A 56612-nucleotide genomic window follows, 5' to 3' on the forward strand; every position below is an offset into this window, starting at 1 on the left:
GCGAACCCTGCACCCGTCCTGTGCTGCCGAACCAGCACGAACGCGAAGGCCGCTGGTGGTGGGAAGAAGCGACGCAGAAAGAATGCGGTTTGCATGCGGGGAATATCATCAGCAAGGCTTAAATTCCTGCCTAAATGATCTCCCCTTGTAGGAGCGAGCAGGCTCACTCCTACAGTGCTGTGCGGAAACATCAAGAATGTGTACACACAAATGTCACCGTCGGTGCCATTTATGTGTGCACTTTTTTGTTTCCACGCCCTGAAAAGTTACATCCCGCCTGAAAATCCTTTCTCGTCACTCGCTGGCGAAATCCCCCGCCAAAAATAAATACCTGTTCAGTCGGTCAATTTTTAACCACTTATTTTCAAACACTTAGCGCTTGTCGATAACTTTTCGAAATGAGCACTGCTACGCATAGATCGCTAACTGGCACAGATCTGGCTTTAGTGCATACATGTTTTGTATACAAAACTGCAAAACATGACCCCACACTTTCGATCCGCAAGCCTGAAGCGCCCTATCCCGTACAGGCTGCAGATGCCCCGTAACCAGTGATGATTGCTGGCCGCGACGAAGATTTGTCGAGCCCCGGGCTCATGCACAGTCATCGCGGCCCCGTCCATCAGGAGCCTGCCGGAATGCGTACAAGTCTCTCCAACAACATCGCGCTGAATCTGCCCGCCTCTGCCCTCGATCAGCCATTGCCCGACGATGGCCTGACCGAACCGTTACAACTGAGTCCCCGCCTGCACAACAGCGATCTGGCACCGACCCGGGCCGAAGGTCGGCGCTGGGGCAAATACAGCATCTTCGCCCTGTGGACCAACGATGTGCACAACATCGCCAACTACTCGTTCGCCATCGGACTCTATGCGCTGGGCCTGGGGGGCTGGCAGATTCTGCTGTCGCTGGGGATCGGTGCGGCGCTGGTGTACTTCTTCATGAACCTGTCCGGCTACATGGGACAGAAAACCGGGGTGCCGTTTCCGGTGATCAGCCGGATCAGTTTCGGCATCCACGGCGCACAGATTCCGGCGCTGATCCGGGCGGTGATCGCCATCGCCTGGTTCGGAATCCAGACGTACCTGGCGTCGGTGGTGTTTCGCGTGCTGTTGACGGCGATTCACCCAGGCTTCGCCGAGTACGACCACAACTCGATCCTCGGATTGTCGTCCCTGGGCTGGGTATGTTTCGTAGCGATCTGGTTCGTGCAACTGGCGATCCTCGCCTACGGCATGGAAATGGTTCGTCGCTACGAAGCCTTCGCCGGGCCGGTGATTCTGCTGACCGTCGCCGCCCTCGCCGCGTGGATGTATACCCAGGCCAATGCAACCATCGCCTGGTCGATCCGTGAACCACTGACCGGTGGCGAAATGTGGCGCAACATCTTTGCCGGCGGCGCGTTGTGGCTGGCAATCTACGGCACGCTGATTCTCAACTTCTGCGATTTCGCCCGATCCTCGCCGTGCCGCAAGACCATCAAGGTCGGCAATTTCTGGGGCTTGCCGGTGAATATTCTGGTGTTCGCGGCGATCACCGTGCTGCTGTGTGGCGCGCAGTTCCAGATCAACGGACGGGTGATCGAGAGCCCGACTGAAATCATTGCGTCGATTCCCAACACATTCTTTCTGGTGCTCGGCTGCCTGGCGTTTCTGATTGTCACCGTCGCGGTGAACATCATGGCCAACTTCGTCGCCCCGGCGTTTGTCCTGAGCAATCTGGCGCCAAAGTACCTGACCTTCCGCCGCGCCGGGCTGATCAGCGCGACCATCGCCGTGTTGATCCTGCCGTGGAACCTCTACAACAGCCCGTTAGTGATCGTGTATTTCCTCTCCGGCCTCGGCGCCCTGCTCGGTCCGCTGTACGGAGTGATCATGGTCGACTACTGGCTGATCCGCAGAGGCCGGATCAACGTCCCGCAGTTGTACAGCGAAGACCCCAACGGCGCTTATTACTACAGCCGCGGGGTGAATATCCGTGCCGTGGCGGCGTTCATTCCCGCGGCGCTGATCGCCATCGTCCTGGCGCTGGTGCCGGGTTTCCACAGCATCTCGCCGTTCTCCTGGCTAGTGGGCGCCGGCATTGCCGCGATGCTCTACCTGATCATCGCCCAGCGTCAGCCGCACTACGCCGACGTCAGCGGCGAAGCCATCGCCGTCGACAACGTCAGCCATTAACTTCCTCGCGGCCCGGTTTTCGGGCCGCAGAACTGCCCGCTATAAGGACTTCCCATGCGCATTCTCGTGGTCAACGTCAACACCACCGAATCGATCACCCAGGCCATCGCCCGCTCGGCTCAGGCTGTCGCGTCACCCGGTACGGAAATCGTCGGCCTGACACCGTTTTTCGGCGCCGACTCGGTGGAAGGCAACTTCGAAAGTTACCTGGCTGCCATCGCCGTGATGGATCGGGTGATGTCTTACGATCAACCCTTCGACGCGGTGATTCAGGCCGGCTACGGCGAGCATGGCCGTGAAGGCTTGCAGGAATTGCTTAACGTACCGGTGGTGGACATCACCGATGCGGCAGCGAGTACGGCGATGTTTCTCGGCCACGCCTATTCAGTGGTGACCACCCTGGATCGCACGGTGCCGCTGATCGAAGACCGGCTGAAGTTGTCCGGCCTGTGGGACCGCTGCGCATCGGTGCGGGCCAGCGGTCTGGCGGTGCTGGAACTGGAACATGAGCCGCACCGCGCACTGGAAGCCATCGTGCATCAGGCAGAACTGGCGGTGACGCAAGACAAGGCCGAAGTGATTTGCCTGGGCTGCGGCGGGATGGCCGGGCTGGATGAACAGATTCGTCGCCGCACCGGGGTGCCGGTGGTCGATGGCGTGACGGCGGCGGTGACCATCGCCGAATCGCTGGTGCGGCTGCGGTTGTCGACCTCGAAGGTGCGGACTTATGCGACGCCGAGGCCGAAAAACATTGTGGGCTGGCCGGGGCGGTTTGCTCGCTAGACCGCGTTATCGTTCATCGTGGGCAAGCCACGCGCCCACAGGGTTCGCGTTGTTCACCATTATGTGAACGACAAAGAACCTGTGGGAGCGTGGCTTGCCCGCGATGGCCGCAACTCGATCAAAAGCCAAACTCAGAAAGCACTGAACCGCCGAGCCAACCCCCGCTCCGCAAACTGCTCAATCACAAAATCGACAAACGCCCGAGTCTTGCCCGGCAACAATTTATGTTCGGCGTAGTAGATCGAAATGTTGCCGTCATCGATGTACCAGTCCGGCAGCACGCGCTGCAACGTGCCCGCCTCGAGGTAACCCACGGCAAACGGCATGCTGACCAGCGCGATCCCCAGCCCTTGTGCTGCCGTGGCGCAGGCGGCTTCGGAGTCACTCATGGTCATTCGCGTTTTGAGGGTCAAGGGCTGGCAGAGCTGACTGCCGCTACTGATCAACTGCCAGGAGCGCACCCGGCCGGTTTGCGGCGAACGAATCAGGATGCCATCGTGACGTTGCAGGTCATCCGCTTCGACGATCGCCTCGTGCTTTTGCAGATAGTCCGCAGACGCCACCAACACGCGATGCGCGGGTGCCAATTTGCGTGCGACGACGCCTTGGGGCAATTCGAAGCCCCCGCCAATCGCCGCATCGAACCCCTGCCCGATCAGATCGACCTGACGGTTATCAAAATGCCAGTCAGGGTTGATCGCCGGAAACCGACGCAAAAACTCTTGCAACAACGGCACGATGTACAAGCGCCCGAATACCGTGCCCATGCTGACTTTCAACGTCCCCGCCGGCAGTCCCTCCACACTCGACAGATTGGCCACCGCATTCTGAATCGTCGTCAGACTGCCACTGACCTGGCTCAAAAACAGCTGACCGGCCTCGGTCAGCGTCAGGCTGCGTGTACTACGCTGGAACAGCCGTACACCGAGCCGCCCCTCAAGCTTCGCGACACTCTTGCCGACGGCTGCGGGGGTCAGGCTCAAGCGTCGCGCGGCCTCGGCAAAACTGCCGACTTCGGCGCTGCGCACGAAGCATTCGATACTGCTGAAGGTTTCCATGATCGCCACTATAAACTTCTGGTTTACACAGACTATAGCAATCAGGGTCTACACGGTTGTCGATGCGAGGCCGATACTCGGCTCCAACACCAAGGCATTCCGCCTTCAACTTTCTGGAGATCGAACATGACCACTCAACTCCTCAGCGGCAAAGTCGCTCTGATTCAAGGCGGTTCCCGTGGCATCGGCGCTGCCATCGTCAAACGTCTGGCCGCCGAAGGCGCTGCAGTCGCATTCACCTACGTCAGCTCCACCGCAAAAGCCGAAGAACTGCAGAACAGCATCACCACCACTGGCGGCAAAGCCTTGGCGATCAAGGCTGACAGCGCCGACGCCGCCGCCATCCGGCATGCCGTCAGCGCCACTGTCGAAGCGTTTGGTCGCCTCGACATCCTGGTCAACAACGCCGGCGTACTGGCCGTAGCCCCCCTGGAAGATTTCAAACTGGAAGATTTCGACCAGACCGTGGCAATCAATATTCGCAGTGTCTTCATCGCCTCCCAGGAAGCCGCGAAACATATGGGTGAAGGCGCACGCATCATCAACATCGGCAGCACCAACGCTGACCGCATGCCCTTCGCCGGTGGCGGTGTGTATGCGATGAGCAAATCGGCGCTGGTCGGTCTGACCAAAGGCCTGGCACGTGATCTTGGCCCTCGCGGCATCACCGTCAACAACGTGCAGCCCGGCCCGGTCGACACGGACATGAACCCGGCGCACGGTGACTTTGCCGAAAGCCTGATTCCGTTGATGGCTGTCGGTCGCTACGGTAAAGCCGAAGAAATCGCCAGTTTCGTCGCTTATCTGGCAGGGCCCGAAGCCGGCTACATCACCGGTGCCAGCCTGACGATCGACGGTGGTTTCGGCGCCTGATACTTCTGAGTCGCCGGTAAAAAAAACGCCGCCCCTCCTACAACAGAGGGGCGGCGTTTTTTGTTCGCAGCCTGATCAGGCCCAATCCAGCGCCGGCAAGCCACAGGCACTCGGCGTGAACGCTTTCAACGACCGGAGAATCCCGTCGGCGTGGGCGTATTTCTCATCGGCCATGGCGGCATCGGGAATGGCGATGGCAGTCATGCCCGCCGCTTTGGCGGCGGTCACGCCGAACGGTGAATCTTCAAACACCAGACAATCTTCCGGCGCGACACCCAGGCGACGGGCCGCTGTGAGGAAGATATCCGGTGCCGGTTTGGCCGCACCGACTTCCGGATCGTCCGCTGTCACAATGAAGTCGAACAGCGCGAACCAGTCGCGGTGCAGCGTGGTTTTCTGGCCGAACGACTGACGCGAGGAACTGGTGCCCACGGCAATCGGAATGTTGTGCGCCTTGAGGTGACGAATCAGCTCTTGCGCGCCCGGCATGGCCTGGGCCTTGGGAAAACGCTCGCGCATCAGTGGCTCGCGGATCAGCAGAAACTCTTCGGCGGAGATCGGCAGATCCAGCGCCTGCACCACGTAGTTCGCCAGATCGTTGGCACCGCGACCAATGATGTTCTGTTTAACGCTCCAGTCGAAGGTTCGCCCGTAGCGTTCGGCAATCAACGAGGTGACCTCGGTGTAAATGCCCTCGGTGTCCAGCAGCAAACCGTCCATATCGAAAATCACGGCCTTGATCGGGCCGAACGTCTTCAGCGGTGCATTCATCATCGGATCCGTTATCAAAGACATCCCGGGCGGCAAAGGGCATGCCGCTGCTCGGATCTGATTAAAGGGTTCAGCAGCATAACGAGCACAACCGACATTGAGCAACGGGCAACGCTCTCTGCGGCGATGAACAACTCGCATTAATTTGACGAAACGTCCTACAGATATTGCCTACTTGCCCGACTTCTTTCCCTTCTGATCCCCCGCAAAGTCCGCGCACCTCTTTCACGTGCGCGAGTGCCTGCGAATGTTCCAAACCGATCGGCTTCTGGCCCTGAACAACAGCATCGGCCTGCTGGTGGTTGCCGCCCTGAATCCGGACCGTCCGGATTTTGAAAACCTGATCCGCGAGTTTCGCCTCTGCCTCAACCACTACGAGGCCTGGGCCGAGCAGTTCTGGACCGGATCGGTGCTGGATATCGAGCAGGTGTTCACGGTCGGCAACGATGTACGCCTGAGTGCACCGATCAACCGTCGAGAGCCCATCAGTTCATCCGTGGTCATGTGCCCCGCCGCAGGCCCGCTGACCCTGGTGCATATGTTCGAAGCCGCACGCTTTGTCCCGATCGGCGATACCCCGGTGATGCTCGAACCGGTGATTGCCGAAGTCGACGGGGTGCTGAGCTTCGGCGAACCGCTGCGCCATACCATCGGCCCGAGCGGCATTCTGGAGGTGAGCGACTGCGACCGGGGCCAGCGTTATCGCATCACCTTCTTTCCCGATGTTTCTACCGCCCATGTCCGCGCACTGTATGCCTCTTATGAAGGCATTCTCGACGAGCTGGAAGGCTGGTTACGCTCGGAATGGGCAGGCTTCCAGCCACTGTGGGCGGAGTTTTCCAGTGCCGGGTTCGCTGAGCGTTACGGCCAGTTGCAACAGGCGGACTGGCGTGGATTCGAAAATGCTCTGCAGCGGGTATGGGATGACATCAAACAAGTCTTCGCCCTCCTCGCCGATCTGCAGGCCAATAGCCAAAAGCTGCTGGAGTACCTGACCGATGCCGAACTGGACGCGCTGCTGCAAGCCTCCAGCGAAGCCATTGCCAACGGCCTGCTGCTCCTCAGCGACGAACCGCTGCTGTTCATCCATCTGGCCGCGTTCACCAGTTGGCTGAAGATGTTGCCGCCGCAGCACCTCGCCGAGGTGGTGGCGGAGGTGCGGGTCGAACTGCTGATCAGTTTTCTGTTGGTGCGCGTGTCCGGCGGCGTCGGTGTGTCGCTGCGCTTGAGCAACAAAGTGCTGGCGAAGATCAAATCGCCGCGGACGCGGGAATGGCTGGCGGCTTCTGCGTTGCGCCTGGCTGAGCTGACCGCCACCAGGGACTTGAACTCGCATGCAGGCGTGCTGAAACCGTTGGTGGTCAATGTGCGTGATGTGCCGTTGAAACCGACGGCGTCGATCCCGCTGAACATCCGCCAGGCTGATTCGCTGGTCTTGTCGGTGCCCAATCCGGCGCCGCTTGCGCGAGACAAGTCCCGTGGCATGAGCCGGATCGAACGCCATGAACTGCATGATGACGCCCTCGCTCAAGCGAAAAACCCCAACGGCGACAGCGCCGATTGCGTGTCGCGCACCTGCACCAATGGTTGTCCGGTGTCGATGGTCACCGGCGAAGAACTGCTGACCCTGACCGATGGCACGCTCGATGGCTTGCTGCCGTTCGAGTTCACCCGGTTGTACCGCACCAGCGCAGTCGAGATCGACCTCGGCCTGGGCTTTGGCTGGAGTCATTCGCTGGCGCATCGGCTGGAGTTCGATGGCGATGTGGTGGTCTGGGTCGATCACGAAAACCGCCGCACACGCTTTCCGTTGCCCAGCGTTGAACGGCCGGCGATTCACAACAGCCTGTCGCGGGCGGCGATTTTTCTCGGCGAAGAGCCGGAGGAGTTAGTCCTCGCGCTGGCCGGGGACGCGGCGCGGTTTTATCACTTTCGCGCCGAGCGGCTGACGGCGGTCAGCGATTCGTACGACAACCGTTTGCGTGTTTTCCGGGATCGGTCTGACAGGGTTCAGCGACTGGATAACGGCGCGGGTCGGTCGCTGCTGTTGCGCTATGAGCGTGCGCATCTGATCGGTGTCGAGTACCAGATTTTTCGCGAAGGTGACTGGCACACCGAACAGCCCCTGGTCAGTTACCGCTACGACGCCCAACAGCGACTGATCGAGGCAACCAACGCCGCCGGCGACAGCGAGCGTTACGACTACGACGATCAACACGTCATCCTGCAACGGCAATTGACCGGTGGCGCCAGTTTCTTCTGGGAGTGGGAGCGGTCCGGCAAGGCGGCTCGCTGCGTGCGCCACTGGGCGTCGTTCTCGCAGGTGGACACGCGTTATGTCTGGAACGACGACGGCAGCGTGGCGGTGCATTACGTCGATGGCACCGAGGAAACCTACGTCCACGATGACCGCGCACGCCTGGTGCGCAAGGTCGAGGCCAACGGTGGCGAACAGCTCAAGGCCTACGACTCCTCGGGGCGCTTGATCGCCGAGCAAGATGCGTTAGGCGCGATCACCGAATACCGCTACGACGAGGCCGGACGGCTGGTGGCGCTGCTTGCGCCGGACGATGAGCCGACGTCCTACGAATACCGTAATGGTTTCCTGCACAGCCGTGCACGGGGCGAGGCGGTGTGGACCTGGCGGCGCAATGCCCAGGGCGATGTCACCGAGGCGGTCGATCCTGACGGCCATGTCACCCATTACCACTACGACGCCCGTGGGCGGTTACTGTCGATCCGTTACCCGGACAGCAGCCGCCATGTGCGGGGCTGGAACGACCTCGGCCAGCTCGTTGAAGAGACCTTGCCCGACGGCGGCGTGCGGCGCTTTTCCTACGATGCGCTGGGGCGACGGACCACCACGTGCGACGAACATGGCGCTGTCACGCGCCAGCAGTGGGATGCACTGGGCCGGCTGGTTCAGACGACGGCGCCTACCGGTGCCACCCGCGCCTACAGCTACGGCGCCTACGGTCAGGTCACCGCCGAGCGTGACGAACTCGGGCGCATCACCCGCTACGAGTATGACGATGACCTGCACCTGGTCTCGCGCAAGATCAACCCCGACGGCACGCGGGTGCAGTACCGCTACGACCATGCGCAGTTGTTGCTCACCGAGATCGAGAACGAGTCTGGGGAAACATACCGCCTGGACTACACGTCCACCGGATTGATCCGACAGGAAACCGGCTTCGACGGCCGCCGTACGGCGTATGCCTATGACCTCAACGGGCATCTGCTGGAAAAGACCGAGTTCGGCGATGACGGTTCGACGCGGGTCACCGCTTACGAGCGCGATACCGCCGGGCGCCTGCTGATCAAGACCCTGCCCGACGGGGTCAAGGTCGAATACCGCTACGACCGCCTCGGGCGTCTGGTGGGCGTCGATGACGGGCAAAAACATCCGCTGGCCTTCGAATACGACCTGCAGGATCGGCTGATCACCGAGCATCAGGGCTGGGGCACCCTGCGTTACGCCTACGACGCCTGCGGTCAGCTCAAGCGCCAGCGCCTGCCGGACAACAGCAAGCTCGACTATCACTATGCCAACGGCGGCGCGCTCACCGCCATCGACCTCAAAGGCGCATCGCTGACCCGCCATGTCTACCAGTCCGGTCGCGAACAACAACGCCAGCAAGGCCTGCTGCTCAGCGAATATGCCTACGACGACCAGGGCCGTTTACTCGCCCACGCTGTAGGCCATCAGCACGCTTCGCTGTTCCGCCGCGATTATGCCTACAGCGCCAACGGCAACCTCGAGCACATTGCCGACAGCCGCCACGGCCAGCGCACCTACGGTTACGACGCCCTCGACCGGCTGATCCGCGTGCGCCACTCGCGCGACGAACTGCCGGAAACCTTCGCCCACGACCCGGCCGGCAACCTGCTGATGCAGGACCGCCCCGGCCCGACACAAATCAGGGGCAACCGCCTGCTGATGCAGGGCGACCGCCATTACGACTACGACGCCTTCGGCAACCTGATCCGCGAACGCCGTGGCCGCGACCAGCAATTGGTCACCGAATACCGCTACGACAGCCAGCACCGCCTGATCGGTCTGACCCGCCCCGACGGCAAAACCGCCAGTTATCGCTACGACGCCTTCGGCCGGCGCATCCGCAAAACCGTCGACGGCGTCAGCACCGAGTACTTCTGGCAAGGCGACCACCTCGTCGCCGAAAGCAGCAAAACCCAGCACCGCAGCTACGTCTACGAACCCGGCACCTTCCGCCCGCTGGCGCTGCTCGACGGCAAAGGCCCGAAAAAGGCCTGCCCGTTTTACTACCAGCTCGACCACCTCGGCACGCCGCAGGAACTGACCGACTACAGCGGCGAAATCGTCTGGTCAGCGCAATACGACGCCTACGGCAAAGTCGCGGCGATCACCCTGGCCGGCGAGGACTACCTGGACCAGCCGCTGCGGTTTCAGGGGCAGTATTTCGATGCGGAGAGCGGACTGCATTACAACCGCCACCGGTATTACGACCCGCGGCTGGGGCGGTATCTGACGCCCGATCCGGTGAAGCTGGCCGGAGGGTTGAATCAGTACCAGTACGTGCCGAATCCGACGGGGTGGGTGGATCCGTTGGGGTTGAGTTGCACTCCATGTCCGGGAGCAATACAGGCTGACGGCCCATTTAGTGAGATAGTCCCCGGAGGTGGGTTAAACGCTCACGAGTCTCGAGGTGGGCATGTGATAGCGAAGCATGTAGAAAGGTCTGAAGCTCAACTGCGAGCTAGACTACAGGCAGAACCGAACATACCCATAGCATCAACATTTCCTGATCGTTTTGAAGCTGAAGCCGCACTGTCAAATGTCATGAGAAATAATCAGAAAAAAATTGATGAGTTTTTAAAAGGCAAGGCGCAGAGGTTTGTTATCAATGAGAGGGTTTCGGCTCCCGCTGGCGTGGGTATTGTGCGAAAGAGTGGCAAATTAGAGCCATTATTCAGCATCAGGTTAGTGCTTCAGCGAGAGGCGAAGTCGCCGCTCGGATACTTTATTTTGACGGGATTTGTAAATGACAAATGAAGAGTTTCCTCAGCTATTTCAATTCCTCGGAGCTTATTTTCATGAAGACTGGATGAGTGAGTTTGATGTCGCTGATGACGTCGTTAAATCGTTCATTGCTGATTCTGAAGCTTGCGTAATTCTGGATGTAATAAAAGAAACTGAAGCTGTATCGGCGCTTGATCTAACAGAAGAACATATGCGAGATTTTTTATTGATAGAGATGGGGTGCAGTTACTGTTATTGGCACGAATGGCAAGATGGAGTTACGTGGTTGAAGCATGTACTTGTAATGCTCCGCCAGCCCCCCAAAAATTAATATCTGAATATTGAGGAGAGGCTGAAGTCGATGCAGTTGTTCCCTCCTGATCACAACGCCTGTGCCTGCGCATCCTCCAACCTCAATTCATCCTGCCCTAACAGACCCGCAGGCGAAGACGATGGATACTCCGTTTTTCATCGACATCATCGTCCTTCTCACAACCCATCCCAAAACGTCCAAAGGGCCTGACAGAATCCAGGCCCCGAAAATGAAAAAGCATCACTACCAGCTTGTATCAAAAGAACAAGCAATCACTGCTCATCCTCTTCCTCTTCATACTCCTCATCCAAAGCATCATCGGAATCATTCAACGGCACCGTTGCATCGTCCATCAACGACCCCGGGTCCTCGTTCCCCGGATCATTGATAAACGGCAACCCGCTCGGGCCCTTCTCTTCCTTGCCTTCAGTTTCGGGAGTCATGGCAAACCTCTGCGTCTGGTGAGTGTATTACCTTCGAAAAGCCCTACAGCCAATCGTTCCAGCATCCGACCGCCAGAAACGAAAAACCCGGCGCCGGGCCGGGTTGGTTTTCGATATTCGATCAATGATGTCGGTTTTTATGTTTGTACTTATTGTGCTTGTGGCCACCACCAGAATGGGCTTTTCCGCCGTCATCACCCATGTTGTTGCCCACTGCACCACCGGCCGCGCCGCCCAAACCTGCACCGATGGCAGAACCGGTGGAGCCGCCCAGGCTGTTACCCAGCACTGAGCCGCCCGCTGCGCCGAGACCACCACCAATGGCAGCTTCGGTGCGATTGTGTTTATTCGCTCCGACCGCGCTGCCCGCCGCGCCACCGACACCTGCGCCGACCGCTGCACCGGTGCTGCCGCCGAGCTGGCCACCGACCACGTTACCAAGCACACCGCCCAGTCCGCCACCGACGGCAGCGCTGCCATCTCCGGCGGCCATTGCGCCTTGAGCGATCACTAATCCGAAAAACAGTGCAGATAATGACAAACGCATTTGAACCTCACAGTTCCCGAACCGGGACGGTATACCCACAGGGCTTATATCAATTAGAGACATTTCCTGGGAAAACGTTCAGCCACGAAAAAGCCCGACATTGAGTCGGGCTTTTTCTGACAAGCGTTCACTCTCAGTGACGCTTGTGACCTTTGGCCAGGTTGGCGCCCACGGCACCGCCGGCAGCACCACCGAGACCGGCACCAATGGTCGCGCCATTTCTGCCGCCCAGGCTGTTGCCGATCACCGAACCACCGGCCGCACCGACACCGCCGCCGATGGCAGCTTTGGTCCGGCTGCCCTTGCCAGCGGCCATCGCACTGCCCGCCGCGCCTGCGACACCGGCGCCAATTGCTGCGCCGGTGCTGCCGCCCATTTTCTGGCCGACGACATTACCCAGCGCACCACCCAGACCGCCGCCGAGTGCAGCAGTGCCTTCGCCGGCCACTGCACCTTGAGCAACCAGAAGCCCCAGAACCAGAGCAGGCAGAGTTAAACGCATGACAAACCTCACAAATCGGGATGACAAAAAAGGGCCAGGATTTAATGCCGGATGAACGCAAAAGTCCAGACGAAATCCGGCAGCCGCGCGCACTTGGCGCCGATTGGACAGCGATTCTGGAAAAGGTTTTATCGCAGGCAAAAAAAAGCCCGCTGGGGAGACGGGCTGGAGACTTGCTTTCTAACGGATGGCTTCACCCTACTTTGAGCGGCGTGAAAAGTTTGTGAAAAGCCTTCAAACACTTCAATCATCTGTAGGACATTTCCCTGGACATACATAAAACGCAAAAACCCCGTTCATGACGGGGTTGTTCGCGGTCGGACTATTTTCGGGCGCGGTTCGCAACCCGGGGTAAAAATTTCGCCTTCAGCCCCTTGGGTGCCGTCGCCTTGATCTTGCCAGTCTGCACCGGGTCTTCGCCGAATCCCGACTGATATTCCGTCTGGCCGCATCGCACACAGTTGTTGAACGGGAATTCAGCGCCATCGTCTTCGATATACGGATCAGTCATACCTTCGCCCCTTCGTAATGTGTCGACACCGGCAAAAATCCTTTTGCCTGAAAAAATATCGACCTCCAAGACTTTTGAGACTAGCCGGTCATTACCGGACTTGTGATTCAGATCGGCTGATGCCCGACGAATGGCCCGCAAAAATTCAAAAAATGGAGGGGCGCTCGCAGTTGCAGTTGAGCTATTCAGGCACTCCCGCCTCACTGCGAAGGATTCGCGAACATATCCAGGAGAACCGGTGCCCTACTGCTTTCAGCTCTGATGATCAGTGGCTGCGGGACATGAATGGCTATGACGAAATCTACCAGGCACAAACTTCAGATCAGTGTCAGCGCAGCTTCACCGCCGTCCCGGTCGCAAACACCACAACCATACCGCCCTTACCGGCCGGCATACTGATCTCGAAATCCAGCCCGACCACCGCATCCGCCTGCAACGCGAGGGCTCGCTCCTTGATCTCTTCGGTCGCCTGAATGCGCGCCTCCTTCAATGCCCGCTCCAATGTCTGAGAGCGACCACCGAAAAAGTCGCGCATGCCGGCAAACATGTCCCGGATCACATTGACGCCCTGCACCGATTCGGCGCTGACAATATCCAGATAGGCGGTTATCTGGCGCCCCTCGATTGAATGGGTTGTAGTGGTAATCATCTGACCAATCCCTGTGGAGTGTGTAGAAAAAAAATGGCGATCAACAAAAGCGAGCCTGTGCTCAGCCTTGCTGATCGCCACTTCAAACAACTGAAAATGACTTCGTTATTGCGCACAATTCCTGGCTTTGGCGACGATTGCCTCAACGCAGTCTGCAATGGAGCGCTCACTTGCATCCAGAACCAGTGCAGGAGCCTCAGGCACTTCATAAGGCGCAGACACGCCCGTGAAATCAGGAATCAACCCTGCTCTGGCCTTTCGGTAAAGCCCTTTCGGATCGAGACGCTCACAAACATCCAGCGGCGTACTCAAATAAACTTCCAGAAAACGTTCATCACCGATGATTGTTCTGGCCTTCTCGCGACACTCACGCGTCGGAGAGATGCATGCCACCATCACCGTGACGCCAGCCTCATTCATTAACCGCGCCACTTCGGCGATTCGACGAATATTTTCCGAACGATCTTCTGCGCTGAACCCCAGATCCTTGCAAAGTCCGTGACGCACATTGTCACCGTCCAGAACGTATGCAGGCTTTCCACTCTCGATCAGCAACTTTTCAATGGAAAATGCCAGCGTCGACTTACCGGAACCGCTCAGCCCGGTAAACCAGATAGTGAAGGGCTTCTGAGCAACAACACGCTCTCGGTCGACTTGTGCAACCTGAGTCGGGTGCAGCACGATATTTTCCCGGGGATTCATTTTTTCTGTTGCCATACCTACACCTCATCTCGGGTAGAGTCTGAGCCCATACACTTCAGCCTGAGTGGCCATAGACCAACCGGCCACGCGTGGATTGCCAATCAACCAGCCATCAAGCCGATTGATTATTCAACAGACCGGGTAATGGTAGAGCCAATCCAGCGAACTCCCAACGAACCGCCAAGATGCGGCAATCTGCTCGCCTCTACGTTGATGAGCAATTTATTGTTCAGATAAAACTCCAGACCCGCTGCGCTCGCGACCACGCGTATGTCGCCGCTATAAGGAAGCCCCGAAAGGCCCACGTCCGGCTCCGGCATCCAGCGCGCTCCGTCGTTTGTCCACAGGACCAACCCGGCCTCGATATCATTGATCGGCTGAATCAACAGGGCACTCATGTCGGTGTCGCCACCATTGCCTTGATAGGTCACCACCGCCACGTGGGAATCCGTGGAAGGCGTATCCAGCGAGTAGCTGAACGCCAAAGTGCGCTGTTCCTGTGCCGAGTCATCTATTTGCTTGATCAGGCAAAGATTGCCGAGAATGGCTTCTTTACCGCCGTCCTCCAGCAACTTCGGCACGCCGTAGACGAGTTCTACTCCCGCCCACTCCTGTTGAATCCTCTGCGAACGCTGGAAGGCGGTTAAGCGTTCTTCCGATTTGCGATTGAACAGGCTCCTTTCGTACAACTCCGAGACGAAAGGAAAGGTATGGCCGTGGTGCGCAAAGTCCTTGACGTTCAACAACCGGACTTCATTGACTGCGCCGTAAGGGCCGAGGCAAATGTAGTCCAGCGGCTTATAAGTATTGCGCTCCAGAACCCACAACCCGCTCATGGAACTGCGACGCAGATCCCGTCCGGTCATCTGGCTTTCCCCCACCAGCATGACATCGGACGACACCGCCAGGCCTCGCGTGTAGATAGGACTGCCGGATTCCCAGATGACATCGTTGGTATCCAGGTCGATCAGTGCACCAATGTTGCTGTGGCAGGCAATTTTCTGCCCTTCGTCCGACACCCACACGTTGTGCAGGCCCGTACGCCGTTCGATCGGCGTCAGACTGACCAGCTCCAGCCCCGGATAGGTCAGAACTGCCAACAGCGAACCGTTGTGGTGACCGTGGGCGATGACATACAAGTGCCCGTCTTTTTCGAATACGGAATTGAGATGATCGCCGGTGATTTCTTCCAGCGACAAACGATCCCAGCGCACGTTGCTCAAACGTTTTTCCTGGTAGTGCCCAGGTTTTGCCAGATCGACCACCGTGATCGCGTTACGCCCGGTGTTGGTGCAAACCACCCGACCATCAGATGCACAGAGCACCTGGTGCGGTTCCGACAGGAACGTTTCGGACTGGAAAGAGCCGTGAGAGAGGAAGCCTACTTCAGAGGTCGCGTAAGTCTGAATGTCCTTCAGTTTTACGTTATCCAGCCCTGAATGGGACAAGACAAAATCCTTGCTGCCGGGAAACCACGAAACGCCGTAGTATTCAGTGCGCTCATTCTCAAGCGGGATAACCTTTCGAGAGTGCACCTCGACCAACAGCAAATACCCTGTCGTCGCGACGACTGCAAATAGTGGTTCCACTACTTTCTACCTCAGTAATGCCAATCTCGACCCTTCGATGCAGCGCGTAACGCAGAGCCATTCGTGCGCCGATTCTAACTGCTTGGTTAAATTATTCAACGAAAGCGGCCCGTGATCGGCCTGCGCCGATAGGGAGTAGAGCGACGACCTGCGGTCTCGCGGATGCTTAGACAGAAGCCCAGGGCTATTCAGGTGCGGAAAACAAGAAACCCCGACCTCTTTCGAGATCGGGGTTTCTTGAGAATCGAATTTGGCGGTGAAGGAGAGATTCGAACTCTCGATACAGTTTCCTGTATACACACTTTCCAGGCGTGCTCCTTAAGCCACTCGGACACTTCACCGTATCTCTTCAAACATGTTCTGTCTGTCGAGGCGCGCTAATGTAGTCGAAAGCTTTGCCGATGGCAAATTTTTTTTCAGAATTTTCATGCGGTTAAGAGATAACGTCGTTCGCCGCGCCGACGGGCCATGGCAAACCGGCCAATCTTCGGTAAGCGCTGCCCTTCTATATAGAAGCAGAACGGCGCGCTATACCGGATTCACTCGCAAACGGTGACTGGCGGGTCAGTCACGGCGCTTTACCTGGCCTGCGGTGGTGGGTAACGTCTGCGCATCTTTCTTACAAGGAATAGCGTCATGAGTGAGTTGATTTCCTACCACCTCGAAGACGGTATCGCGACCCTGACCTTGAACAACGGCAAGGTCAATGCCATTTCCCCGGACGTGATTGCGGCGTTCAACGCGGCGCTGGATCAGGCAGTGACTGATCGTGCCATTGTGATCATTACCGGCCAGCCAGGGATTCTGTCCGGCGGCTATGATTTGAAAGTGATGACCGCCGGCCCGAAAGAAGCCGTGTCACTGGTGACCGCCGGTTCGACCCTGGCCCGTCGTCTGCTCTCTCACCCGTTCCCGGTGATTGTCGCTTGCCCGGGGCACGCGGTAGCCAAGGGTGCGTTCATTCTGTTGTCCGCTGACTACCGCATCGGTGTCGACGGCCCGTTCAGCATTGGCCTGAACGAAGTGCAGATCGGCATGACCATGCACCATGCCGGTATCGAACTGGCCCGAGATCGCCTGCGGCGTTCGGCCTTCCACCGCTCGGTGATCAACGGTGAGATGTTCGATCCGAAGAGCGCGGTGGATGCCGGCTTCCTCGACAAAGTCGTCGCCGCCGAGGAGCTGCAAGGTGCCGCTCTGGCCGCTGCGCGTCAGTTGAAGAAGATCAACATGACTGCGCACAAGAACACCAAGCTGAAAGTACGCAAAGCGCTGCTGGAGACTCTGGATAACGCAATCATCCTGGACCAGGAACATCTGGGCTGATCCCTGGCCCGCAGCAACCAATGCAAAGCCCGACCGCCGTGTCGGGCTTTTTCTTGCGCACGCGGTTGAAAACGCCGTGGTAGCTCTAGGACGCGTCTGACAAGCCATTCGGAAACATGCGCTTAAACATCGGCTATCTCCGGACTCTATAGCGACAATTGCCGAAAACAGTGCACATCCGTACACTGCGCCACCTTTTGTCCCGGTGGGGCCTGAAAATGCTGTTCGTGTTTCGTATGTTATTGATGGGCCTGCACTTTATTCTGGCTGGCGTGCTCGGAGTGATCCTCGGGTTGTGCCGCCCGTTCAACCCGGACAACAGCCGGTTGTGCGCGCGCCTTTACGCTTTGCCGGCGATGTGCATTTTGCGCCTGCGCGTCAAATCCGACGTCAGCGCCTTGATGAACAAGCCGGACAGCTGCGTGATCATTGCCAACCATCAATCCAACTACGACCTGTTCGTGTTCGGTAATGTCGTGCCACGCCGTACGGTGTGCATTGGCAAGAAGAGCCTGAAATGGGTACCACTGTTCGGCCAGTTGTTCTGGCTGGCCGGCAATGTGTTGATCGACCGTGGCAACGCCCACAAGGCGCGCCAGTCGATGCTCACCACCACCCACACGCTGCAGAATGAAGACACGTCGATCTGGGTATTCCCGGAAGGCACGCGCAATCTGGGCGAAGAGTTGCTGCCGTTCAAGAAAGGCGCGTTCCAGATGGCAATTGCCGCCGGTGTGCCGATTGTTCCGGTGTGTGTCAGCAGTTACATCAAGCACATGCGCCTGAATCGCTGGCAAAGCGGGAAAGTTCTCATACGCTCGCTGCCGGCAATTCCTACAGCCGGATTGACCATGGACGACATGCCCATGCTGATCAACCAGTGTCGCGAGCAGATGCGCGAGTGCATCGACTCGATGGATCGCCAGCTCCAGGCTGCGTGAAAAAGAAACCCGCCCCGTGCGGGTTTTCTTTTGCCGGTGAACTGTGCAGATTTCACTGACTCTCAAGCAACGACACGGCTAAGCTGAAGCCTTGTATTCCCCGTCACCTGCCAAGAAGAAGTGAACCACCATCATGGGTCGAGTTGTTGCTGCTGCGGTCTACAGCGCGGGTAAAAAAGTCTCCAATATTACGCTCGATGAAGGCGCTGCCTGGGCCGCCAAGACTGGCCATTTTGTCTGGATCGGCCTCGAAGAGCCGAACGCACAGGAACTGTCCAACCTGCAACGTCAGTTCAACCTGCACGAACTGGCGATCGAAGATGCCCTGGAAAAACACAGCCGGCCGAAGCTGGAAACCTTTGGCGACGCTCTGTTTATCGTCACCTACTCGCCTGTCCGTGAACATGGCGTCCTGCAGTTCATCGAGACGCATATCTTCGCCGGCAAGGGCTACATCATTACCGCACGCAACGGCCACTCGGCGTCCTACGCCCATGTCCGTCAGCGTTGTGAGGCGCGTCCGCTGTTGCTGGAGCACGGGGAAGATTTCGTCCTGTATGCGCTGCTCGATTTCGTGATCGAAAACTATCAACCGGTGGGCGAAGCGATCCACGCCGAGATTGATGAGCTGGAGCGCAATGTTCTGTGCAGTGCACTGAACGAGCATGACATTCAAAAACTGCATGGCCTGCGGCGCGACGTGTTGCGCTTGCGCCGCTACGCAGCGCCGATGGTGGAAATCGGCGAAGAGCTGCAGAAGCTGAGCTTTCCGTTCATCGACAAGAACATGCGCCCGTATTTTCGCGATGTGCAGATTCATGTCACACGGCAGATGGAAGACCTGACCACACTGGCGGACATTGCCAGTCAGACCATCGAGATTGGCGTTCTGCTGGAGGCCTCACGACAGAGCGTGGTGCAACGCAAGTTTGCCGCGTGGGCGGCGATTCTGGCGTTTCCGACGGCGGTGGCGGGGATTTACGGGATGAATTTCCAGAACATGCCGGAGTTGAGCTGGCATTACGGCTATTTCGGCGTGCTGGGGTTTATCGCAGTGGGGTGTGTGGGTTTGTGGGCGAGTTTCAAACGTTCCGGGTGGCTGTAGCAGGGACCGCGTTGTCCGGACAATTCGCGAGCAGGCTCGCTCTCACATTGATCCTTGTCGATACGAAGATCCAAGTGGGAGCGAGCCTGCTCACGAAGCTGTTCAGGCAGCTTCTGGCTTGTGCGCCACAAAGCGCATCATCCATTCCGCAACCGTGGTGCCGTGGTGTTCCTGCTCCAGACTGGCCACGCCTTTGCTGTAAATCTGCGAACCCAGCGCCTCCTGACGCAGCTCCAGCAGCGCCCGCGAGTAATCGTGTATGAATTCCGGATGCCCCTGGAAGCACAGCACCTGATCATTGATGTGATAGGCGGCAAACGGGCAGAAATCGCTGGAAGCGATAACCGTGGCGTTTTCCGGCAGCGCAGTGACCTGATCCTGGTGGCTGATCAACAACGTCAGTTCCTCCCGTACCGGGTTCATCCACGGTGCCTTGGCCGCCAGTTTGTAGTTGTGGGTGCCAACGCCCCAGCCCTGGGTGGCGCGCTCGCTCTTGCCACCGAGCAGCAGTGCCAGCAGTTGATGACCGAAGCACACGCCGAGCAGTTTGTCGCCACGCTCGTAACGGGTCAGCAGGTATTGCTTGAGGGTCTGGATCCACGGATCGGTACCGAACGAGTCGGCCTTGCTGCCGGTGATCAGGTACGCATCGAACGTCAGGTCGTCGCTTGGGTATTCGCCCTGCATCACGTTGTAGACCGTGAACTCGGCGGCTATCGGTTGCTGCGAGAACAGACGCTGAAACATCTGCCCGTAACCCTGATATTGATCGACCAGTTCCGGACGCAGGATGTCGGTTTCCAGAATGCAGATGCGTAGCGACATAAAAAATACCTGACACGTGATGGGAATAATGAACACCCAGAGCCTGCCCTGAAACACCCCGGCAAGGCAAGCCCCTCGGCGTTCACCCGATCACTTAAAACAGCTCGCCTTTCGCAGCCTTTTCCAGCAGCAACGCCGGTGGGGCAAAACGCTCGCCATATTGCTCGGCCAGGTACTGCGCACGAGCGACGAAATCCTGCACGCCGTATTGGTTGATGAACTGCAGCGCACCACCCGTCCACGCGGCGAAACCAATGCCGAAGATCGAGCCGACGTTGGCATCCGCCGTCGAGGTCAGCACGCCCTCCTCCACGCAGCGCACGGTTTCGATGGCTTGCACAAACAGCAGACGATCACGTACATCCTTCGGTGAAATCTGGCCATCAGCCTTCTCGAAGCGCGTCTTCAATTCCGGCCACAGATGTTTCTGAGCACCGGCCGGGTAATCGTAAAAACCACCGCCTGCGGCTTTGCCCGGACGCTTGTATTCGTTGAGCAGCAAGTCAATCACGGCGAACGCCGGGTGCTCAATCAGTGGTTTCCCTTCTGCCTGTAGGTCCTTGGCCGTCTGCTGGCGGATATGGCTCATCAGGCTGAGGGAAACTTCATCAGAGATCGCCAGAGGCCCGACCGGCATCCCGGCCTTGCGCGCCTCGGTCTCGATCATCGGCGCGCTCACGCCCTCGCCGAGCATAGCGATGCCTTCGTTGGTAAAAGTGCCGAATACCCGCGAGGTAAAGAAGCCGCGACTGTCGTTGACCACAATCGGGGTTTTCTTGATTTGCAGGACGAAATCGAAACCGCGCGCCAGGGTTTCATCACTGGTCTGTGCGCCTTTGATGATTTCCACCAACGGCATTTTTTCCACCGGGCTGAAGAAATGCAGGCCGATGAACTTGCTTTGATCCGGCACTGCCTGCGCCAGCCCGGTGATCGGCAAGGTCGAAGTGTTGGAGGCAATCACCGCCGCGCTACCGACCACTTGCTGTGCCGCTGCCGAGACTTTGGCTTTCAGTTCTCGGTCCTCGAACACCGCCTCGATGATCAAGTCGCAGCCGGCCAGATCGGCATCGCTTTCACTGGTGCTGATCCGCGACAGCACCGCTTCGCGCTGCTCAGCCGTCATCTGGCCACGGGCAACTTTCTTGTCCAGTAAGGCCGCCGAGTGAGCCTTGCCTTTCTCGGCCGCTGCAAGGTTGATGTCCTTGAGCACCACTTCAATGCCGGCCGAGGCGCTGACGAACGCGATCCCCGCGCCCATCATGCCAGCGCCCAGCACGCCGACTTTTTGCGTCTTATACGGTGCGTAACCCTGCGGCCGTGAGCCACCGGCATTGATCTCGTTGAGCTGGAACCAGAAGGTACCGATCAGGTTTTTCGAAATCTGGCCGGTAGTCAGCTCGGTGAAATAGCGGGTTTCGATCAGGTGCGCGGTGTCGAAATCCACCTGAGCGCCCTCCACCGCCGCACACAGAATCTTCTCCGGTGCCGGCAGCGTGCCCTGGGTTTTCGTGCGCAGGATCGACGGCGCAATGGCCAGCATCTGCGCAACTTTCGGGTTCGACGGTGTGCCACCGGGAATCTGATACCCCTTCACGTCCCAACGTTGCACCGCTGTCGGATGGGCGACGATCCAGGCGCGCGCCTTGGCCAGCAGTTCATCGTGATCGGCGGCCAGTTCGTCGATCAGACCGGCCTGCAACGCCTGTTGCGGACGCACTTTCTTGCCCTCGAGCAGATACGGCAGCGCCTTCTCGATACCGAGCATGCGCACCATGCGCACAACTCCGCCGCCGCCCGGCAACAGACCCAGGGTCACTTCCGGCAAGCCGAGTTGTACCGAAGCGTCGTCAAGTGCCACCCGGTGATGACAGGCCAGGCAGATTTCCCAGCCGCCGCCCAGCGCCGCCCCGTTGATGGCCGCAACCACCGGTTTACCCAGGGTTTCCAGCGTGCGCAATTGCCCCTTGAGGGTCAGCACCATGTCGTAGAAGGCTTTGGCTTCGGGCTTGCCGACCTTGATCAGCTCATTGAGGTCGCCGCCGGCAAAGAAGGTTTTCTTCCCCGAAGTGATGATGACCCCAGCGAGGTGGTCTTTGTCCGCGACCAGTCGCGCAACGCACGCGGCCATGGCTTCGCGGTACACGGCGTTCATGGTGTTGGCGCTCTGGCCCGGCATGTCGATGGTCAGGACAACGATGCCGTCCTGAGCTTTTTCGTAACGAATGGCTTCGCTCATAACAAGGTTCCTTGAATTCGGGGCTCAGAGGCGTTCGAGGATGGTGGCAATGCCCATGCCGCCGCCGACGCACAGCGTCGCCAGGCCATAGCGCAGATGCCGCGCTTCCAGTTCATCGAGCAACGTGCCGAGGATCGCGCAACCGGTGGCGCCCAGCGGATGCCCCATGGCGATGGAGCCGCCGTTGACGTTGACCTTGGCCGGATCGACGGCCATGTCCTTGATGAACTTGAGCACCACCGAGGCAAACGCTTCGTTGACCTCGAACAGGTCGATGTCTTCAACACGCAGCCCGGCCTTGGCCAATGCCTTGCGCGTAGCCGGTGCAGGGCCGGTGAGCATGATGGTCGGATCGGTGCTGGTGACGGCCGTGGCGACAATCCGCGCCCGCGGTTGCAGGCCCAGCGCCCTGCCCTTGGCCTCGGAGCCAAGCAACATCAGCGCCGCGCCGTCGACGATTCCGGAACTGTTGCCTGGCGTATGAACATGGTTGATCCGCTCGACATGGCTGTACACCCGCAGTGCCGTCGCGTCGAAGCCCATCTGGCCAATCATTTCGAAACTGGGCTTGAGTTTGCCCAGCCCTTCAAGGGTGGATTCGGCACGAATGAATTCATCGTGATCGAGCAGGATGATGCCGTTCTGGTCCTGCACCGGCACCAACGACTTGTTGAACGAACCATCGGCCCGGGCCCGTGCGGCTTTCTGTTGCGAATGCAGCGCATAGGCGTCGACGTCGTGACGGCTGAAACCTTCAAGGGTGGCGATCAGGTCCGCACCGACGCCCTGCGGGGTGAAGTGGCTGTGCAGATTGGTCTGCGGGTCCAGCGCCCAGGCGCCGCCGTCACTGCCCATTGGCACGCGCGACATCGACTCGACGCCACCGACCACCACCAGGTCTTCGAACCCGGAGCGCACTTTCATCGCGCCGAGGTTCACCGCTTCCAGTCCCGAGGCGCAGAAGCGGTTGATCTGCAAACCCGCTACGCTGACATCCCAATCGGCCACTTGCACCGCCGTCTTGGCGATGTCCGAGCCCTGATCGCCAATCGGCGTGACGCAACCGATGACCACGTCATCGACCTGGCTGGTGTCGAGCGACGTGCGCTGCTGCAGTGCGGTCAACAGACCGGCCAGCAGATTCACCGGTTTGACGCTGTGCAAAGCGCCATCGGGTTTGCCTTTGCCACGCGGCGTGCGCAGCGCATCGAATATCAAAGCCTGGGTCATGACGTCCTCGAACCTGTGCGGTGAGTGATTGCTCGTGCCTCCACTCTTGGCCCGGACGCTCATGGATTCAATGACCACAGTGCTCAATGGCGTTGACGCACACGCTCAGACGGACGGTCATTGAACAGCGGGTGAACCGGTTCAGGTGCGCGAGTTGTCTAGCCAGCGGGCGGCAAAGAAGCTGGCAAAACGCCTCATGCCTTTTTAAGCACATTCAGCAGCAAGTTCATATGAAATGGATCTAAGCCAAGCGTGACGCGGGCCCTAAGGTAGAACATGTACGTCATGGTCGTCGGGTTTTGCCGAGGCCGACGTTCTTCAACAGGAAGTGCAGCGTTTGCCGTCATGGATATGCAGGCAAACATCAGGAAATAACAATAAAGGCGGTCAAGCCATGTTCAAACAACCAAAAGTTCGTCAAGCAGGGCTCATTCTTTTCGCCACGACGCTGTTGCTGATTTTGCCGAACCTGACCAAGGTCATTGGCTGAATCAAGCGACCGGCGCCCGTCATCGCCCATTAAAAATGTGCGTGGCCCGCTACCCGGGCCAGCATGGCTGTGCCAACCTTTGTGCACTTCCACGACATGGACGGCGATCATTTGAAGAATCTCATTGCGTTCGGGGCCTTGCTGCTGAGCCTGCCCTTGTCTGCCGCTCAGTTGGATCTGCAACTGGGCGCCCATACCCGCACCTGGCAGACCGAGGAGCTGCTCAAGCATCCTCTAGTGCAAACCCTGACGATCAAAAACGATGTGTCCTACAAAAAGGACATGACCTATCGCGCCGTGCCCGTGGCCGCGCTGCTGACCGGCATCAAACCTGACGATCATCTGCAAGCGGTAGCGCTGGACGGGTTTGCCGCCGAGCTGGCGGCCGCGCCGTTGCTCAATAGCAAAGGTGCACGGGCCTGGCTGGCCATCGAAGACCCGGCGCAGCCGTGGCCGCCGCTGTCGGCGGGCAAGCACAGTGCTGGACCGTTTTATCTGGTATGGACGGATCCGCAGGCCGGTCATATCAGCCCGGAGCAGTGGCCATTCGAAGTGGCGAGCATCAAGCGCATGGCTCCGGTGGCGGAGCGCTTTCCGGCGCTGTTGCCCGATGCCAAGCTGAAAGCAGATGACCCGGTGAATCAGGGGTTCGCCCTGTTTCAGAAAAACTGTCTGGCCTGTCACCGCCTGAACGGTGCGGGGGATGCGCAGTTCGGGCCGGATCTGAATATTCCGTATAACCCGACGGAGTACTTCGGCGCGGATTTCCTCAAGCGGTATATCCGCGATCCGCAGAGTTTGCGCCAATGGCCGCAGGCGAAGATGCCGGGGTTTTCGGCAGATGTGTTGCCGGAGAAGGATCTGCAGTTGCTGATCGGCTATTTGCAACACATGGCCGGGCGCAAGGTTAAGCCATAAGCAATGGGGTGTTATCACTGACCGCTTCGCTGGCAAGCCCCACAGGTTATCCGCCGACTCTGAAGCCGCGGTAATCCTGTGAGAGCTGGCTTGCCAGCGATAGCGGTATTGCAGTTATTGCTGTTGCACGGAGATAACCGGCGCCGGGGTGGGCGACACGAACACCTTCGCATGCATCTGTTCACACCCCCCGCCCCGACGCATCCCGCGTACCGGGCAGGCGTCCAGGTAATCGAGGCCTACCGCCAGTTTCAGGTGACGCTCAGGGCGCGCCAGTTCATTGGTCACGTCAAAGCTGTACCAGGCGTCATCCAGCCAGGCTTCTGCCCAGGCATGGCTGGCCAGATGCTCGCAATCCTCGCTGTACAGATAACCCGACACATAACGTGACGGCACCCCGAGACTGCGCGCACAGGCCAGAAACGCATGAGTATGGTCCTGACACACGCCGGCACGTCCGGCAAACGCATCCGCAGCCCGCGTGTCGACTTCGGTGGAGCCCGGCGTGTAAGTCATGTGTTGATTCAAACCGTGCATCAGATCAATCAGCGCCGTGCGATCACGCCGCTGCTTGCAGGTTTTCGCCGCAAACGCACGCAGCGCCTCGTCCGCCTCGGTCAACCGGGTAAAACGCAGGAACGGCAGCGCCGACTGACTCTCATGTTCGGCCTCGCGCAATTCGTCGATATCGACCTGCCCTCGCGCGCCGATGATGATCGCTTCATGCGGCTCGTCCATGGTCAGCACGTGCAGGATGTTGCCGAACGGATCGAGTTGCGCACGCACCGGACGCGGCAGGTCGAGCTGCCAACTGAGTACATGCTGGCGCTCGCTGTCGTGGGGGGTCAGCCGCAGGTACTGGATGCTCGCCCGCACCTGATCTTCGTAGTGATAGGTGGTCTCGTGGCTAATGGAAAGTCTCATGCAGCCTCCAGGTAGGAACTGTGAATGGCGTTGCCCAACTGGCGCACCAGCGGGATGAATTCGGTCAGCCACGCGTGCAGGCCTTCCTCGAGAATTTCGTTGATGCCGGTGTAGCGCAGACGTGCGTCCATTTCCGCCGCCAGCCGTTGCGCCGGTCGACCATTGGCGCCGGGCAATTGCGCGAGGATCTGGTCGATCTCCTCGGTGCACGCACGCAGCGAACGCGGCACATCGGCGCGCAGCAGCAGCAACTCGGCGACATGCCGGGCGCCGGGGGCATCGCGGTAGATTTCGGTGTAGGCCTCGAACGACGACAAGGCCCGCAGCAATGCACTCCACTGGTAATACGCGTGGGCGGTGCCGTCGCTGACCGCTGCGGCCTGATCCCCGGCCATTTCATAACGCGCATCGAGCAGACGCAGCGTGTTGTCGGCGCGCTCGATAAACGTGCCCAGACGAATAAAGCGAAACGCATCGTTACGCATGATCGTGCCGTAGGACGCACCACGGAACAGGTGCGAACGCTCCTTGATCCACTCGCAGAAACGGCTCATGCCATAGCGGCTCAGGCCTTGTTCGGCGATCCCGCGAATTTCCAGCCAGGTGGCGTTGATGTTTTCCCACATGTCGGCGGTGATGCGCCCACGCACCGCATGGGCACTGGCCCGCGCTGCGCCGAGGCAACTGTAGATACTTGCCGGGTTGGCCGCATCGAGGGCGAAAAAGTGCAACAGGCGTTCGGCGTGCAGTTCGCCGTGACGCTCCAGGTAATCGTCGAGGGTGCCGGTGATCAACAGCGGCATGGCCAATTCGTGCAGACCATCGCCGCGACCGTCCTGCGGCATCAGCGACAACGAGTAACTGACGTCGAGCATCCGCGCGAGGTTTTCCGCCCGCTCCAGGTAACGCGACATCCAATACAGATCCGAGGCAGTTCTACTTAACATGGCAAGCTTCCTTCAATCCTCGACCACCCAGGTGTCCTTGGTTCCGCCGCCCTGGGAGGAATTCACCACCAGGGAGCCTTCGCGCAGGGCAACACGGGTCAAACCGCCGGGCACGACCCGGGTTTCGCGACCGGACAAGACAAATGGCCGCAGGTCGATATGGCGCGGCGCAATGCCGTTTTCGACAAAGGTCGGACAGGTCGACAGCGACAGCGTCGGTTGTGCGATGTAGGCGTGCGGCTTGGCCTTGATCCGCTCGCGGAACGCGTCGATTTCCGCGGTCGTTGCCGCCGGCCCGACGAGCATTCCGTATCCACCGGAGCCCTGGGTTTCCTTGACCACCAGCTCCGGCAGATTGGCCAGTACGTGGGACAGTTCGGACGGGTTGCGGCATTGCCAGGTCGGCACGTTCTTCAGGATCGGTTCTTCGTCGAGATAAAAACGGATCATGTCAGTGACGAACGGATACACCGATTTATCGTCCGCCACCCCGGTACCGATGGCGTTGGCCAGCACGACATTGCCGGAGCGATAGGACGACAGCAGTCCCGGTACACCGAGCATCGAGTCGGGGTTGAACGCCAGCGGATCGAGGAACGCATCGTCGAGGCGACGGTAGATCACGTCCACCGGTTTTGGCCCGTCGGTGGTGCGCATGAAGACTTTGTCGTCACGCACGAACAGATCCGCGCCCTCCACCAGCTCGACGCCCATCTCCCGCGCCAGAAACGCATGCTCGAAGAACGCACTGTTGAAGCGCCCCGGCGTCAGCACCACCACGCTCGGGTCGTCGATGGGGCTGGAGCTTTTCAGGGTGTCGAGCAACAGATTCGGATAGTGGTCGATGGGCGCGATGCGCTGGGCGGCGAACAGCTCGGGGAACAGACGCATCATCATCTTGCGGTCTTCGAGCATGTAGCTCACGCCGCTCGGGGTCCGCAGGTTGTCTTCGAGCACGTAATAAGTGCCGTCGCCATCGCGCACCAGATCGACGCCGGAAATGTGCGAGTAGATATCGCGGTGCAGATCCAGCCCTTGCATCGCCAACTGGTATTGCTCGTTGGCCAGCACTTGTTCGGCGGGAATGATCCCGGCCTTGATGATGCGCTGCTCATGATAAAGATCGGCGAGAAACATGTTCAGCGCCTTGACTCGCTGGATACACCCGCGCTCGACAATCCGCCATTCGCTGGCGGGAATGCTGCGCGGAATCGTGTCGAAAGGAATCAGGCGCTCGGTGCCCTGCTCGTCCCCGTAGAGCGTGAAGGTGATCCCGGCACGGTGGAACAGCAAGTCAGCCTCGCGTCGCCGTTGTGCCAGCAACTCGTCAGGCGTGTCGGCCAGCCAGCGCGCGAACTCCCGGTAATGCGGGCGAACCAGGCCGCCGGCATCGTACATTTCATCAAAATAGGTGCGGATCATGCCGTACTCCTTGTCACCCGGACCTACAGGCCTTCGCAAGGCCCGTGCCATCGGCATAAACGCTTTGATTTCAATCGGTTGGATAATGACGCCGCAGGCACCGCACCATTCCTGTGCGGCAAATGCCCCAACCTGATTGCCCCCGCTTCATTGCGACGCATTGCAGCGCCTATCACCAGCATAGTCAGAGTTGATTTCACTGCCCGGTGCCGGCTGCGGATAATCCGCGCATCCGCTGCACAATTTCCCTGGTGAAATGTTCAGCCCAACCAATCCGGACTGTGACCGCAGTCCCGCAGGCCTTAACCCTGACCGGTTTCCCCGGCTTATCGGTCTTCCCTTTCAGCCACCCTCTGCGGTGGCTTTTTTTGCCCGCTTGAAATGTTTTGAAAGTAAAAGCAAAAGATCGCAGCCTTCGGTCGTTCCTGCGGATGACTGTTGCAGGAGTTGCCGAAGGCTGTGATCTTTTGATTTCTGGAAACGACAACGGCCGACCCGAAGGTCAGCCGTTGCCCGATACCTGTAACCGGAGATCAGTTCAGACGATAGCGGTTGCGCACCTCCTGCTTGACGCCCCAGCCTTCGATGATGCCGCCCAGCGGCTCGACCACGGCAGAGAAACCCTGCTCGAAATCGCCAATGTCGTCATACGTTGCATACATCACTTTGCTCAATTCCAGCGACCAGGCGCCATCGTCGCGCGCACTGACCTGAGCATTGATGGATTCACCGCGAAACTTGCCTGCCGCCCTGCGCGCCCGCTCCTCGTCCGGGAAAATGGCGTAGAACTCGATGGGATGAAAACGGGAAAAATCGAACCCGCCTTCTTTCATGCGGCGCAGAACATTGCTGCTGATGTCTTCTTGATAGGCTGTGCTCATGAATCGTCCCCCTCAGATAGATGGATAGACTTTCCGTATTCCCGCCCCGGGCCTCTGGCCAAAGTACTGCGGCAACGTGGTTGCACGCGGGAAACAAGCATGTAGCTGACAAGACCAGACCTTAGCGATCCGTTCGCTGATCTCGCTTGCAGAGTAGCCCCAAGATAGAGCCGCTGCCAAGGCCTGGTGCTTCAGGTGACAAGAAGAATTTCAGATTGGCGTGATGCTACGGATTTCGATGCTGTTCTGGCTTTTCAGGCTTTTGACACCAGCATCGGCGGTACGCCCTTCCAGATCGTTCAGATCCAGTTCGGCGGCGACAGGAAGCAACCGCGCCTTGACCATTCGAGCGGCCTCGTCATCACTGGGGCATTCCGCCTGCTCGAACACCTCATCGACAATTTCACCATGATCGTCCACGAAAGTGACTTTCCACTTTTGCATCGGTGCCTCCTCGATCAAACCCGTAAATGGGCTTACTTCTATCTCGACTTTTCGCGAGATTGATCGTTCAAAAGGAATACATCTGCCGAACATGAAAAAAACATCACGTTGGTGCTTGGAAAACTTTTGGGCCGAGGGGATTTATCCCCTCGCCACAGACAATCCCTTCACTCAGTCAGTCGTTGCTTGGCTTGTTGATCGCCTGCAGCACGTACTGCGGCAAGGCGAACGCGCCGATGTGGATTTCCGGGTTGTAGTAACGAGTGACGATGCCGCTGCCAATGAAACGCTGTTGCAGGGTTTCACGGCTCAACCTGCGGTAGGCCGGGTTGGTCGAGCCCCAGGCGAAGGTCATTGAACCGCCGATGTAGGTCGGCACGGCGGCCTGATAGAAATGCCAGTCCGGAAACAGGCTGCGCAGGCGACCGGCAGTGGTTTTCACTTCGTCGATCTGCATGAACGGCGTGCCGTTCTGGGTCACCAGGATGCCGCCCTCGTTCAGGCAACGGTGGCAGGCCTGGTAGAAATTCTCCGAGAACAGCACTTCGCCCGGACCAATCGGGTCGGTGGAGTCCGAGATGATCACGTCGAATTTTTCCGTGGTGGTGGCGACGAAACGCATACCGTCGTCGATCACCAGGTTCAGCCGTGGATCGTCGTAAGCGCCTTTGGAGTGGTCCGGCAGGAACGTTTTGCACATGTCGACCACGGTGCCGTCGATCTCGACCATGGTGATGTGCTCGACGCTGGCATGTCGGGTCACTTCGCGCAACATGCCGCCGTCGCCGCCGCCGATGATCAGCACACGCCTGGCGGTGCCGTGGGCGAGGATCGGCACGTGGGTGAGCATTTCGTGGTAGATGAATTCATCGGCTTCGGTGGTCTGGATCACGCCGTCCAGCGCCATCACCCGGCCCATGCGCGGGTTCTGGAAAATCACCAGGTGCTGATGTTCGGTGCGCACTTCGTGCAGGAGTTTTTCCATGCGAAAACGCTGGCCATAACCTTCATAGAGGGTTTCCAGGTATTCGCTGGTCTTGGTGACGGTCATGGTCAGGTGCTCCGAGGAATGCGCAGGCGCCCATCATGCTGACGATTGCCCGGGAAAGGCGCGCATTTTACGTTGCCAAAGATGACAGGTCGAACCTCGGCTCATCGGCAATCCGCATAACCTTGTGGGAGCGGGCTTGCCAGCGATGCAGTCAACACGGTCTCTGCGTGACACCGCTGCGATGCTATCGCTGGCCAGCCAGCTCCCACAGGTTATGGGGTGATTTCAACGTTGTGGCTAGATCCGCACGTTGCCTCGCGGCCCGGCAATGGCCCAGATGATCAGGCCCAGCACCGGCAGGAGGATGATCAGCAGGACCCAGAGGATTTTCATCCCGGTCTCGGCGCCGCTTTTCAGCACGTTGATGATGGCCCAGATGTCGAGGGCAAGAATGATCAGGCCGATCAGACCGTTGAACGTGGAACCCATGGTGTCGCTCCAGAATAGTGGCATGCACTTTTAGGATAGACGGTCGCGCGCAGGGTTCCCTTTTATTGCGTTCAGACGTGAATGGCGACTTTCAAGGCTTCCAGTGACGGCGCGGCAGCAATGCCGACCTCGGCACACAACTCCAGCACCCGAGGCACGTCGTTGCCGTAAACCAGCACCACTTGCAGCTCGTCGTCGAGCAACTGGCTGAAGTTCATCAGCGTGTACCCGCCGTTCTCCTTGTTCAGGCTGCTCATCTGCACCTGGATGCGATTGAGTGCGGTCAACGCTTCGGTCTTGGCCAGTTGCTTGGGCTTGAGGTTGAAGTCCACGCCCGGGCCGAACGACGCGACAATCTGCGCGAACAGGTCGACATAGGTGTCGGCCTGGAACAGCACGGTCTCCGGCAGGCTGCCGACCACTACCCACTCGCCTAGTGGAATTGGGAAAGTGTCGTCGTAGTTGATGTCCGGGTTGGCGGCCAGAAAAGCGTCGGCATCGGCGTAGGCCTGAGCGGCTTCGTCGGCGACGTTCAGGATCTCGTCCTCGCCCATGCAGCCGGAGCTGATTTTGCTGATGAGTTCGACGAGCGCGGCTTTCATGGAGGCGGATCCTGTGGAAGGAGAAATTTGAGGGCGCGAAGGATAGCGCATTCTTTAGCGCACCCGACACCTGTGGCGAAGGAGCTTGCTCTCGCTGGGGTGCAGAGCAGCCGAAAAAACAGTGGGCTCACCCTGTTTGCCAGCGCTGCACACTGGAGCGGGAGCAAGCGCCCTCGCCACAGAGTTTCGACTGTCCTCAGGCCAGCAGTTTTTCCAGCTGCGCCGTGGTGTCGACCGCGCCCATGGTCCGGGCGGCATCCAGGGCGGTGATGCCATTGGCATCCTTGGCTTTCGGATCGGCGCCTTTGCCGATCAGGTAATCAACGATTTCAACACGGTTGAACATCGCGGCCATCATCAGCGCAGTCCGGCCATCAAAGGACGAACCTTCAATCTCGGCACCCGCCTCGACCAACGCCTTGACCACCGCCAGATCGCCCTTGAACGCCGCACCGGCAATCGGGCTCTGGCCGTTGCCATTGCGCAGTTCCGGATCGGCCTTGTGTTTCAGCAACACCTGCACTGCCTCGATATGGCCGTAGTAACTGGCCAGCATCAGCAAGGTGTCGCCCTTGCTGTTTTTCAGGTTCACCGGCAAACCCGCGCCGATCAGTCGATCAAGCATCAGCGCGTCACCTTCGCGCGCCTTGTTGAAAACCTGCTCGGTAAATTCGGCAGCTTCTTCTGGGGTCATCTGGCGGCTTTGGTCAGACATGGGCAACTCCACTTTCGGTCAATCAGAAAGGCGACAGTTTCCCGAGCGTGACGAAGCCTGTCACCCCCTTTTTCTCAAGATTACCTATAGCCAGAATCAATAGCGGTATTTGCCCTGATGAATTCCAGCCAACACTTCATCGGTGACCTGCACATAGGTATCGGTGCCGGGCAGCCAGGCAAAAACCGGATCATCGCCCGTCTGGCCGGGATCGAAGCCTTCATTTTTCAGGCGGGTTTTCTGGTACTTGAACGTGCCGGTGGTTTCCATTTTCACCTTCACCCGCAGGAACAACGGTACCGCGTAGGCCGGCATGCGCTGGCGGGCAAACGTCAGCAACTCGGCGAAATCCAGGGTGGCGAGGGATTCTGCCGGGGTAATCGCAGCCATGCCGGCGCGACCGTTGGTGTTACGGATTTCCACGCCATAGGCCACGGCCTCGGAAATGTGCGGATGTTGCAGCAGCAGGTTTTCCACTTCGGTGGTCGAGACGTTTTCACCTTTCCAGCGATAGGTGTCGCCCAGACGATCGACAAACTGTGCATGACCGAAACCGATATTGCGCAACAGATCGCCAGTGTTGAAAAAACGATCACCCTTGTTGAAGACATCGTGCAGCACAACCCTGGCGGTCTTCTGCGGATCGGTGTAGCCATCCAGTGGCGCTTTTTCGTCGATGCGCGCCAACAGCAGGCCCTGCTCGCCCTTGCCGACCTTGCGCATGAAACCGTCGTCGCTGCGCAGCGGTTCGCCGCTGTCATGATCGTAGGCTACCAACTCCCAGGCCATCAGCGAGAAGCCGATGGTGTTGTCGAAGTTGAGGATGTTGGTGAAGCCGATATTGCCATCGCTCGCGGCGTACAGCTCGCAGATATGCTCAACGGCGAAACGTGTCTTGAACTCGGCCCACGCCCCGGGGCGCAAGCCGTTGCCGATCATCTTGCGCACGTCGTGGCGACTGTCATCGTCGCTGGGCGGTTGATCGACCAGATAACGGCACAACTCGCCGACGTAGCCAAGGGTGGTAGCCCGATAACGGCGCACATCGTTCCAGAACTGGCTGGCGCTGAATTTGCGCCGGATCGCGAAGCCCGAAGCGCCATTGATTGCCGAGCCCCAGCACACGCAGAGCCCGGTGGCGTGGTACAGCGGCAGTGTGCAATACACCACGTCGTCGGGCTGCATGTTGAGCGCGATCATGCCGAAACTGGCCGAACTGCGCATCCAGCGCCCGTGTTTGAACACTCCGGCCTTGGGCAAACCGGTGGTGCCGGAGGTGTAGATATAGAAACACGGATCGTCGTAGAACACTTGCCGGCTGCTCGGCGGATTGACGCTGGAGGCGTCAGCACTGGCGCTGATCAGATTGACGTACCCTTCGGGCGCAATACCCGGATGGCTGTAGGTGTCCTGATCCGCGACAAACCAGGTGCGTTGCGCGGCGATTGATACCTGTGCGCGTATGGCGGCGAACGCCGGCAGCAACTCCTCGCCGACAACAATCGCCACCGGCGTCACCAGATTCACGCTATGAATCAGCGTGTCGCGGGTTTGCGAGGTATTGAGCAACGCGCTGACGGCACCGACCTTGGCCAGGGCAAGAATGGTCACCAGCAATTCCGGGCGGTTGTCGATGAACACCGCCACCACGTCGCCCTTGCCAATGCCCTGCCCGCTCAGATAATCGGCGATGCGGTTGGCCCACTGGTTGACCTGGGTGTAGGTCAGCAGCACGTCGCCCTGCATTAACGCCGGGCCTACGGGATTGCGCAGGGTCGCTTGTTCGAACGTCCAGCCCAGGCCACAGCTTTGGGTAGGGTCCGTGACGTTGGCCGCCTTCATGCCCTTGACCACCCGCGGGATGGCCTTGGCGATCATTGGCAGTTTGCGGAGCATCATGCTCCAGGTAATCGTGTCGCTTGGCGCGTGACGCATGGAAGCTCCCCGTTCGGCCTTTGGCGCTGGCCGGTATTTTTATTGTCGGGCAATCGCTTGCTCTGACCGCCGCATTCGAACGAGGGTCGACGCTGAAAATACGTCAGCGCTTCTCGGGCTGTACACGCGGTTTTTGCAATGTTTTGTATCCGCAACCGCGAAAGAGAAGGCCGTGATCCTGGTACACCCGATTGGTTCCATTGGATCGTGCAAGATCCCGCAAAATGCAGGATGCACGATGGCCATTCATGCAGATTGCACGACGCCAGGAAATTTTATTATTTATAAATTACTGATTTATAAAGGATTTTATTTTTATAAATACTGGCACAATCACTGCAACCTCCTCTGCATGCTTGCCATTCAAGTGCATACGGAGCTGAAAGACATGAGCCTGATCCAAGAAAAATTTTCCTCGCTGTTCTCCAACTTCGAAGTCGCCACCGCGCCACGTCCCGATGGCGGGATTCTGCTGACCCTGCGCAGCAACGACGGCAAAGTGTTCAAACGCGCACTGACCTATCAGCAAATGCATAACGCCGACCAACTGTCGTGGGCCATCAGTGCCATTCGCCGCGATCTGGCGGAACAGGCCAGCGAACTGCCGCAAATTGCCATGCTGCAGAGCCAGCAGCGTTTCGCCCTGCCGACGTATCACTCGCTGTAAACATTCAAACGCATTAAACAAAACAGGCCGGGCAGCTTTCACTGCCCGGCCTGTTTTTGTTTTTGTGCTCGATGCAAAAAACCTGTGGGAGCGCTGCGTGCTCAGAAGGCTTCCGGTTCGATGCCGGTGAAGCTGTCGACCGAGACGTGTCCTTCCAGCTCCCCTCCCTCGCGGGCCAGGCCGCAGGTCTGCAAACCGGCCGCTTGAGCAGCGTCGAGCTCCTGGACGATGTCGGACAGAAACAGAATCTCCCCCGGTTCAACGCCAATCGCCTGTTGAATATTCGTGTAGGACTGCGCCTCGCGCTTGGGCCCCGAGGTCGTGTCGAAGTAGCCACTGAACAGCGGCGTGAGGTCGCCCGCCTCCGAGCAGCCGAAAATCAGTTTCTGCGCCTGGACCGAGCCGGACGAATACACGAACAGTTGATAGCCCGCCGCGTGCCATCGTTGAAGTGCTTCAACGGCATCCGGGTAAACGTGGCCCTTCAACTGCCCGGCCTGATAACCCTGCGCCCAGACCATGCCCTGCAACGCTTTGAGTGGCGTGGCCTTGCGGTCTTCGGCGATCCAGCTCAAGAGAATTTCAATCACCCGTTCAACATCGGCCTGTGGCTCGGTGCTGTAACGGCGCACGGCGGTGATCTGCTCGGCGACATCGGCGCGCCCGGCGTTCTGCCGCACAAAGTCCGGCAGGTGCCGGGCCGCGTACGGAAACAGCACGTCGAACACAAAACTCACCGCACTGGTGGTGCCTTCGATGTCGGTAAGGATGGCTTTGATCGACATCGGTTCAATCCTCCAGGCGCGGGAAGCGCCCGGCGATGTCTTCACCAGTGAAATTCGCCACCCAGCCTTCCGGGTTGTTGAACAGGCGAATCGCCACGAAATGCGGGTGCTCGCCCATGTCGAACCAATGTCGGGTACCCGCCGGCACCGAGATCAGATCGTTCTTTTCGCACAGGACGGCGTAGACGTAATCGTCGATGTGCAACGTAAACAGTCCACGGCCAGCGACGAAAAAGCGCACTTCGTCTTCGCCGTGGTGATGTTCTTCAAGGAACCTGGCGCGCAGTTCGGCTTTTTGCGGGTGATCGCTGGTGAGGCTGATCACGTCGACGGTGATGTAACCGCGCTCGGTCATCAGTTTGTCGATCTGCTCCCGATAGGCGCTGATCACTTCTTCCTGGGTCGCCCCCGGCTGGATTTTCGCCGCCGCTTGCCAGCGGTCGAAACGCACGCCCTGCTCGGCGAGCGTCGAGGCGATGTCTTCGAAATGGGTCAGCACCTTGTTCGGAAGGTCAGGGCTGGAAACGTGATAGACGGACAGGCTGCTCATGGGCAATTCCTCGGTATCGGCCTTGCCGTCCGGTTCTTGCAGACCGGTCGGGCAGTGCATTTCATCAGGCGAAGGGCTGCTTCTGGTGAAGTCAGCCTTGGCGGTTCATGACGCTGCGGGTTTTCAACTCGCATTCAAACAGGAATTCAAAGGCCTCGATCTGCCGCAGCGCGTCGCTCATCTGCGCGCCCCAGGTGTAGAGGCCGTGGCCGCGAATCAGGTAACCGACGCAATCGGGATGGGCGTCGAGCCAAGGCTGCACCTTGGCGGCGAGGCGCGCAATGTCCTGATCGTTGTCGAAAATCGGCACGCGCAGCCGGGATTCGTGGGTCGAAATGCCGCTGAAGGCTTTTTGCAGTTCGTAGTCTTCGAACTCGATGAAGTCTTGCGGCGTCAGGCGCGACAGCACGGTGGCGTTCACCGAGTGGGTGTGCAATACGGCGCCGATCTCCGCGCGCCAGCTGTAGAGCTGGGTGTGCAGCAAGGTTTCAGCGGACGGCTGTTTGCCCGGCTCCAGACTGTTGCCGGACAGATCGGTGGCCAACACGTCGTCCAGACCCAACTGGCCCTTGTGCTTGCCGGATACGGTCAGCAAGGCTTCGCTCGGCGACAGGCGCGTCGAATAATTGCTGCTGGTGGCTGGCGACCAGCCGCGACCATAAAGAAAACGCCCGGCATCGACGATTTGCCGGGCGAGTTGTTCACGCGTAAGGCTCATGGCCTGTCCTCTTGCATTCGTATGGCAATGATAACGGCAGCAGCGAGCGCCGCGAGGCTGGCGATACTAAAGGTTAATGTCGCGCCGAGGACGTTCCAGCTGTAGCCGGAATACAACGCCCCCATTGCACCGCCGGTGCCGGCCAGCGCTGCATACAGCGCCTGACCCTGCCCTTGCTGGCGCGCACCGAAGCTACGTTGCACGAACGCGATGGCAGCCGCATGAAAGCTGCCGAAGGTCGCCGCGTGCAACACCTGCGCGAACAACAGCACCCAGAGGAATTCGGCGAACGACCCCAGCAGCAACCAGCGCAGCGCCGCCAGCAGAAAACTCGCCATCAGCACCCGGCGCAGGGAAAACCGCGCGAGAATCCGGCTCATGAACATGAACATCAGCACTTCGGCGACCACGCCCACGGCCCAGAGCATGCCGATCACGCCACGGCTGTAACCGAGCCGTTCAAGGTGCAGGGTCAGAAAGGTGTAATAAGGCCCATGGCTCAACTGCATCAGCGCGACGCAGCCGTAGAACGCCAGCACACCAGGATTGCGCAGTTGCTTGAGGAAGCCCTCCCCGCTCGGGCGATTGCCTTGCGGCGGTTGCGCGTTAGGCACCCACAGGCTGCTGAGGACGATGCCGGCCATGATCAGCACCAGCGCCGCCGGGTAGATGTCGAGGCTCAGCCACTCGAACAAGCGCCCCAGCGCGACCACGGTGATGATGAAACCGATTGAACCCCACAGACGAATCTGGCTGTAGCGAGACGTCTGCCCCTGCAAGTGCGCGAGGGTGATGACTTCGAATTGTGGCAACACCGCGTGCCAGAAGAACGCATGCAGCGCCATGACCATCGCCAGCCAGGCGTAGGTCTTGCTGACGAAAATCAACGAAAACGTCAACAGCGTGCACACCGCGCCGAAGCGCACGATGGCCAGGCGTTTGCCGGTGTAATCGCCGAGCCAGCCCCAGATGTTCGGCGCCACGCAGCGCATCAGCATCGGGATGGCGACCAGTTCGCCGATACGTGCAGCGCTGAAACCGAGATGATCGAAGTACAGCGCCAGGAACGGCGCTGTCGAACCGAGCAAGGCGAAATAGAACAGATAGAAACTGGACAGCCGCCAGTACGGGAGCGCCGCCACGCCGGTTATGCCGCAGCGGCTTTGAGATCACCCATCAAAGCTGACCCAGCACCGGGGTGCTCACGCGCACATCGGCGTTCTGCCCACGATGGCGCAGCAAGTGGTCCATCAGCACGATGGCCATCATGGCTTCGGCAATCGGCGTGGCGCGGATACCGACGCACGGGTCGTGACGGCCCTTGGTGATCACGTCCACCGGGTTGCCGTGGATGTCGATCGAACGGCCCGGCGTGGTGATGCTCGAGGTCGGCTTCAACGCCAGATGCGCGACGATCGGCTGACCCGAGGAGATGCCGCCGAGGATGCCGCCAGCGTTGTTGCTGAGGAAACCTTCCGGGGTCAGCTCATCGCGGTGCTCGGTGCCGCGCTGGGCGACACAGGCGAAACCGGCGCCGATTTCCACGCCCTTGACCGCGTTGATGCTCATCAGCGCGTGGGCCAGTTCGGCGTCGAGGCGGTCGAAAATCGGCTCGCCGAGGCCCGGCATCACGCCTTCGGCGACCACGGTGATCTTCGCCCCCACCGAGTCCTGATCGCGGCGCAACTGGTCCATGTAGGCTTCCAGCTCTGGCACCTTGTCCGGATCCGGGCTGAAGAACGCATTCTCTTCCACCGAATCCCAGGTCTTGAACGGGATTTCGATCGGGCCGAGCTGGCTCATGTAGCCGCGAATGACGATGCCCTGGGTGGCCAGAAACTTCTTCGCAATCGCACCCGCTGCCACGCGCATCGCGGTTTCGCGCGCCGAGCTGCGGCCGCCGCCACGGTAGTCGCGTTCGCCGTACTTGTGGTGGTAGGTGTAGTCAGCGTGAGCCGGGCGGAACAGATCCTTGATTGCCGAGTAGTCCTTGGACTTCTGGTCGGTGTTACGGATCAGCAGGCCGATCGAGCAACCGGTGGTGCGCCCTTCGAACACGCCGGAGAGGATTTCGACTTCGTCGGCTTCCTGACGCTGGGTGGTGTGGCGGCTGGTGCCCGGCTTGCGACGATCGAGGTCGCGCTGCAGGTCTTCCAGCGAAATCTCCAGGCCCGGCGGGCAGCCGTCGACAATGGCGACCAACGCCGGACCATGGCTTTCGCCCGCGGTGGTGACAGTGAACAACTTGCCGTAGGTATTGCCGGACATGCAGGACGCTCCGTGAAATCAAACCCAAATTCGTGATGCGCGCCAGTATACGCAGGCTAACCGAGTAGTTCATCCTCGAACCTTAGTGGTGCTGGCGAGTCCAACTGGCACCTTGGCGAATGATGGCGTGATGATGCTGCGAGTTTTGATCTTGAGTCTTACCCTGATTACGGGCTTTGCCCACGCGACGGTCCTACAGCGCCCGGTAACTTTGGATACCGGCACAGGCGAGCTTTTCGGTTCGCTGCTGCTGCCAAAGTCCGACACGCCAGTGCCGGTTGTCCTGATTATTTCTGGCTCGGGTCCTACGGATCGTGACGGAAACAACTCCGATGGCGGACGCAATGACAGTCTCAAGCGACTGGCGTGGGTGCTGGCTAAACACAACATTGCCAGCGTGCGTTACGACAAGCGCGGCGTGGCCGCCAGCCTGGCGGCCACGCCGGATGAACGCAATCTGTCGGTTGAGGCCTACGTCAACGATGCCGTGGCCTGGAGCCAGAAGCTGAAAAGCGATCCGCGTTTTGGTCCGCTGATTCTGCTCGGTCACAGTGAAGGCGCCCTCATCGCCACCCTCGCCGCCCCGCGCGCCGACGCGGCTGCGCTGATTTCCCTGTCCGGCAGCGCCCGGCCGGTCGATCAGGTGATCCGCGAGCAGTTGGCCCGCAGCCTGCCGCCTCCGCTGATGCTGCGCAGCAATGAACTGCTCGACAGCCTCAAGGCCGGCCACACGGATGCCAACGTGCCGGCGCCGCTGCAGCCGATTTTTCGGCCAAGCGTGCAGCCGTACCTGATTTCGCTGTTCCGGCAGGACCCGGCCAAGGCTTTTGCGCAACTGAAGATGCCGGCACTGATCGTTCAGGGCAGCAACGACATGCAGGTCGGCGTGGGCGATGCCCTGGCGTTGAAAGTCGCCAAACCCGACGCCGAGCTGGCGGTGATCGACGGCATGAACCACGTGATGCGCATCGTCCCGGCGGATATGAAGCGGCAATTGGCCTCCTACAAGGATCCGAATTTGCCACTGGCGGCGGAGCTGGGCGGCAAACTGATCGAATTTATTGACGGACTTCGCACCCGTTAAGGGCTTTTTGCCCTCTAGTCCTGCAAAAAACGGCCGATAAGCCTTTGTCGCCAGCGTACTGGCTGGCGACAAGCAGCGCTTGGACAGGATCTCGCCGTTATGACTGATACCCCGACTTCACCCGACACCACCGCTGAAAAAGACACACCGCCAGCGGTTGAGCTGCCATGGGCGGACGTCAGCGTCGAGCACCACAAGATGCTCCGCCTGGCCCCGCTGCAGACTGACCGGCACACCGGCGGCCGGCCGTTGCGCTTTGTCGAATTCGGTTACGCCGAGCGCAACAGCAAAGAACACAGCCTGATGCGCATGGCAATCAAACTGCCAAGCCAGCGTGTGCGCAAAGAACAAAACCACCTCGACGTGTGGGTCAATCACACCACCAAGCGCGTGAGCTTCGGCCCGGACAGCGGTTTGCAGATCGAGCCGTTGAACCGCGGCATCGGCCGTTTCATGGCGGCGCAAGGCATCAATTGGGCGAAAAAACGCTGGCCCACCTACACCGTCGACAGCATGGACCTGAACAACAAGGACGCGCTGAACGAAGACACCCGCCTGCGTCGCGATCACTTCCTGCGCGTGCACGGTTTCGATGTGGTGTACGCCGATGCCCAGCATTTGAAAGGCAGCATCAAGGACGCGCAGGTTGGCGATTTGCTCGGTGACTGGAACAGCGAAAAGCTGCAGATCGTCGAGATTCTTGAAGCAGCGGCGATGTTGCAACAGGCCGAGCAGAACCTCGCCGAGCAGGAAGTGAAGCTGAAGAAGCAGGAAGAGAAAGTCAGCAAGTTCAAGCGTGAAGACGCTGGTCTGCGCTTCACCATTACTTGCCTGGTGGCGTTTGCGGTGTTTCAGGCGGGATTGTTGATCTGGATTGCTACACATCGGTAACAGGTCGAGACCGAGGCGTCCCCATCGCGGGCAAGCCACGCTTACACAGGTTTTGCGTCGTACCCAAATATGGCGGTACACACAAAAAACTGTGGGAGCGGGCTTGCCCGCGATGCTTTTAAGGCTTAAACGCGGGAGGCGAACAGCGCTTGATGGTCGCGGCACTGCTCCGCCGTCAGCATGAACACGCCATGCCCGCCACGCTCGAATTCGAGCCAGGCGAAGTCGACTTCCGGATACAGCGCTTCAACGTGCACCTGGCTGTTGCCCACCTCAACGATCAGCAAGCCCTTCTCGGTCAAGTGATCCGCCGCCTGCGCGAGCATCCGTCGCACCAGGTTCAGACCGTCGTCACCACAGGCCAGGCCCAGCTCCGGTTCGTGCTGATATTCGTCCGGCATGTCAGCGAAATCTTCCGCGTCAACGTACGGCGGGTTAGACACGATCAAGTCGAAGCGCTGCCCCGGCAAACCGTCAAAACCATCGCCCTGCACGGTGTACACGCGCTCGTCGACGCCGTGACGCTCGATGTTCTGATTGGCCACTTCCAGCGCTTCGAACGACAGATCCGCCAGTACCACTTCCGCGTTCTGGAACTCGTAGGCGCAAGCAATGCCGATGCAGCCGGAGCCGGTGCACAAGTCGAGAATCCGCGCAGGTTCGTTGCCGATCCACGGCGCAAAACGGTTTTCGATCAGCTCGCCAATCGGCGAACGCGGGATCAACACGCGCTCGTCAACGATGAACGACATGCCGCAGAACCACGCCTCACCGAGCAGGTAAGCCGTCGGGATGCGCTCCTCGATACGGCGCTTGAGCAGGCGTTGCAGGTTGACCAGTTCGTCGTCTTCCAGGGCGCAGTCGAGGTAGCTGTCGGCGATTTCCCATGGCAGGTGCAAAGCTCCCAGCACAAGCTGCCGGGCTTCATCCCAGGCATTGTCGGTGCCATGGCCAAAAAACAGATCCTCCCCATGGAAGCGGCTGACGGCCCAACGGATGTGGTCGCGCAGGGTACGAAGTCGGGAAGTGATCACGGGGCAGAACTCCAGAAAAAACGACTGGCGATTCTAGCAGCCAAAACGCGCCACGACGACGCAGGAAACACAGGTGGGCGACGGTAGGAGTTTTCTGATTTTTACATCAGCTATTGAACAGAACGTGTAACTTGACAACGCTGCAGGCCAGTAACGACGGCGCCTACGATGGTAGCGATTCACAGAACCGCTCAGCCAGAGGACAATGTCGCAAAAGCCCCACCCCAAGGAGCCCCAGAATGTCCGTTCCAAAAACGATGTTTCAACTCAGCGGCCGCGGTTACGCAGCGGCCACATTGAGCCATGCCACCGTGGTCATCATTGATGCCCAGAAAGAGTATCTCAGCGGCCCGCTGGCCCTGAGCGGCATGGACGCGGCCGTCGCGAACATCAAACAACTGGTCGCTGCGGCCCGTGCAGCCGGTCGGCCGATCGTGCACGTGCGTCATCTCGGCACCGTCGGTGGCCTGTTCGACCCGCAAGGCGAGCGCGGCGAATTCATCCCCGGTCTTGAGCCACAGGGTGACGAAACCATCATCGGCAAACTGTTGCCGAGCGCCTTCCACGGCACCGAACTGCTCGACCGCTTGCAGAACCTCGGCTCGCTGGACCTGATCGTCTGCGGTTTCATGAGCCACTCCAGCGTCAGCACCACCGTGCGTGCGGCGAAGAACCTGGGCTTCCGCTGCACGCTGGTCGAAGACGCTTGTGCCACCCGCGACCTGCCATTCAAGGGCCGTGTGCTCAGCGCCGCTGTGGTGCAGGAAGCGGAAATGGCCATCATGGCTGATAACTTCGCCACCCTCACGCTGACTCAAGACCTGATCTGATCTGCGCTGATGAGCGGCTCACGGCGCCGCTCATCCACAAAAGCCTCGCATTTGCTTCAATTGCCTTAGCCTCAGGAACAACCCGGTCAACTCCCGGTCGAAGGGCCGATACCCATTGAGGAAGGTCGGAATGAAGTTATCCGATGGATTTGACGCACGCCGCTTGCGGCCCAAAGGCCAAAGCAACTGGCGTTTTCGATTTGGCGCAGCGATCGCCGCCATTCTGGCGACGTTCGGTGTGCTGCTGGCGATGGCCGGGGCCGCCAGCCTGCTGGGGCGCCCACCGGCCCTCGGCGACCTGAATGCCACGCCGACGGGTTCGGCGATCATCCTGGCGGTCGGCTTGTTGTTCCTGTATTTCGGCGTGGCGTTGTGGCGTCGTTGCCGGCGTCGCGCCCGGCAATCGCGGGAACTGAACATGTCCCCGCACCTGATGAAAAAACACGACTGATCAATGGCCTGGCTTTTTGCCGGGCCGTTTTGTTTCGACTTGGGTAAACTGGCCGCCCTTCGCGGAGGCTGACATGCAAGACGACGATTTTTCCCTGTTCAAAAGTGCGATCCAAGGCGTCAAGCCGATCAAGCACGACCGCGCCGACACCGGCAAACCCAAGGCTGACCGCGCCCAGATCGCCAAGCTGCGCCAGTCCGCCACCGTGCGCACCGACACCACTACCGTGGATGGCCTGTCCGATCAGTTCGTGATCGACGTCGGTCCTGAAGACGAGTTGATGTGGGCCCGCGACGGGGTGCAGGAAAGCCAGATGCGCAAGCTCAAGATCGGCCAGATCCCGTTCGAAGGCAGCCTCGACCTGCACGGCATGAACGTGGAAAAGGCCCGGGAAACCCTCTGGGCGTTTCTGGCAGAAGCGACAAAATTCGAAATCCGCTGCGTGCGCGTCACCCACGGCAAGGCTGTGCGGCTGGACGGCAAGCGACCGATGATCAAAAGCCACGTCAATACCTGGTTGCGTCAGCACGCACAGGTCCTGGGTTTCTGCTCGTGCCAGGCCAGACATGGCGGTGCCGGCGCGGTATATGTGATGCTCAAACGCACCATGATGGAAGGCCGCGACGAATAATCCCGTCACACCGAACTTGCAGGGTTGTGTCCGCCACCGTACCCTTGCCCTTTGCGAAAATCCCCACAGGTAGTTTCATGTCCCTGGAACAGAATTACACCGCGATTCTCGGCCAACTGGGCGAGGACGTGTCCCGCGAGGGCCTGCTCGACACGCCAAAGCGTGCCGCCAAAGCCATGCAGTACCTCTGCCGCGGTTATGAACAGACGCTCGAAGAGGTCACCAACGGTGCCCTGTTCAGCTCCGACAACAGCGAAATGGTGCTGGTCAAGGACATCGAGCTGTACTCGTTGTGCGAACACCACCTGCTGCCGTTCATCGGCAAGGCCCACGTCGCGTACATCCCGAGCGGCAAAGTGCTGGGCCTGTCGAAGGTCGCGCGAATCGTCGACATGTACGCCCGCCGCCTGCAGATCCAGGAAAACCTCAGCCGCCAGATCGCCGATGCGGTGATGCAAGTCACCGGCGCGCTGGGCGTTGCCGTGGTGATCGAGGCCAAGCACATGTGCATGATGATGCGCGGTGTCGAGAAGCAGAATTCGTCGATGATCACTTCGGTGATGCTCGGCGAGTTCCGTGAAAACGCGGCGACCCGCAGCGAGTTCCTCAGCCTGATCAAGTAATCGGCGACACAAAAAAACCGGCGTTGATCGCCGGTTTTTTTCGTCCGTGAAAAATCGGGTAAGCTGCGCGCCTTTCTCCATTTACACCGTGAGGCTTTCAACGTGTTCGTAAAAGCGCTTCGTGTCGGCCTTGGCCAACTGATCATCTTCATCGACTTCATCACCCGTCCAGGCAAGAAACAGCGCCCGGCCGAAACTCAGGCCCAGGTCAACGTTGCTGCAAAAGGCCTGACCCTGTATCAGTTCCACGCCTGCCCGTTCTGCGTGAAGACCCGCCGCACCCTGCGTCGCCTGAATGTACCGGTGGCGCTGAAGGATGCGAAGAACAACGCGCAGGATCGCCAGACGCTGCTGGACCAAGGCGGCAAGATCAAGGTGCCGTGCCTGCGCATTGAAGAGAATGGGCAGACCACCTGGATGTATGAATCCAAGGTGATCATTGATTATCTGGACAAGCGTTTCGCTGCAGTCTGATGGATTTTTGCCGGGGCTGATGGCCTGCTCGCGAAGAGGCCCGCCCCGTCACCATAAAGTCCAGACAACAATAAACCGGCCCTCAAGCCGGTTTATTTGTTTTTCACGCCGCTTTGTCTATCTGCGCCTGCCGCACCACCGCCGCCAACCGCTTCAGTCCTTCATCCAGCCGCGCCGGATCGATGTGGCTGAAATTCAGCCGCAGATGCCCAAGATTTTTATCGGGATCGGGAAAGAACGGTTCGCCCGGCATGAACGCCACGTCGTTGGCCAGCGCCTCGTTGAGCAAGGTGCGCGTATCCAGCGGTTGCTTGAGCGTCAGCCAGAAAAACAACCCGCCCTGCGGCATGTTCCAGTCCGCCAGGTCGGAAAAATGCGTTTCCAGCGCTGACTGAAAAGCATCGCGGCGCTGCCGATAGAAGCTGCGCAACTCACTCAAGTGCTGCTGATATTTCTCACTGCCAATCCACTGCAGCGCCTGCCATTGACCGATGCGATTGGTGTGCAGATCCGCCGATTGTTTGAGTTTCAGCAGGTGCGGGAACAGGTCCGGGCTGGCGATCAGGTAACCCACGCGCAACCCCGGCAGCAGGGTTTTCGACACGGTCCCGGTGTAGATCCAGCTGGCTTTTTGCAAACGTCCGGCAATCGGTTTGGCGCTGCCGCCATCGAAGGTCAGTTCACGATAGGGTTCGTCTTCAATCAGGGTCACGCCGAACTCATCGAGCAATGCCGCGACGGCGGCGCGTTTGGCTTCGCTGTAGCGCACGGCGGACGGGTTCTGGAAGGTCGGAATCAGATAGATGAATGCGGGCCGATGCTGTTCAAGGCGACTGCGTAACTGCACGAGGTTCGGGCCATCGGATTCTTGCGCCACGGTCAGGCAATCGGCGCCGAATAACTGGAAGATCTGCAACGCCGCCAGGTAAGTCGGCGCTTCCAGCAGAATTTCGGTGCCTTTGTCGATGTAGAGCTTGGCGGCCAGATCCAGGGTTTGCTGGGAACCGCTGACCACCAGCACCTGACTCGCCTCACACGCCAGGCCGAGCGCCCTCGCCTCTGCCGCCAACGCCTCGCGCAACGCCGGCTCGCCTTCGCTCATGCCGTATTGGCCGAGCGACAGCGGCATGTCATCCCATTCGACCTTCGGCAGCATGGCTTCAGCCGGGAGGCCACCGGCGAACGACATCATTTCCGGACGCTGGGCAGCGGCGAGGATTTCGCGGATCAGAGAACTTTTAAGGCGCGAGACACGTTCGGAAAAAGCCATGGTGGTCACCGGTAGCGAGGCAGGGAAAAAATGAGTCAAACTAGTTGACTGAAACTACGACAGCTTGAGCGAGTACGTCAATATGCTTGACCTTAAAAATCCCGCTAGCCAGCAACAAGCGATGGAAGCGTTTTTCTTCGGCTATCAGGCCTTCACCGCCAAGGCCGATGAAATGCTCGAGCGTCGCGGCCTGTCGCGGGTGCATCAGCGCATCGTATTTTTCATCGCGCGCTACCCGAATCTCAGTGTGAAGGAATTACTGGGATTGCTTGGAGTGAGTAAACAGGCGCTGAACATGCCGTTGCGTCAGTTGCAGGAAATGCATTTGGTGGACAGCGTGGCGTCCGAGACCGACAAGCGGAAACGTCTGCTGGCGTTGACCGCTGAAGGCGCCAGGTTCGAGCAGGCGTTGCGGCGTGAACAGGTGAAACTGCTCGAGCGGGTGTTTGCCGAGGCTGGGGAGGCGGCGGTGAATGGATGGTTGGCGGTGAATATGGCCCTTGGGAACACTCAGTCACATCTTGATTGACTGAACCGGCCTCATCGCTGGCAAGCCAGCTCCCACAAAGATAACGGCGTCCGCAGATAGGGAGAAACCCGCAAATCCTCTGGGAGCTGGCTTGCCAACGATGGGGCACTTGAGGGCGATATATCCCTATCGCCTGATCTTTCGTAAACAAAACCAAAAACAATATTTGCTTTATTTGTACACAAAAGCATAATCCACAGCGTGCGAGTTCCTGACCGCATGGTCAACAAATTCGCGTATGCCTCAAAGGGCCGCTGCCACCCCTCATGGGTCCGGCCCTGGAAATAACAATAAAACTCTTGAGGAGTACTCGCTGTGGAAAGCCGCAAATCCGAAGCATCGACGTTGGAACTCTCACCGCCCTTACGCACCGGCGTGCTGGAGCGCATCTTCAAACTCAGCTTGCACGGCACCACGGTGAAGACCGAACTGATTGCCGGTCTGACAACCTTCATCACCATGGCTTACATCATCTTCGTCAACCCGAACATCATGGCCGATGCCGGGATCGATCACGGTGCCGCGTTCGTCGCCACCTGCATCGCCGCCGCGTTGGGCTGCCTGCTGATGGGCCTGTACGCCAACTGGCCGGTGGGTCTGGCCCCGGGCATGGGCCTCAATGCGTTCTTCACCTACACCGTGGTCGGCACCATGGGCTACAACTGGGAAACTGCGCTGGGTGCGGTGTTCGTCTCCGGGGTGCTGTTCATGATCCTGACCTTCTCGCGCATTCGCGAGTGGCTGCTCAACAGCATTCCAGTCAGCCTGCGCTTTGCGATGGGTGCCGGTGTCGGTCTGTTCCTCGGGCTGATCGGCCTGAAAACCGCAGGCATCGTCGTCGATAGCCCGGCCACTCTGATCAAGCTCGGCTCCCTGCGTGAACCCGGCCCGCTGCTGGCGGCGATCTGCTTCCTGATGATCGCGATCCTCAGCTATCACAAGGTCTTTGGCGCAATCCTCATCAGCATCATCACCGTGACCCTGGCCGGCTGGGGCCTGGGCATCGTGCACTACTCGGGCATCATGTCGGCTCCGCCGAGCCTGGCGCCGACCTTCATGGCGATGAACATCGCAGGTGTGTTCAACGTCAGCATGATCAGCGTGGTCCTGGCCTTCCTCTTTGTGCACATGTTCGACACCGCCGGCACTCTGATGGGCGTCGCCCAGCGCGCCAATCTGGTCAACGCTGACGGGCGTATCGAAAACCTCTCCCGCGCCATGAAAGCCGACAGTGCCTCCAGCGTCTTCGGCGCCGTGGTGGGCGTTCCTCCGGTCACAAGCTATGTGGAAAGTGCCGCCGGTGTAGCCGCTGGCGGTCGGACTGGTCTTACCGCCGTCACCGTAGGTGTGCTATTTATAGCGGCAATGTTTTTCGCACCGCTGGCCGGCATGATTCCCGCTTACGCCACCGCCGGCGCCTTGATCTACGTTGCGATGCTGATGATGGGTGGCATGGCCCACATCGAGTGGGACGAAGCCACCGATGCCATCCCGGCGATCGTCACCGCGATCATGATGCCGCTGACCTTTTCGGTCGCCGACGGCATCGCACTGGGTTTCATCACCTACGTGGCGTTGAAGGCCGGTACCGGCAAGTACAAGGAGATTTCCGTCAGCCTGTGGGTGCTCTGCGCGATCTTCATCGCCAAGTTCATTTTCTTGTAAGCGTCACGCGGTTCACGCTTCAAATCAGCCTCACCCCACCGGGTGGGGCTTTTGCACATTCTTGAGTACAACAAAAAAGGAGCAAAGTGATGAGTCTGGAAACCTGGCTGCTGTTCAGCGGCGCTGCGCTGGTGGTGATCCTGATTCCGGGACCCCTGTCATTGCTGATGATCAGCAACAGTCTGAATTTCGGTTTGCGCCGTTCTTACCCGGCCTTTCTCGGCGGGGTCACCGCGTCGATCTGCCTGCTCAGCGCTTCGGCATTGGGCCTCGGCGCCCTGCTGCTGGCGTCGGAACAGCTGTTCAGTGCGCTGAAAATCGTTGGCGCCCTGTACCTGTTCTATCTCGCCTGGCAGAGCTGGCAGCAATCGCGCCAGCCCTCGGTCGGCGCCGAAGTGCCACAAGCGGCGCCTGTGCCGCGGTTTCGCGCATTGTTCGGGCGCGCATTCGTGCTCGGCGCAAGCAACCCGAAAGACATCCTGTTCTTCGCCGCCTTCCTGCCGCAGTTCCTCAGTGCCGAGCAACCGTTCCTGCCCCAGTTGCTGATCATGATCGCCACCTGGACCCTGCTGGATCTGCTTTGCAAACTGGCGTACGGCCTGGGTGCCCATGGCGCCGCGCGTTACCTGCGCAGCGGCAAAGGACAAAGCTGGTTCAACCGGATCAGCGCCGGACTGTTCGGCGGTGCCGGCACAGCCTCTTTGCTCAGCAGCCACTGACCAGTTGATATCCAGACAAGCCATCCCGACCGACGGGATGGCTTTTTTGTTTCTGCGCCCCCCCTCCATCCGGGCACTTGAAACACCCCGGTCGCCGCCACGTGCGCAATACATCGCAACAACCCGCCGATGTACATCAGCTCGAAAATCCCGCCACCATAACCTCGCTTCATTCACACCCATTTGCCAGAACAAGGATGTTCACAATGGCCGCTCTTATCCAGGATGCCTCGATACAAGTTGACGCTGTGGTCGTCACCGACATGGGCTTTCACGCCAACGCACGCACAGCTTCGACCCTCGACCTGAACCGTGCCCCCCAGTCGCAGGCAGGTACAAAGAACAAAAACCGCATCAGGCAATTGCATGTGGTCGACGATTTATTCGGTCCGCTGCACATCGGCTCCGCCTCAGTCACGCGCGCGTATCTTCACGCCCTGGGTGCGACGATTGACGGGCTGCCACTGAATGGCAGAAACACCCTCTTTCGAATTCCCGGACGCGCCTTCATCAACGCGTTGCAATTCAGTCCAGCCAAAATCGAAGCGCAGATAAAGTCCGCCACGGCGCTGAACAGTGACCGACTGTCGACCCTGCTGTTCGAGATCGCCAGCCAGCGTCCGCTCAGTGCACCGCCCATGATCAGAGAAGGCCGCGCCACCCGTCTCGATCGGGAGGGCCATTACCGCAAGCTCGCAAAACTTCTGGATTGCGCACAAAAACTGGACCTCAGCCACGCCCGCTTACCCCGGCACACGCCACGCTGGGTGGCGCGGGCCAAGACCTTTGGCGCCCTGGGTTCCAGTGTCGGCGTTCAGTCGTTCGGCATTTTCATGGGGCTGCGCGGTTTGGTCTCGGCGATAAAACTCAATGATCGCGCCGAGATCGCAATCAACACGGCCGGTCTGCTTTCAGAGGCTGGCTCCATCGCCGCCGACATCACCATCACCCAGATCGCGACGCAAATGATGAAGGCCGGACAAGCCGGTTACCGCGACTTCGCCAGAACCCGATTCGCCCTCCGGCTGAGCCGCTCCGGTGGTCTGATCGGCGGCGCGCTGACCCTGCCGTTCGATATCTACATGGCGGTCAGGGCGTTCAATTCGGCCAGCAACGCGACCGGGAAAGCGGCCATGGATCACTATGTGGAAGCCGGATTGAGCATCACCAGCGCTGCCATGACCGTGATCCTCGGTGCTGCGGCGATGGCCGGTTTTTCGTTTGCCGGTCCCGTGGGCCTCGCCGCCGGCCTGATGCTGGCGGTCGGCTCGCAGATTTATGGGGCGGTGCGGCTGGTGGATGACATTGATGACTACATCGAACTCAGCGACGAGGAGCGTTGGCGTACCGGCTGGTTCACCTTCTGCTTCATGAGTCCCGACGCAGAGGTCCAGGATCGCTACACCCTCGCCAAAGCGCGGGTCGAACACGCCAGGCAACTGAAGGCCACGGCCAGAAGACTGCTCGATGGCGAACTCAAGGACAGTACCGAAGCCATCGTCAACGGTGCCTGGGACGTCGAACTGAAACCGACCCGGGTGTGGACGCGTAACTGGTGGACCAAACAGGACGCCTGGGAAACCGTCAACGTTCCACAGATCAAGGACGGAGACGACACCCTCGACGCTCGCGCAGGCGTCACCGACAAGACGCCCGGCGCCGAACTGGGTACGGCGGGACAGCACAAGGGTGTCCTGTGGTTCATCGGTGACGGCCGGGATTCGATACAGGGCGTCGAAAAGAAGTCGAACGCCTTCCATTACAAGGCGGGTGTCAAAGACCTCACAGGCGGTGAAAAGGATGACCGCTTTGTCTTCGAGGGCGCCGCCAATCAGCTCAAGGACACCAGCGCGATAACCGCACCTTCGATACTGAAGGGCGGTGCAGGTGAAGACACGTTGTCACTGGGCGGCGCTCACCCGATACGGGCCAGAGGCGAAGCCGGCTACAGCGTCCATTTATCGGCGGGGACATTGCACACGATGAACCCGGACCCCGCTGACCCAGGCCGCAGAAAACGCGTTTTGCACAGTCGCCTGGACAGTATCGAAAACGTGGATACCGTGCCGTTCGGCGCAAGCCACGTCATCGGCTCCGACCAACGCAACATCATCAAGGCCCGCGGCAAGGACTCGATCAACGCAGGCGCCGGAAACGATCAGATCCATCTGTTGCACAAAGAGGTCGCAGCAAACGGCGGCGCTGGCACGGATGAGTATTTCATCGCCCATGAGGCGGCTCGCGTGTGCATCACGGAAGACGGGGAGGAGGAAAGTTTCATCGTCCTTAACTGGCGAATGGACCTGATCAAAAGCTGGTTCATCAAACGCAGTACGCTGGTGATCACCTCTGGCTTCGATTTTCATGATCAGGCCAAAAGCGTGGTCTTCATTCACGACGTCTACCGGAAAGTCGATAAGCAGTGGCGCTTGAAGAACAACAAACTGATCTTCATCACCCGAGATGGCTACCATCTGACCCCTGAGCTGCCGGAGACCGCCAGCGACGACACGTTCGTCGAAATCGAAATGGTCATTACCAAACCGGGGCAACCCGAGCGGCCGATTATTCTCTATGACGCCGAATGCATCATTCAACACCAGAACGACGCACGCTATTACCTCCCCAGAGTGCAGCAACACATTGCTTTCTATTCGGTAGAGCGCGCCAATGCGGTGACAAAACTCTATCTGGACTACTCCAGCAGCGAATTGACCAAAGCCGAAGCGAACTTCCTTGCAACACTCTCGGAAAAAGAGGTTCCTGACGTGATTGTCGGGTGCGACCTGACCTACCACTTCGGTCAGAACACACTGACCTTGAAGGGGTTCTCCCATGCTCGTGGTGGTCAGGATCCCATGAATGTCATCAAGATTCTGCGCACCATGGCCATTCGCAACCAGGCCAGATACGTGCTGATTTTCAACGACGGTGTCGCCCTCAACCCCCAACTCACCCCGGAAACCGACGCGGCACCGGTCAATGCGCACTATAAGGTGCATGCCCACACGCACTGGACTACGCCCATGTTGTTGCCGCTGGAGTGGCGATCCGCGCGGTTTGCCTTTGAATTGCCCGCCAACGAAGCCCATCACCTCGGCGCAAGAGACGCTTGCGCCAAACTCACCTCTTACCCTGAACAAACGGCCATGGAGCATCTGGTGGGACAAGGTTCTACCTACCTTGTCCACCTTGCCGCCGATACCACCCTCAAAATCAAAACCCCGGGCGCCCTGGCCAGCGCTCCTGTCAGGCTCCCCTTCGCTTCCACCTGGGAGTTCGATGCAACTGCCCTGGGAAATGCCCGGATAACCCTGCAAGACAATCAGCTGCGGATAGGCACGTGTACGGTTCATCTGCCGGAATATGAAAGCGATGACCTGATTGATCAGGTGCGGGTCATATCAGCCAATGGCCTCGTTCACACGATCGACCTTTCCTTCGACAGGGTGTATGTCGAGGGGCTCGATGCAAGATTCTTTGCAGTCCCGGATTCGGCAGTGCCCTTGCCCGAAGGGTTAAGCGCAGTAGCCGACAAACAACTCAGGGTCAGAAACATCGCGCCGCTCGATAACAGCGCCGGAACGCTGACCTACAGCTTCCCCTTGCAGGGCTGGTTGCTCGACTCCGCCCCCATCGAATACTCACAGTTAAAAATCACCCACCGCTGCAGCCATCAACTGCCCGCCAGGCCCGTGCCCCCCATCAATGTGCCCGCGGCATAACGCGTCCACCTCGCCGGTACGCCGGCGAGGTCCCGGAACCTGCGTAACCCCTCGCATCATTTGAATTCCGCGCAAGACACATATACCGCACGGCACCTCGCCTTTCTGCCGAACATCAACATTGCGCAAGCCACACAGGGTTACCGCGCTTTTTACAACTGCACATGATCAGAGAAAAAATGAATGGCCAAACCACCAAAATCCATTACCGGTGTGCGCCCGCACGATGCGCCCCCGCTGCAGCGGACGGCGCTCGCCCCCTCCTCGAGCCGTCATCTGAACGCCGCAGGCTCCGACGCGATGATGCCGGGTCGCGATCCACTGCCGGGGCCCTCTTCCAGTGCGTCGGCGAGTCATATCGCGCCTTCGTCTTCGGTCACTGTCAGTACAACGCCTGACCCGATCGCTGCCATGCTGGAAAGCAACCTCAGAGCCATTTCCTTGCCGGCGGAGCAGGCTGACCGGTTGCGACCTTCTGCAACCGTTGACGGGCTCTACTCAGACCCGCTGGGGCAACGCTATGCTCGCCTGGAAGACGGCGTTTATTACCGGGCTGAATTGAAGGCCAATGGCGATGTCGAGATCCCCTGGCCCTCTGCGCCGGGCGTGTCGGCGCCGCTGTTGCGAAAGATCGAGGGGCAGCCACGCTGGCGCCTGGAAGCGGACTGGTACTCGCACCAGCCCGTCACTGCAACCTGGATCGCGTCTATCCCTGACTCCGCCCAGGCACATCCCCCGGTGTTCCTCGCTCCCCAGTTGAGCGCGCAGCTGACCAGTGCGCACGACACACTGGCCGGCGTGCGCTACGACAAACGCAAGAAAACCTATGTCGATATGGCGGAAGGAACGGTCATGGTCGCCAGGAACAGTGAAGGACACTTCCAGCAGACCTTCGCCAGCGAGCTGACACCTTCCGGATTCCTCGTGGAGCCAGTCCCCGGGACGACGCTTTGGCGACGCAAACCGCAAGGTGTTGCAGACCGCCAAGAGCCCTCGTCGACAACAACCCGTCGCCTCAGCCGTGTCCCGGATGAACGTCAGTCAGGCACGAGCAAACGCCAGCGACGGGTTGAAACAGACGATATCCACCTTGCGTCTACGCCCCTTGCCAACGCTGACTGGCATTCGTGGGGACATGCCACAAAACCGCAATTGGGCGATTCCATCGAAATCGACGGCAGCCACTATGCGATTGTCGACCAGAACGGCCACCGCAGTGACGCACGGGTGTTTATCAAGCATCCGCAATTTTCCGCCAGCGATTTCAACGCCTTCGAACAGACACTGGGCAACACACCACACCTGCAACCTCGGAGCGCAGTGAAACATAAAGGCCCCGGGGCAGACGGTCCGATCGACACCTGGCGCGTCGACGACGGCCTGCCGTTCAGACAAACCCTGGCCCGATACGTCAGCGATACGTTTCCCTATATCTGCGACCACTCGGCCAGCAGGATCGCCCATGCCATGTTCAATCGAGCCAATCACGCCGAAGCGCTCAATGGTTACGGGCTTAACGATCTGTCTGAAACCTTCCGGCATTGGGCGCAGAGGTCGACAAACCTGTCCGAGCAAAAGGCCAGCCGCCCGGATCTGGTCGATCCGTTGATGTTACTGCCCGCGCTTGCCAGAACCGGCGAGCGCTACATCCCCAAACCCTCCGTCTCCGGCGAGGGGCTTCAGCGGATCGACTTCGATCTCCAGCGCATTCCCCCGCAATGGCGCACCATCGGTGACTCGTATCACATCAGCGAACTGCGGGCGCTGTTCGAGCAGGTGCTGAGGCATCAGGGCTACCACGTCTCCCCTTCATTCCGGGCGGCACCGGCGCAACGGGATGCGCTGATAATTCAGCGTCAAGGCGTCGATCAGGTATTCATCATGCTGTTCCCGACCTTGATGCAGGGTCATTACCTGGAGTTCGCCAGCAGGACCTGGCTGCGCACCCGAGCCTTGACGAACAAACATGATCCCGCCGACAAGACACTGCTGAACAAGGCGCTCGCCGAAAACAACGTTATCTTCCTGATGGGCGACCTGGAACGGGAGCCGCATGGCCAATCGCGTCTTTTTATTTTCCGTCAGCAATAACCGTGCTGCCAGGCTGGAACCAGCGGCCTGGCGAGCCGCACAGGCCACTCATGCAGACGAAAAAAAGCCCGCAGTGTGAGCGGGCGAAAGACCAAAGAAGCTATATGCGCAGTCGCTTCCCGGTGGGGGCAGCTGCTTGGGGGTCAGCTGCCCCGGTATGTGGAATAGCTGTATGGCGAAATCAGCAATGGCACGTGGTAGTGATCCTGTTCGGCAGAAATGCCGAAACGCAGCACCACCACGTCCAGAAACGCCGGCTCCGGTAACTGCACGCCACGGGCGCGGTAGTAATCACCGGCGTGGAACTGCACCTGATAGACCCCGGTGCGGTAGTCATCGCCTTGCAGCAGCGGCGCATCGACCCGGCCATCGCTGTTGGTAATCGCACTGGCGACCAATTCCAGATGCGAACCTTCAACGCGGTACAGCTCGACCTTGATCGAACTGCCCGGGCAACCGTGTGCAGCGTCCAAAACGTGTGTTGTCAAACGTCCCATTGATTCTGCGCGCCTGCCTGCGTGGAAGCAGTCAGACTTCGCGCCTCCCGAAGTCAGTTGAAAAGGAGACCGCACCGATTCGGAGCACGAAACGCTGCGGCGAGCGATTGATTAAGACACTTTTAATAAAAATTGTACACAATAAAAACGACATTTTTTACTTCACCCCCGCCATTCGGGCGTTTACCTCTTATTGGGTGCTTAAGCGCCTGTCTATTGAACCTGCGATCCATTAGCTGACTGATCAGGCAGGTTTCTTGCAGGCTCACGCCCTTAACAGCAAAAGATGACAGTCGGTGAAAAATGCGAAAATTCAGGCTTACAAATTGCGAATAAAGTTGTATACAATCAGCCCATCGCTGTGACGCCAGCCTGCTTACTCACCGCCAGGCCGCCACACCCTCTGTCAACGAACAAGAAGGAAGACTGCAGTGAGCGCTGACTACCCACGCGACCTGATCGGTTACGGCAGTAACCCTCCTCACCCCCACTGGCCGGGCAATGCCCGCATCGCCCTGTCGTTCGTGCTCAATTACGAAGAAGGCGGCGAGCGCAACATCCTGCACGGCGACAAAGAATCCGAAGCGTTCCTCTCCGAGATGGTTGCCGCCCAGCCGCTGCAGGGCGCGCGCAACATGAGCATGGAATCGCTTTACGAGTATGGCAGCCGCGCCGGTGTCTGGCGGATCCTCAAACTGTTCAAGGAATTCGACATTCCGCTGACCATCTTCGCCGTGGCCATGGCCGCCCAGCGTCACCCGGACGT

54 protein-coding genes and 1 tRNA gene (2 of these 55 only partly in view) are annotated in these 56612 nt (G+C 59.3%); 24 read left to right on the forward strand and 31 right to left on the reverse strand.

Annotated elements, in window-relative coordinates; genetic code table 11:
• The 3 genes from K5Y35_RS26325 to K5Y35_RS26335 all read left to right on the forward strand — a co-directional run.
• Positions 1-122, forward strand: partial view of a phosphoadenylyl-sulfate reductase gene (locus K5Y35_RS26325; protein WP_003223260.1) — the 3' end only. It extends 613 nt beyond the left edge of the window; only the last 122 of its 735 coding nucleotides appear in the window; the start codon falls outside the window, past its left edge; its stop codon occupies positions 120-122.
• A 516-nt stretch (positions 123-638) separates the two neighbouring features.
• On the forward strand, positions 639-2177 hold the full coding sequence (locus K5Y35_RS26330; RefSeq protein WP_123463673.1) for an NCS1 family nucleobase:cation symporter-1: 1539 nt from the start codon (positions 639-641) through the stop codon (positions 2175-2177).
• Positions 2178-2231: 54 nt separating this feature from the next.
• Entirely contained in the window at positions 2232-2960 is a 729-nt protein-coding gene (locus K5Y35_RS26335; protein ID WP_222833343.1) for an aspartate/glutamate racemase family protein, read from the forward strand.
• A gap of 131 nt (positions 2961-3091) precedes the next feature.
• Here the strand turns inward: K5Y35_RS26335 and K5Y35_RS26340 are convergent, their stop codons facing one another.
• The gene (locus K5Y35_RS26340) at positions 3092-4018 is read right to left on the reverse strand and encodes a LysR family transcriptional regulator (RefSeq protein ID WP_128614917.1); all 927 of its coding nucleotides are present in this window, start codon (positions 4016-4018) and stop codon (positions 3092-3094) included.
• 126 nt (positions 4019-4144) lie between these two features.
• On the opposite strand from K5Y35_RS26340, the gene K5Y35_RS26345 reads away from it, so the two are divergent.
• Positions 4145-4891, forward strand: coding sequence for a 3-oxoacyl-ACP reductase family protein (locus tag K5Y35_RS26345; protein WP_123463677.1), 747 nt, complete (start codon positions 4145-4147; stop codon positions 4889-4891).
• A 75-nt stretch (positions 4892-4966) separates the two neighbouring features.
• Here K5Y35_RS26345 and K5Y35_RS26350 read toward each other — a convergent pair whose 3' ends face one another.
• Positions 4967-5662, reverse strand: a complete 696-nt coding sequence (locus tag K5Y35_RS26350; protein WP_123463679.1) for an HAD-IA family hydrolase — start codon at positions 5660-5662, stop codon at positions 4967-4969.
• Positions 5663-5909: 247 nt separating this feature from the next.
• Between K5Y35_RS26350 and K5Y35_RS26355 the strand changes: the two genes are divergently transcribed.
• Together K5Y35_RS26355 and K5Y35_RS26360 are read left to right on the forward strand one after the other, a co-directional pair.
• Positions 5910-10697 (forward strand): RHS repeat protein, encoded by a 4788-nt coding sequence (locus tag K5Y35_RS26355; RefSeq protein ID WP_222833344.1) that lies wholly within the window; start codon positions 5910-5912, stop codon positions 10695-10697.
• The gene (locus K5Y35_RS26360) at positions 10687-10995 is read left to right on the forward strand and encodes a contact-dependent growth inhibition system immunity protein (RefSeq protein ID WP_222833345.1); all 309 of its coding nucleotides are present in this window, start codon (positions 10687-10689) and stop codon (positions 10993-10995) included. Before K5Y35_RS26355 ends, K5Y35_RS26360 begins: the two co-directional genes overlap by 11 nt.
• Before the next feature lie 254 nt (positions 10996-11249).
• Here K5Y35_RS26360 and K5Y35_RS26365 read toward each other — a convergent pair whose 3' ends face one another.
• From K5Y35_RS26365 to K5Y35_RS26400, 8 genes are all read right to left on the reverse strand, one after another.
• Positions 11250-11420 (reverse strand): hypothetical protein, encoded by a 171-nt coding sequence (locus K5Y35_RS26365; protein ID WP_185015817.1) that lies wholly within the window; start codon positions 11418-11420, stop codon positions 11250-11252.
• 121 nt (positions 11421-11541) lie between these two features.
• A complete protein-coding gene (locus tag K5Y35_RS26370) occupies positions 11542-11967 on the reverse strand; it encodes a YMGG-like glycine zipper-containing protein (RefSeq protein ID WP_123467331.1) in 426 nt (141 codons plus the stop codon).
• 133 nt (positions 11968-12100) lie between these two features.
• Positions 12101-12469 carry a bacteriocin gene (locus tag K5Y35_RS26375; protein ID WP_123467333.1) on the reverse strand — a complete coding sequence of 123 codons (369 nt, stop codon included), beginning with the start codon at positions 12467-12469 and terminating at the stop codon, positions 12101-12103.
• 322 nt (positions 12470-12791) lie between these two features.
• Positions 12792-12980, reverse strand: a complete 189-nt coding sequence (locus K5Y35_RS26380) for a hypothetical protein (RefSeq protein ID WP_123467335.1) — start codon at positions 12978-12980, stop codon at positions 12792-12794.
• A gap of 328 nt (positions 12981-13308) precedes the next feature.
• Positions 13309-13629, reverse strand: a complete 321-nt coding sequence (locus tag K5Y35_RS26385) for a YbjQ family protein (protein WP_222833346.1) — start codon at positions 13627-13629, stop codon at positions 13309-13311.
• A gap of 105 nt (positions 13630-13734) precedes the next feature.
• A complete protein-coding gene (gene cysC, locus K5Y35_RS26390; protein ID WP_410055908.1) occupies positions 13735-14346 on the reverse strand; it encodes an adenylyl-sulfate kinase in 612 nt (203 codons plus the stop codon).
• Between the two features lie 110 nt (positions 14347-14456).
• A complete protein-coding gene (locus tag K5Y35_RS26395; RefSeq protein ID WP_128616399.1) occupies positions 14457-15920 on the reverse strand; it encodes a hypothetical protein in 1464 nt (487 codons plus the stop codon).
• Positions 15921-16171: 251 nt separating this feature from the next.
• Positions 16172-16261 (reverse strand) — tRNA-Ser (locus tag K5Y35_RS26400).
• 295 nt (positions 16262-16556) lie between these two features.
• Here K5Y35_RS26400 and K5Y35_RS26405 point away from each other — a divergent pair.
• The 3 genes from K5Y35_RS26405 (at position 16557) to K5Y35_RS26415 (ending at position 19292) form a co-directional block, all read left to right on the forward strand.
• A complete protein-coding gene (locus K5Y35_RS26405) occupies positions 16557-17246 on the forward strand; it encodes a crotonase/enoyl-CoA hydratase family protein (RefSeq protein ID WP_123467342.1) in 690 nt (229 codons plus the stop codon).
• A gap of 218 nt (positions 17247-17464) precedes the next feature.
• Positions 17465-18187, forward strand: coding sequence for a 1-acylglycerol-3-phosphate O-acyltransferase (locus K5Y35_RS26410; protein WP_123467344.1), 723 nt, complete (start codon positions 17465-17467; stop codon positions 18185-18187).
• Between the two features lie 133 nt (positions 18188-18320).
• Entirely contained in the window at positions 18321-19292 is a 972-nt protein-coding gene (locus tag K5Y35_RS26415; protein WP_123467346.1) for a magnesium and cobalt transport protein CorA, read from the forward strand.
• Positions 19293-19394: 102 nt separating this feature from the next.
• Here K5Y35_RS26415 and K5Y35_RS26420 read toward each other — a convergent pair whose 3' ends face one another.
• The 3 genes from K5Y35_RS26420 to K5Y35_RS26430 form a co-directional block, all read right to left on the reverse strand.
• A complete protein-coding gene (locus K5Y35_RS26420) occupies positions 19395-20117 on the reverse strand; it encodes an amidotransferase (protein WP_123467348.1) in 723 nt (240 codons plus the stop codon).
• Positions 20118-20211: 94 nt separating this feature from the next.
• Entirely contained in the window at positions 20212-22356 is a 2145-nt protein-coding gene (locus tag K5Y35_RS26425; protein ID WP_222833347.1) for a 3-hydroxyacyl-CoA dehydrogenase NAD-binding domain-containing protein, read from the reverse strand.
• Between the two features lie 24 nt (positions 22357-22380).
• On the reverse strand, positions 22381-23586 hold the full coding sequence (locus K5Y35_RS26430; RefSeq protein ID WP_222833348.1) for an acetyl-CoA C-acetyltransferase: 1206 nt from the start codon (positions 23584-23586) through the stop codon (positions 22381-22383).
• A gap of 586 nt (positions 23587-24172) precedes the next feature.
• Between K5Y35_RS26430 and K5Y35_RS26435 the strand changes: the two genes are divergently transcribed.
• Positions 24173-24994 (forward strand): c-type cytochrome, encoded by an 822-nt coding sequence (locus K5Y35_RS26435; protein ID WP_186747608.1) that lies wholly within the window; start codon positions 24173-24175, stop codon positions 24992-24994.
• Between the two features lie 114 nt (positions 24995-25108).
• On the opposite strand, the gene K5Y35_RS26440 is transcribed toward K5Y35_RS26435, so the two are convergent.
• From K5Y35_RS26440 to K5Y35_RS26485, 10 genes are all read right to left on the reverse strand, one after another.
• Entirely contained in the window at positions 25109-25918 is an 810-nt protein-coding gene (locus K5Y35_RS26440; protein WP_123467354.1) for a transglutaminase N-terminal domain-containing protein, read from the reverse strand.
• A complete protein-coding gene (locus K5Y35_RS26445; RefSeq protein ID WP_222833349.1) occupies positions 25915-26865 on the reverse strand; it encodes an alpha-E domain-containing protein in 951 nt (316 codons plus the stop codon). Before K5Y35_RS26445 ends, K5Y35_RS26440 begins: the two co-directional genes overlap by 4 nt.
• Before the next feature lie 12 nt (positions 26866-26877).
• Positions 26878-28287, reverse strand: coding sequence for a circularly permuted type 2 ATP-grasp protein (locus K5Y35_RS26450; RefSeq protein ID WP_123467359.1), 1410 nt, complete (start codon positions 28285-28287; stop codon positions 26878-26880).
• Between the two features lie 533 nt (positions 28288-28820).
• Positions 28821-29168 carry a ribonuclease E inhibitor RraB gene (locus tag K5Y35_RS26455; protein WP_003223226.1) on the reverse strand — a complete coding sequence of 116 codons (348 nt, stop codon included), beginning with the start codon at positions 29166-29168 and terminating at the stop codon, positions 28821-28823.
• Positions 29169-29378: 210 nt separating this feature from the next.
• Entirely contained in the window at positions 29379-29612 is a 234-nt protein-coding gene (locus tag K5Y35_RS26460) for a hypothetical protein (protein ID WP_123467361.1), read from the reverse strand.
• Between the two features lie 175 nt (positions 29613-29787).
• Positions 29788-30663, reverse strand: a complete 876-nt coding sequence (gene speE / locus K5Y35_RS26465) for a polyamine aminopropyltransferase (RefSeq protein ID WP_123467364.1) — start codon at positions 30661-30663, stop codon at positions 29788-29790.
• A 237-nt stretch (positions 30664-30900) separates the two neighbouring features.
• Positions 30901-31092: a PLDc N-terminal domain-containing protein gene (locus K5Y35_RS26470; protein ID WP_003223221.1), complete on the reverse strand. Its 192-nt coding sequence runs from the start codon at positions 31090-31092 to the stop codon at positions 30901-30903.
• A 71-nt stretch (positions 31093-31163) separates the two neighbouring features.
• Positions 31164-31694, reverse strand: coding sequence for a hypothetical protein (locus tag K5Y35_RS26475; protein ID WP_123467366.1), 531 nt, complete (start codon positions 31692-31694; stop codon positions 31164-31166).
• Positions 31695-31890: 196 nt separating this feature from the next.
• Positions 31891-32409: an ankyrin repeat domain-containing protein gene (locus K5Y35_RS26480; protein WP_123467368.1), complete on the reverse strand. Its 519-nt coding sequence runs from the start codon at positions 32407-32409 to the stop codon at positions 31891-31893.
• A gap of 96 nt (positions 32410-32505) precedes the next feature.
• Positions 32506-34344, reverse strand: a complete 1839-nt coding sequence (locus tag K5Y35_RS26485; protein ID WP_222833350.1) for a long-chain-acyl-CoA synthetase — start codon at positions 34342-34344, stop codon at positions 32506-32508.
• Between the two features lie 388 nt (positions 34345-34732).
• On the opposite strand from K5Y35_RS26485, the gene K5Y35_RS26490 reads away from it, so the two are divergent.
• Positions 34733-35011 (forward strand): DUF3509 domain-containing protein, encoded by a 279-nt coding sequence (locus K5Y35_RS26490; RefSeq protein WP_123467373.1) that lies wholly within the window; start codon positions 34733-34735, stop codon positions 35009-35011.
• A gap of 101 nt (positions 35012-35112) precedes the next feature.
• Here K5Y35_RS26490 and mtnC read toward each other — a convergent pair whose 3' ends face one another.
• The 5 genes from mtnC to aroC all read right to left on the reverse strand — a co-directional run bounded on the left by mtnC (position 35113) and on the right by aroC (position 39332).
• On the reverse strand, positions 35113-35796 hold the full coding sequence (mtnC, locus tag K5Y35_RS26495) for an acireductone synthase (RefSeq protein ID WP_222833351.1): 684 nt from the start codon (positions 35794-35796) through the stop codon (positions 35113-35115).
• A gap of 4 nt (positions 35797-35800) precedes the next feature.
• Positions 35801-36346, reverse strand: a complete 546-nt coding sequence (locus K5Y35_RS26500; RefSeq protein WP_222833352.1) for a 1,2-dihydroxy-3-keto-5-methylthiopentene dioxygenase — start codon at positions 36344-36346, stop codon at positions 35801-35803.
• A 91-nt stretch (positions 36347-36437) separates the two neighbouring features.
• Positions 36438-37064, reverse strand: coding sequence for a methylthioribulose 1-phosphate dehydratase (locus K5Y35_RS26505; protein ID WP_123467377.1), 627 nt, complete (start codon positions 37062-37064; stop codon positions 36438-36440).
• Positions 37061-38206, reverse strand: a complete 1146-nt coding sequence (locus tag K5Y35_RS26510) for an MFS transporter (protein ID WP_123467379.1) — start codon at positions 38204-38206, stop codon at positions 37061-37063. The genes K5Y35_RS26505 and K5Y35_RS26510 overlap by 4 nt, the downstream gene beginning before the upstream one ends.
• Positions 38207-38240: 34 nt before the next feature.
• Complete coding sequence (gene aroC / locus K5Y35_RS26515; protein ID WP_003223202.1) at positions 38241-39332, reverse strand: chorismate synthase; 1092 nt, start codon at positions 39330-39332, stop codon at positions 38241-38243.
• A 130-nt stretch (positions 39333-39462) separates the two neighbouring features.
• Between aroC and K5Y35_RS26520 the strand changes: the two genes are divergently transcribed.
• Both K5Y35_RS26520 and K5Y35_RS26525 read left to right on the forward strand, forming a co-directional pair.
• Entirely contained in the window at positions 39463-40416 is a 954-nt protein-coding gene (locus K5Y35_RS26520; RefSeq protein WP_222833353.1) for an alpha/beta hydrolase, read from the forward strand.
• A 99-nt stretch (positions 40417-40515) separates the two neighbouring features.
• Entirely contained in the window at positions 40516-41307 is a 792-nt protein-coding gene (locus tag K5Y35_RS26525) for a hypothetical protein (protein ID WP_222833354.1), read from the forward strand.
• A 125-nt stretch (positions 41308-41432) separates the two neighbouring features.
• Here the strand turns inward: K5Y35_RS26525 and prmB are convergent, their stop codons facing one another.
• Positions 41433-42341 carry a 50S ribosomal protein L3 N(5)-glutamine methyltransferase gene (gene prmB / locus K5Y35_RS26530; protein WP_123467384.1) on the reverse strand — a complete coding sequence of 303 codons (909 nt, stop codon included), beginning with the start codon at positions 42339-42341 and terminating at the stop codon, positions 41433-41435.
• Between the two features lie 239 nt (positions 42342-42580).
• Here prmB and K5Y35_RS26535 point away from each other — a divergent pair, with 239 nt between their 5' ends.
• The 5 genes from K5Y35_RS26535 (at position 42581) to K5Y35_RS26555 (ending at position 45350) form a co-directional block, all read left to right on the forward strand.
• Positions 42581-43171: a cysteine hydrolase family protein gene (locus K5Y35_RS26535; RefSeq protein WP_222833355.1), complete on the forward strand. Its 591-nt coding sequence runs from the start codon at positions 42581-42583 to the stop codon at positions 43169-43171.
• 130 nt (positions 43172-43301) lie between these two features.
• Complete coding sequence (locus K5Y35_RS26540) at positions 43302-43622, forward strand: hypothetical protein (protein WP_003223191.1); 321 nt, start codon at positions 43302-43304, stop codon at positions 43620-43622.
• Between the two features lie 73 nt (positions 43623-43695).
• Complete coding sequence (locus K5Y35_RS26545) at positions 43696-44253, forward strand: Smr/MutS family protein (RefSeq protein WP_123467386.1); 558 nt, start codon at positions 43696-43698, stop codon at positions 44251-44253.
• A gap of 77 nt (positions 44254-44330) precedes the next feature.
• Entirely contained in the window at positions 44331-44876 is a 546-nt protein-coding gene (gene folE, locus K5Y35_RS26550) for a GTP cyclohydrolase I FolE (protein WP_003442011.1), read from the forward strand.
• Positions 44877-44978: 102 nt separating this feature from the next.
• Complete coding sequence (locus K5Y35_RS26555; RefSeq protein WP_123467388.1) at positions 44979-45350, forward strand: glutathione S-transferase N-terminal domain-containing protein; 372 nt, start codon at positions 44979-44981, stop codon at positions 45348-45350.
• A 103-nt stretch (positions 45351-45453) separates the two neighbouring features.
• Here K5Y35_RS26555 and K5Y35_RS26560 read toward each other — a convergent pair whose 3' ends face one another.
• Complete coding sequence (locus K5Y35_RS26560) at positions 45454-46620, reverse strand: PLP-dependent aminotransferase family protein (protein ID WP_222833356.1); 1167 nt, start codon at positions 46618-46620, stop codon at positions 45454-45456.
• An 82-nt stretch (positions 46621-46702) separates the two neighbouring features.
• Between K5Y35_RS26560 and K5Y35_RS26565 the strand changes: the two genes are divergently transcribed.
• The 5 genes from K5Y35_RS26565 to K5Y35_RS26585 all read left to right on the forward strand — a co-directional run bounded on the left by K5Y35_RS26565 (position 46703) and on the right by K5Y35_RS26585 (position 55349).
• The gene (locus tag K5Y35_RS26565; protein ID WP_128616531.1) at positions 46703-47149 is read left to right on the forward strand and encodes a MarR family winged helix-turn-helix transcriptional regulator; all 447 of its coding nucleotides are present in this window, start codon (positions 46703-46705) and stop codon (positions 47147-47149) included.
• A 315-nt stretch (positions 47150-47464) separates the two neighbouring features.
• Positions 47465-48814 (forward strand): NCS2 family permease, encoded by a 1350-nt coding sequence (locus K5Y35_RS26570; RefSeq protein ID WP_123467394.1) that lies wholly within the window; start codon positions 47465-47467, stop codon positions 48812-48814.
• Positions 48815-48903: 89 nt separating this feature from the next.
• Positions 48904-49533, forward strand: coding sequence for a LysE family translocator (locus K5Y35_RS26575; RefSeq protein WP_123467396.1), 630 nt, complete (start codon positions 48904-48906; stop codon positions 49531-49533).
• Between the two features lie 206 nt (positions 49534-49739).
• Complete coding sequence (locus K5Y35_RS26580) at positions 49740-53258, forward strand: calcium-binding protein (RefSeq protein ID WP_222833357.1); 3519 nt, start codon at positions 49740-49742, stop codon at positions 53256-53258.
• A 183-nt stretch (positions 53259-53441) separates the two neighbouring features.
• Positions 53442-55349: a hypothetical protein gene (locus K5Y35_RS26585; protein WP_222833358.1), complete on the forward strand. Its 1908-nt coding sequence runs from the start codon at positions 53442-53444 to the stop codon at positions 55347-55349.
• A 143-nt stretch (positions 55350-55492) separates the two neighbouring features.
• Here K5Y35_RS26585 and uraH read toward each other — a convergent pair whose 3' ends face one another.
• Positions 55493-55846, reverse strand: coding sequence for a hydroxyisourate hydrolase (gene uraH, locus K5Y35_RS26590; protein WP_003223171.1), 354 nt, complete (start codon positions 55844-55846; stop codon positions 55493-55495).
• Between the two features lie 431 nt (positions 55847-56277).
• Between uraH and puuE the strand changes: the two genes are divergently transcribed.
• Positions 56278-56612, forward strand: the beginning of a protein-coding gene (puuE, locus tag K5Y35_RS26595) for an allantoinase PuuE (protein WP_222833359.1). 592 nt of this gene lie beyond the right edge of the window; the window shows 335 of its 927 coding nt (coding positions 1-335); the start codon lies at positions 56278-56280; its stop codon lies beyond the right edge, outside the window.

This window comes from Pseudomonas sp. SC3(2021) (assembly GCF_019856535.1).
GTDB classification, from domain to species: domain Bacteria; phylum Pseudomonadota; class Gammaproteobacteria; order Pseudomonadales; family Pseudomonadaceae; genus Aquipseudomonas; species Aquipseudomonas monsensis.

Excerpts from the sequence above, each read along its gene's own strand:
- K5Y35_RS26330 (WP_123463673.1), top strand. The coding sequence starts at position 639 with ATGCGTACAAGTCTCTCCAACAACATCGCGCTGAATCTGCCCGCCTCT.
- folE (WP_003442011.1), top strand. The coding sequence starts at position 44,331 with ATGTCCCTGGAACAGAATTACACCGCGATTCTCGGCCAACTGGGCGAG.
- K5Y35_RS26540 (WP_003223191.1), top strand. The coding sequence starts at position 43,302 with ATGAAGTTATCCGATGGATTTGACGCACGCCGCTTGCGGCCCAAAGGC.
- K5Y35_RS26545 (WP_123467386.1), top strand. The coding sequence starts at position 43,696 with ATGCAAGACGACGATTTTTCCCTGTTCAAAAGTGCGATCCAAGGCGTC.
- K5Y35_RS26340 (WP_128614917.1), bottom strand. The coding sequence starts at position 4,018 with ATGGAAACCTTCAGCAGTATCGAATGCTTCGTGCGCAGCGCCGAAGTC.
- K5Y35_RS26360 (WP_222833345.1), top strand. The coding sequence starts at position 10,687 with ATGACAAATGAAGAGTTTCCTCAGCTATTTCAATTCCTCGGAGCTTAT.
- K5Y35_RS26430 (WP_222833348.1), bottom strand. The coding sequence starts at position 23,586 with ATGACCCAGGCTTTGATATTCGATGCGCTGCGCACGCCGCGTGGCAAA.
- K5Y35_RS26525 (WP_222833354.1), top strand. The coding sequence starts at position 40,516 with ATGACTGATACCCCGACTTCACCCGACACCACCGCTGAAAAAGACACA.
- K5Y35_RS26380 (WP_123467335.1), bottom strand. The coding sequence starts at position 12,980 with ATGACTGATCCGTATATCGAAGACGATGGCGCTGAATTCCCGTTCAAC.
- K5Y35_RS26435 (WP_186747608.1), top strand. The coding sequence starts at position 24,173 with ATGGACGGCGATCATTTGAAGAATCTCATTGCGTTCGGGGCCTTGCTG.
- mtnC (WP_222833351.1), bottom strand. The coding sequence starts at position 35,796 with ATGTCGATCAAAGCCATCCTTACCGACATCGAAGGCACCACCAGTGCG.
- cysC (WP_410055908.1), bottom strand. The coding sequence starts at position 14,346 with ATGGCAACAGAAAAAATGAATCCCCGGGAAAATATCGTGCTGCACCCG.
- K5Y35_RS26500 (WP_222833352.1), bottom strand. The coding sequence starts at position 36,346 with ATGAGCAGCCTGTCCGTCTATCACGTTTCCAGCCCTGACCTTCCGAAC.
- K5Y35_RS26480 (WP_123467368.1), bottom strand. The coding sequence starts at position 32,409 with ATGTCTGACCAAAGCCGCCAGATGACCCCAGAAGAAGCTGCCGAATTT.
- K5Y35_RS26460 (WP_123467361.1), bottom strand. The coding sequence starts at position 29,612 with ATGCAAAAGTGGAAAGTCACTTTCGTGGACGATCATGGTGAAATTGTC.
- K5Y35_RS26585 (WP_222833358.1), top strand. The coding sequence starts at position 53,442 with ATGGCCAAACCACCAAAATCCATTACCGGTGTGCGCCCGCACGATGCG.
- K5Y35_RS26355 (WP_222833344.1), top strand. The coding sequence starts at position 5,910 with ATGTTCCAAACCGATCGGCTTCTGGCCCTGAACAACAGCATCGGCCTG.
- K5Y35_RS26365 (WP_185015817.1), bottom strand. The coding sequence starts at position 11,420 with ATGACTCCCGAAACTGAAGGCAAGGAAGAGAAGGGCCCGAGCGGGTTG.
- K5Y35_RS26490 (WP_123467373.1), top strand. The coding sequence starts at position 34,733 with ATGAGCCTGATCCAAGAAAAATTTTCCTCGCTGTTCTCCAACTTCGAA.
- K5Y35_RS26535 (WP_222833355.1), top strand. The coding sequence starts at position 42,581 with ATGTCCGTTCCAAAAACGATGTTTCAACTCAGCGGCCGCGGTTACGCA.
- K5Y35_RS26565 (WP_128616531.1), top strand. The coding sequence starts at position 46,703 with ATGCTTGACCTTAAAAATCCCGCTAGCCAGCAACAAGCGATGGAAGCG.
- K5Y35_RS26420 (WP_123467348.1), bottom strand. The coding sequence starts at position 20,117 with ATGTCGCTACGCATCTGCATTCTGGAAACCGACATCCTGCGTCCGGAA.
- K5Y35_RS26385 (WP_222833346.1), bottom strand. The coding sequence starts at position 13,629 with ATGATTACCACTACAACCCATTCAATCGAGGGGCGCCAGATAACCGCC.
- K5Y35_RS26370 (WP_123467331.1), bottom strand. The coding sequence starts at position 11,967 with ATGCGTTTGTCATTATCTGCACTGTTTTTCGGATTAGTGATCGCTCAA.
- K5Y35_RS26450 (WP_123467359.1), bottom strand. The coding sequence starts at position 28,287 with ATGATCCGCACCTATTTTGATGAAATGTACGATGCCGGCGGCCTGGTT.
- K5Y35_RS26520 (WP_222833353.1), top strand. The coding sequence starts at position 39,463 with ATGATGCTGCGAGTTTTGATCTTGAGTCTTACCCTGATTACGGGCTTT.
- K5Y35_RS26440 (WP_123467354.1), bottom strand. The coding sequence starts at position 25,918 with ATGAGACTTTCCATTAGCCACGAGACCACCTATCACTACGAAGATCAG.
- K5Y35_RS26445 (WP_222833349.1), bottom strand. The coding sequence starts at position 26,865 with ATGTTAAGTAGAACTGCCTCGGATCTGTATTGGATGTCGCGTTACCTG.
- K5Y35_RS26345 (WP_123463677.1), top strand. The coding sequence starts at position 4,145 with ATGACCACTCAACTCCTCAGCGGCAAAGTCGCTCTGATTCAAGGCGGT.
- K5Y35_RS26560 (WP_222833356.1), bottom strand. The coding sequence starts at position 46,620 with ATGGCTTTTTCCGAACGTGTCTCGCGCCTTAAAAGTTCTCTGATCCGC.
- K5Y35_RS26505 (WP_123467377.1), bottom strand. The coding sequence starts at position 37,064 with ATGAGCCTTACGCGTGAACAACTCGCCCGGCAAATCGTCGATGCCGGG.
- K5Y35_RS26335 (WP_222833343.1), top strand. The coding sequence starts at position 2,232 with ATGCGCATTCTCGTGGTCAACGTCAACACCACCGAATCGATCACCCAG.
- speE (WP_123467364.1), bottom strand. The coding sequence starts at position 30,663 with ATGACCGTCACCAAGACCAGCGAATACCTGGAAACCCTCTATGAAGGT.
- K5Y35_RS26425 (WP_222833347.1), bottom strand. The coding sequence starts at position 22,356 with ATGAGCGAAGCCATTCGTTACGAAAAAGCTCAGGACGGCATCGTTGTC.
- K5Y35_RS26455 (WP_003223226.1), bottom strand. The coding sequence starts at position 29,168 with ATGAGCACAGCCTATCAAGAAGACATCAGCAGCAATGTTCTGCGCCGC.
- K5Y35_RS26375 (WP_123467333.1), bottom strand. The coding sequence starts at position 12,469 with ATGCGTTTAACTCTGCCTGCTCTGGTTCTGGGGCTTCTGGTTGCTCAA.
- K5Y35_RS26415 (WP_123467346.1), top strand. The coding sequence starts at position 18,321 with ATGGGTCGAGTTGTTGCTGCTGCGGTCTACAGCGCGGGTAAAAAAGTC.
- K5Y35_RS26485 (WP_222833350.1), bottom strand. The coding sequence starts at position 34,344 with ATGCGTCACGCGCCAAGCGACACGATTACCTGGAGCATGATGCTCCGC.
- K5Y35_RS26470 (WP_003223221.1), bottom strand. The coding sequence starts at position 31,092 with ATGGGTTCCACGTTCAACGGTCTGATCGGCCTGATCATTCTTGCCCTC.
- K5Y35_RS26575 (WP_123467396.1), top strand. The coding sequence starts at position 48,904 with ATGAGTCTGGAAACCTGGCTGCTGTTCAGCGGCGCTGCGCTGGTGGTG.
- K5Y35_RS26350 (WP_123463679.1), bottom strand. The coding sequence starts at position 5,662 with ATGAATGCACCGCTGAAGACGTTCGGCCCGATCAAGGCCGTGATTTTC.
- aroC (WP_003223202.1), bottom strand. The coding sequence starts at position 39,332 with ATGTCCGGCAATACCTACGGCAAGTTGTTCACTGTCACCACCGCGGGC.
- uraH (WP_003223171.1), bottom strand. The coding sequence starts at position 55,846 with ATGGGACGTTTGACAACACACGTTTTGGACGCTGCACACGGTTGCCCG.
- K5Y35_RS26580 (WP_222833357.1), top strand. The coding sequence starts at position 49,740 with ATGGCCGCTCTTATCCAGGATGCCTCGATACAAGTTGACGCTGTGGTC.
- K5Y35_RS26410 (WP_123467344.1), top strand. The coding sequence starts at position 17,465 with ATGCTGTTCGTGTTTCGTATGTTATTGATGGGCCTGCACTTTATTCTG.
- K5Y35_RS26475 (WP_123467366.1), bottom strand. The coding sequence starts at position 31,694 with ATGAAAGCCGCGCTCGTCGAACTCATCAGCAAAATCAGCTCCGGCTGC.
- K5Y35_RS26405 (WP_123467342.1), top strand. The coding sequence starts at position 16,557 with ATGAGTGAGTTGATTTCCTACCACCTCGAAGACGGTATCGCGACCCTG.